At 60.6% G+C, this 57,671-nt stretch carries 47 protein-coding genes (1 of these 47 running past the window's edge); 31 read left to right on the forward strand and 16 right to left on the reverse strand.

The window, feature by feature from the left end; genetic code table 11:
* From KP699_RS06665 to KP699_RS06690, 6 genes are all read left to right on the forward strand, one after another.
* A partial coding sequence (locus tag KP699_RS06665; RefSeq protein ID WP_215762062.1) for an energy transducer TonB occupies positions 1-475 on the forward strand: 475 nt, incomplete at its 5' end.
* An 88-nt stretch (positions 476-563) separates the two neighbouring features.
* Positions 564-1,622 carry a MotA/TolQ/ExbB proton channel family protein gene (locus tag KP699_RS06670; protein WP_077930805.1) on the forward strand — a complete coding sequence of 353 codons (1,059 nt, stop codon included), beginning with the start codon at positions 564-566 and terminating at the stop codon, positions 1,620-1,622.
* Between the two features lie 2 nt (positions 1,623-1,624).
* Positions 1,625-2,050, forward strand: a complete 426-nt coding sequence (locus tag KP699_RS06675; protein ID WP_025827128.1) for a biopolymer transporter ExbD — start codon at positions 1,625-1,627, stop codon at positions 2,048-2,050.
* Positions 2,051-2,170: 120 nt separating this feature from the next.
* Complete coding sequence (locus KP699_RS06680) at positions 2,171-2,611, forward strand: biopolymer transporter ExbD (RefSeq protein WP_025827126.1); 441 nt, start codon at positions 2,171-2,173, stop codon at positions 2,609-2,611.
* Positions 2,612-2,615: 4 nt separating this feature from the next.
* Entirely contained in the window at positions 2,616-3,836 is a 1,221-nt protein-coding gene (locus tag KP699_RS06685; RefSeq protein WP_025827124.1) for a tetratricopeptide repeat protein, read from the forward strand.
* 146 nt (positions 3,837-3,982) lie between these two features.
* Positions 3,983-4,540 (forward strand): GNAT family N-acetyltransferase, encoded by a 558-nt coding sequence (locus tag KP699_RS06690; protein WP_215762063.1) that lies wholly within the window; start codon positions 3,983-3,985, stop codon positions 4,538-4,540.
* Between the two features lie 275 nt (positions 4,541-4,815).
* Here the strand turns inward: KP699_RS06690 and KP699_RS06695 are convergent, their stop codons facing one another.
* The 11 genes from KP699_RS06695 to KP699_RS06745 all read right to left on the reverse strand — a co-directional run bounded on the left by KP699_RS06695 (position 4,816) and on the right by KP699_RS06745 (position 21,449).
* A complete protein-coding gene (locus KP699_RS06695; protein ID WP_215762064.1) occupies positions 4,816-6,363 on the reverse strand; it encodes an efflux transporter outer membrane subunit in 1,548 nt (515 codons plus the stop codon).
* A gap of 4 nt (positions 6,364-6,367) precedes the next feature.
* Entirely contained in the window at positions 6,368-9,523 is a 3,156-nt protein-coding gene (locus KP699_RS06700; protein ID WP_086656296.1) for an efflux RND transporter permease subunit, read from the reverse strand.
* Between the two features lie 4 nt (positions 9,524-9,527).
* A complete protein-coding gene (locus tag KP699_RS06705; protein WP_215762095.1) occupies positions 9,528-10,712 on the reverse strand; it encodes an efflux RND transporter periplasmic adaptor subunit in 1,185 nt (394 codons plus the stop codon).
* A gap of 230 nt (positions 10,713-10,942) precedes the next feature.
* A complete protein-coding gene (locus KP699_RS06710) occupies positions 10,943-12,340 on the reverse strand; it encodes a sugar porter family MFS transporter (RefSeq protein ID WP_215762065.1) in 1,398 nt (465 codons plus the stop codon).
* Positions 12,341-12,493: 153 nt separating this feature from the next.
* The gene (gene rodA, locus KP699_RS06715) at positions 12,494-13,651 is read right to left on the reverse strand and encodes a rod shape-determining protein RodA (RefSeq protein WP_025827114.1); all 1,158 of its coding nucleotides are present in this window, start codon (positions 13,649-13,651) and stop codon (positions 12,494-12,496) included.
* A 2-nt stretch (positions 13,652-13,653) separates the two neighbouring features.
* Positions 13,654-15,618, reverse strand: a complete 1,965-nt coding sequence (mrdA, locus tag KP699_RS06720) for a penicillin-binding protein 2 (RefSeq protein WP_215762066.1) — start codon at positions 15,616-15,618, stop codon at positions 13,654-13,656.
* A 19-nt stretch (positions 15,619-15,637) separates the two neighbouring features.
* On the reverse strand, positions 15,638-16,204 hold the full coding sequence (locus KP699_RS06725) for a rod shape-determining protein MreD (RefSeq protein ID WP_237592347.1): 567 nt from the start codon (positions 16,202-16,204) through the stop codon (positions 15,638-15,640).
* Between the two features lie 12 nt (positions 16,205-16,216).
* Positions 16,217-17,122: a rod shape-determining protein MreC gene (mreC, locus tag KP699_RS06730; protein ID WP_215762067.1), complete on the reverse strand. Its 906-nt coding sequence runs from the start codon at positions 17,120-17,122 to the stop codon at positions 16,217-16,219.
* A gap of 171 nt (positions 17,123-17,293) precedes the next feature.
* On the reverse strand, positions 17,294-18,340 hold the full coding sequence (locus KP699_RS06735; protein ID WP_025827108.1) for a rod shape-determining protein: 1,047 nt from the start codon (positions 18,338-18,340) through the stop codon (positions 17,294-17,296).
* A 197-nt stretch (positions 18,341-18,537) separates the two neighbouring features.
* Positions 18,538-20,127 carry a 2-isopropylmalate synthase gene (locus KP699_RS06740; protein ID WP_212355119.1) on the reverse strand — a complete coding sequence of 530 codons (1,590 nt, stop codon included), beginning with the start codon at positions 20,125-20,127 and terminating at the stop codon, positions 18,538-18,540.
* Between the two features lie 275 nt (positions 20,128-20,402).
* Positions 20,403-21,449: a COX15/CtaA family protein gene (locus KP699_RS06745; protein WP_212375777.1), complete on the reverse strand. Its 1,047-nt coding sequence runs from the start codon at positions 21,447-21,449 to the stop codon at positions 20,403-20,405.
* Between the two features lie 117 nt (positions 21,450-21,566).
* On the opposite strand from KP699_RS06745, the gene KP699_RS06750 reads away from it, so the two are divergent.
* The 8 genes from KP699_RS06750 to KP699_RS06785 all read left to right on the forward strand — a co-directional run bounded on the left by KP699_RS06750 (position 21,567) and on the right by KP699_RS06785 (position 32,511).
* On the forward strand, positions 21,567-22,271 hold the full coding sequence (locus KP699_RS06750; RefSeq protein WP_215762068.1) for a TVP38/TMEM64 family protein: 705 nt from the start codon (positions 21,567-21,569) through the stop codon (positions 22,269-22,271).
* Positions 22,272-22,401: 130 nt separating this feature from the next.
* Positions 22,402-23,685, forward strand: a complete 1,284-nt coding sequence (locus KP699_RS06755) for a multidrug effflux MFS transporter (RefSeq protein WP_025827105.1) — start codon at positions 22,402-22,404, stop codon at positions 23,683-23,685.
* A gap of 59 nt (positions 23,686-23,744) precedes the next feature.
* A complete protein-coding gene (locus KP699_RS06760; protein WP_215762069.1) occupies positions 23,745-25,976 on the forward strand; it encodes an ATP-binding protein in 2,232 nt (743 codons plus the stop codon).
* Between the two features lie 84 nt (positions 25,977-26,060).
* A complete protein-coding gene (locus KP699_RS06765; RefSeq protein ID WP_077930816.1) occupies positions 26,061-26,594 on the forward strand; it encodes an adenine phosphoribosyltransferase in 534 nt (177 codons plus the stop codon).
* A gap of 156 nt (positions 26,595-26,750) precedes the next feature.
* Positions 26,751-28,982, forward strand: coding sequence for an FUSC family protein (locus KP699_RS06770; protein WP_086656303.1), 2,232 nt, complete (start codon positions 26,751-26,753; stop codon positions 28,980-28,982).
* Between the two features lie 111 nt (positions 28,983-29,093).
* A complete protein-coding gene (gene nadA, locus KP699_RS06775; RefSeq protein WP_215762070.1) occupies positions 29,094-30,086 on the forward strand; it encodes a quinolinate synthase NadA in 993 nt (330 codons plus the stop codon).
* Between the two features lie 46 nt (positions 30,087-30,132).
* On the forward strand, positions 30,133-30,990 hold the full coding sequence (nadC, locus tag KP699_RS06780) for a carboxylating nicotinate-nucleotide diphosphorylase (RefSeq protein WP_215762071.1): 858 nt from the start codon (positions 30,133-30,135) through the stop codon (positions 30,988-30,990).
* 279 nt (positions 30,991-31,269) lie between these two features.
* A complete protein-coding gene (locus KP699_RS06785) occupies positions 31,270-32,511 on the forward strand; it encodes a glycerate kinase (protein WP_252346853.1) in 1,242 nt (413 codons plus the stop codon).
* Between the two features lie 81 nt (positions 32,512-32,592).
* Here KP699_RS06785 and KP699_RS06790 read toward each other — a convergent pair whose 3' ends face one another.
* The 5 genes from KP699_RS06790 to KP699_RS06810 all read right to left on the reverse strand — a co-directional run bounded on the left by KP699_RS06790 (position 32,593) and on the right by KP699_RS06810 (position 39,023).
* Positions 32,593-33,351, reverse strand: a complete 759-nt coding sequence (locus KP699_RS06790) for a 2OG-Fe dioxygenase family protein (RefSeq protein WP_215762073.1) — start codon at positions 33,349-33,351, stop codon at positions 32,593-32,595.
* Positions 33,344-35,962 (reverse strand): mechanosensitive ion channel domain-containing protein, encoded by a 2,619-nt coding sequence (locus KP699_RS06795; protein WP_215762074.1) that lies wholly within the window; start codon positions 35,960-35,962, stop codon positions 33,344-33,346. The genes KP699_RS06790 and KP699_RS06795 overlap by 8 nt, the downstream gene beginning before the upstream one ends.
* A gap of 139 nt (positions 35,963-36,101) precedes the next feature.
* Complete coding sequence (locus KP699_RS06800) at positions 36,102-36,743, reverse strand: RDD family protein (protein WP_212375731.1); 642 nt, start codon at positions 36,741-36,743, stop codon at positions 36,102-36,104.
* A gap of 23 nt (positions 36,744-36,766) precedes the next feature.
* Positions 36,767-38,011 (reverse strand): bifunctional glutamate N-acetyltransferase/amino-acid acetyltransferase ArgJ, encoded by a 1,245-nt coding sequence (gene argJ / locus KP699_RS06805; RefSeq protein ID WP_215762075.1) that lies wholly within the window; start codon positions 38,009-38,011, stop codon positions 36,767-36,769.
* Between the two features lie 73 nt (positions 38,012-38,084).
* Entirely contained in the window at positions 38,085-39,023 is a 939-nt protein-coding gene (locus tag KP699_RS06810; RefSeq protein WP_086656307.1) for a peptidylprolyl isomerase, read from the reverse strand.
* Positions 39,024-39,259: 236 nt separating this feature from the next.
* On the opposite strand from KP699_RS06810, the gene secA reads away from it, so the two are divergent.
* From secA to thiD, 17 genes are all read left to right on the forward strand, one after another.
* Positions 39,260-41,983, forward strand: a complete 2,724-nt coding sequence (gene secA / locus KP699_RS06815) for a preprotein translocase subunit SecA (RefSeq protein ID WP_215762076.1) — start codon at positions 39,260-39,262, stop codon at positions 41,981-41,983.
* Positions 41,984-42,017: 34 nt separating this feature from the next.
* Positions 42,018-42,767, forward strand: coding sequence for a YebC/PmpR family DNA-binding transcriptional regulator (locus tag KP699_RS06820; protein WP_077930823.1), 750 nt, complete (start codon positions 42,018-42,020; stop codon positions 42,765-42,767).
* A gap of 2 nt (positions 42,768-42,769) precedes the next feature.
* Entirely contained in the window at positions 42,770-43,276 is a 507-nt protein-coding gene (ruvC, locus tag KP699_RS06825; protein ID WP_025827090.1) for a crossover junction endodeoxyribonuclease RuvC, read from the forward strand.
* Positions 43,273-43,881 carry a Holliday junction branch migration protein RuvA gene (gene ruvA / locus KP699_RS06830; RefSeq protein WP_077930825.1) on the forward strand — a complete coding sequence of 203 codons (609 nt, stop codon included), beginning with the start codon at positions 43,273-43,275 and terminating at the stop codon, positions 43,879-43,881. The genes ruvC and ruvA overlap by 4 nt, the downstream gene beginning before the upstream one ends.
* Complete coding sequence (gene ruvB / locus KP699_RS06835; RefSeq protein ID WP_212375742.1) at positions 43,878-44,954, forward strand: Holliday junction branch migration DNA helicase RuvB; 1,077 nt, start codon at positions 43,878-43,880, stop codon at positions 44,952-44,954. Before ruvA ends, ruvB begins: the two co-directional genes overlap by 4 nt.
* Entirely contained in the window at positions 44,951-45,364 is a 414-nt protein-coding gene (gene ybgC, locus KP699_RS06840) for a tol-pal system-associated acyl-CoA thioesterase (RefSeq protein WP_025827088.1), read from the forward strand. The genes ruvB and ybgC overlap by 4 nt, the downstream gene beginning before the upstream one ends.
* Before the next feature lie 118 nt (positions 45,365-45,482).
* Complete coding sequence (tolQ, locus tag KP699_RS06845; protein WP_025827086.1) at positions 45,483-46,202, forward strand: protein TolQ; 720 nt, start codon at positions 45,483-45,485, stop codon at positions 46,200-46,202.
* A 3-nt stretch (positions 46,203-46,205) separates the two neighbouring features.
* The gene (tolR, locus tag KP699_RS06850; RefSeq protein ID WP_025827084.1) at positions 46,206-46,637 is read left to right on the forward strand and encodes a protein TolR; all 432 of its coding nucleotides are present in this window, start codon (positions 46,206-46,208) and stop codon (positions 46,635-46,637) included.
* A 37-nt stretch (positions 46,638-46,674) separates the two neighbouring features.
* The gene (locus KP699_RS06855) at positions 46,675-47,670 is read left to right on the forward strand and encodes an energy transducer TonB (protein ID WP_215762077.1); all 996 of its coding nucleotides are present in this window, start codon (positions 46,675-46,677) and stop codon (positions 47,668-47,670) included.
* A gap of 23 nt (positions 47,671-47,693) precedes the next feature.
* Entirely contained in the window at positions 47,694-49,058 is a 1,365-nt protein-coding gene (gene tolB, locus KP699_RS06860) for a Tol-Pal system beta propeller repeat protein TolB (protein ID WP_025829537.1), read from the forward strand.
* Positions 49,059-49,794: 736 nt separating this feature from the next.
* Positions 49,795-50,274 carry a peptidoglycan-associated lipoprotein Pal gene (gene pal / locus KP699_RS06865; protein WP_025829535.1) on the forward strand — a complete coding sequence of 160 codons (480 nt, stop codon included), beginning with the start codon at positions 49,795-49,797 and terminating at the stop codon, positions 50,272-50,274.
* A 288-nt stretch (positions 50,275-50,562) separates the two neighbouring features.
* Positions 50,563-51,285, forward strand: coding sequence for a tetratricopeptide repeat protein (locus KP699_RS06870; protein WP_077931754.1), 723 nt, complete (start codon positions 50,563-50,565; stop codon positions 51,283-51,285).
* Between the two features lie 39 nt (positions 51,286-51,324).
* The gene (gene tilS, locus KP699_RS06875) at positions 51,325-52,623 is read left to right on the forward strand and encodes a tRNA lysidine(34) synthetase TilS (RefSeq protein WP_252346850.1); all 1,299 of its coding nucleotides are present in this window, start codon (positions 51,325-51,327) and stop codon (positions 52,621-52,623) included.
* A gap of 138 nt (positions 52,624-52,761) precedes the next feature.
* Positions 52,762-54,714 (forward strand): ATP-dependent zinc metalloprotease FtsH, encoded by a 1,953-nt coding sequence (gene ftsH, locus KP699_RS06880; RefSeq protein WP_215762079.1) that lies wholly within the window; start codon positions 52,762-52,764, stop codon positions 54,712-54,714.
* A gap of 82 nt (positions 54,715-54,796) precedes the next feature.
* Positions 54,797-55,831, forward strand: coding sequence for a dihydropteroate synthase (folP, locus tag KP699_RS06885; RefSeq protein ID WP_215762080.1), 1,035 nt, complete (start codon positions 54,797-54,799; stop codon positions 55,829-55,831).
* Positions 55,832-55,982: 151 nt separating this feature from the next.
* The gene (glmM, locus tag KP699_RS06890) at positions 55,983-57,332 is read left to right on the forward strand and encodes a phosphoglucosamine mutase (protein WP_212362596.1); all 1,350 of its coding nucleotides are present in this window, start codon (positions 55,983-55,985) and stop codon (positions 57,330-57,332) included.
* A 22-nt stretch (positions 57,333-57,354) separates the two neighbouring features.
* Positions 57,355-57,671: the start of a bifunctional hydroxymethylpyrimidine kinase/phosphomethylpyrimidine kinase gene (gene thiD / locus KP699_RS06895; RefSeq protein WP_215762081.1), read on the forward strand. It continues 511 nt past the right edge of the window; 317 of the gene's 828 nt are visible here — the first part of the coding sequence; it begins with the start codon at positions 57,355-57,357; the stop codon falls past the right edge of the window.

The following is a 57,671-nucleotide window of genomic DNA, read 5'->3' on the forward strand; positions in this document are numbered from 1 at the left end:
GGTGGTCATGACGGTTCCGCCGCCGCCGTATATTCCTCCGCCGAAGATACAGCTGCCGCCGCCGCCGAAACCGCCGATCAAGCATGTGGCCCGGACGCCGCCCAAAAAGGCGACGCCCCCGCAGACGACAACGGCTCCGGCACCACCCGTGTCGAGCGAGCCTGCCTCAACTGCGGCACCGACCAACTCGCCGGACACATCGGCTGGTACATCGCCGCTGAACAACGCCCGGCCCGTCTATCCGCCTGATATGGAGGAAGACAATATTGAAGGTCGTGTGACGGTTGCATGTGACGTGGAGACAACGGGGATGACGAGCAACTGTTCTGTTCAGTCCGTGCAGGGGGGACAATCCTTCGCGCAGGCTGCTCTGGATTACGTTCACAAGGCCCGGTATCGCCCGGCCATGAAGAACGGTGTGCCCGTCAAGGAGCTTCACAAGGTGTATGTGATCAGGTTCAGACTGGATGACTGATCCCGGCATTGAGCCGAACTCTGCAGAAAACTGCCTGGTGCCGGGAGGCTCCGTCACCAGGCCGACAAAGATAAGGATTTTTAGGTACATGATCAGACTGTCTCGTCTTCCAGTGTCGGGTCTCGCGGTTCCGGCCCTTGCGGTCATGCTGGGCACGGCGACACCGGTTCTGGCTCTGGCTCAGGATGCTCCGGCTCCTGCTGCATCAGCGCCTGCTGCTCCTGCTGCTACGGATAACACCGCAGCGCCTGCCGCTCCTGCTCCCGATGCAGCAGCTCCGGCCCCGGCTGACACGGCTGCTCCTGCTGCCCCGACGCCTGATGCCTCCGCACCTGCGGCCCCCGCAGCCGATGCCCCGGCTCCCGCTGCTGATGCGCCCGCTCCGGCAGCCGCAGCTCCGGCCACAAAAGAAGAAGCCAACCCGTACGGTCTTGGCGCTCTGTGGTCCAACGGTGACATCATTGCACGTGGCGTGCTGATGATCATGCTGATCATGTCCCTGGGCACCTGGTTCATCATGATCACCAAGTTCATCGAACAGGCTCGTCTGTTCGCTGCCGCCAAGGAAGCCACAAAGCAGTTCTGGACGAAGAGCACCATTCAGGAAGGCGCCGCCGCCCTGAAATCCACCTCTCCGTTCCGCTACATTGCTGACACCGGCATTGTTGCAGCCGAACATCATGAAGGCACGATGCAGGAATCCATCGACCTGAACAGCTGGACCTCCCTGTCCATTCAGCGTTCGGTGAACAACATCCAGAACAGCCTTCAGTCTGGTCTGGCCTTCCTGGGCACCGTGGGCTCCACCTCTCCGTTCGTTGGTCTGTTCGGCACCGTCTGGGGTATTTATCACGCCCTGACAGCCATCGGCATTGCCGGTCAGGCTTCCATCGACAAGGTTGCTGGTCCGGTTGGTGAATCTCTGATCATGACGGCTATTGGTCTGGCGACCGCTGTTCCGGCCGTGCTGGGGTACAACCTGCTGGTGCGTCGTAACAAAGGGGCTATGGACCGCGTGCGTGACTTTGCTGCCGACCTTCAGTCCATCCTGATTGGTGGCCTGCGTCATGGTGCCGGTGCAGAAAGCATTGTTGTCCGCGCTGACAACTCTCCCACCACCTCAACCATCTCTAACCGGGTAGGTTAATCATGGGTATGTCTGTCGGAGACAGCGGGGGCGAAGACGACGTCGTATCGGCGATCAACACAACTCCCCTCGTTGATGTCATGCTGGTGTTGCTGATCATCTTTCTGATCACAATTCCGGTTGCAACCCACACGGTCAAGGTAACTTTGCCGAAGGATATGAACCAGCCGACACAGACAAAGATGTCTAACGTCGTGCTTGCAGTGGCGGAAAACGGACAGGCATACTGGGACGAAACGCCGCTTAAGGGCCGGGCTGATCTTCTGGACCGGCTTGAAAAAGCGGCGGTTCAGAAACCTCAGCCGCAGATTCAGATCCGTGGCGACGTGAAGAGCCGCTATGAGTCTGTCGGCAAGCTGATTGAGGCCTGTCAGGAAGCTGGTATCTATCATATCGACTTCATTACCGAGCGGCCAAAAACCAACTGACCGAGCAGGGGTTCCACCTCCTCCTCCCTGAGGGGAGGGGGTGGGCTTCAGTCCACTATCCCGCGTCCGGCCTGGTTTGGACCGTGCCGTGGAACCAGAGTTTTAAGAGAGTGACACCCCATGGGCATGAATGTCGGATCGGAAAGCACGACGGAAGACGAAGGCATTGTCGATATCAACACCACGCCGTTGATCGACGTGATGCTGGTTCTGCTGATCATGCTTATCATCACAATTCCGTTGCAGACCCAGGCCGTTTCCATCGATCTGCCGCAGGGCAACCCGCCGCCTTCCACGGTTGAATCGCCCGTGGTGACGCTTGCGGTTGACTTTGACAACAGCATTACCTGGAACGGGCAGCCTGTTACCAGTGAGGAAGATCTTCAGGCGCGCCTGCGCGAAGCGGCAACCGGCCCGGAAGATCAGCAGCCTGAAGTGCATTTGCAGCCAAACCGTCTGGCCGATTACAAAACGGTAGTGCATGTTATGGCAGACGCCCAGCGACTTGGCGTGACCAAGCTTGGCATTATCGGGCAGGAACAATTCGCAGAAGGTCAGTGATCTGATGTCATCTCGTCTTTTACGCGTCGCACTGTTTGCAAGTGCCGCATTTGCTCTCTCCTATCCCGCAGCGCAGGCTGAGGATGTGCTTGGAGCAGATGTCGGCAAAGCCTTGCAGCAGGCACAGTCAGCTCTGTCCGCGCACGATTACACCAAGGCTATGGCTGCGGTGAATGCTGCTGACGCGGTAAAGGGCAAGAGTGACTACGAGTCCTACACCATCACCCAGATGCGCGCGGCTGTGGCGACACAGGGCGGCAATCTGGATGTGGCGACTCAGGCTTATGACAAGCTGATTGCGTCCCCGCGTACACCCAAAGACACCAAGCACCAGATGCTGATGTCTGAAGCAACAATGGCTTACACCGCCAAGGACTACCCGCGCGCGGTTAAAGCCATTGAGCGCTACCAGAAGGAAGTGGGTTCAAACCCCACAATGGATACGCTTCTTGCGCAGTCCTATTACCTTCAGAAAGACTACCCGAATTCCGTTCGTGTGCTGAAAGACCAGATCGGGCAGGAAATCAAGGCGAAGAAAACGCCGGCAGAATCCCAGTTGCAGATGCTGGGTGCCAGTGCGACCGCCATGAAAGATTCTGCAACCACCACGCATGCGTATGTGCTGCTGGCGACGTATTACCCCAAGAAGGAATACTGGGCGCTGCTGCTGCACGAACTGATTGTGAACCCCAAAATCCCGACGTCTCTCCAGCTTGATGTCTACCGCATCCGTCTGGCCGCCGGAAACGTGTCTCAGGCGCGTGACTTTATGGAGATGACGGAAATCGCCATGCAGTCCGGCATGCCGCAGCTTGCGCTGGATCTGATGAATCAGGGCTATCAGGCTAATGTGCTGGGGCAGGGAGCGGAAGCTCCGCGTCAGGCTCGCCTGAAAGCCATGGTTGAAAAATCCGTGGCGGACAAAAAAGCCTCTCTCGCGGCGGATGAAGCCGCAGCGCTCAAGCAGAAAACCGGCGATGATCTGCTGACGGTTGGCTACAACACTGTCACCTTCGGTCAGGCCGATAAAGGTCTGGGCCTGATGCAGCAGGCTATTGCCAAGGGTGTTGCGGACGTGAATGTGGCCCGTCTCCACTACGGTCTGGCTCAGCTAGCTGCTGGCAAAAAGGCTGATGCAATCGCCACGCTGAAAACGGTTGATGGCGGCGGCGGTGCTCAGGACATTGCTCAGCTCTGGGTGCTGAAACTCTCTGCAGCTAAATAAAAAGTTCTCTCCCTTATGGAGTGTGGAAAAGGTCGTCTCTTCAGACGGCCTTTTTTATTGTTCGGGTTTTTCTCAGGGATGCCTGACTGAAAAAATACGATATATTTCCCTTGTATGTGTGGTGAGGCGGATGGCACAGCGGGGGCATGAAATCCTCACTGCCTTTGCCCGTTAAACATTCTCCCGATATTTCCGTGCGTCTGGCGCGGTACGAAGATGTGGTACTGTTGCCGGAGATTGAGCGGTCTGCGGCGCAGAGCTTCAGAAGCATCCCTTCTCTGGCGTGGATTGCAGATGGTCCGTGCCTTCCGGTGGAGACGCACATGGCCAGCCTTGAGGCTGGAACATGCTGGGTGGCGGTGACGCAACAGGTCCGCCAGGTAGGGTTTCTGACAGCCGAGCGGGTGCGGGACCGGCTGCATATTCTGGAAATTTCCGTAGAAGCCGAGGCTCAGGGGCGCGGGGTTGGCAGAGCGTTGCTGGCGGCGGCGCGTCAGGCGGCACAGCAGGGTGGCTTTCAGCGGATTACCCTCACCACCTGCCGGGACGTACCCTGGAATGCGCCGTTTTATCAAAAAATAGGTTTTGAAATTCTTGAGGAACGGGTGCTGGAGCCAGACCTGCGTGCTGCCCTTGCGGAAGAAGAAGAGTGTGGGTTTCCGTCTGGCACACGGTGCGCCATGCAACTCCGCCTTCAGGAATAGCGCCCGCTTGCTAAAAGTCCGGACACGGGGTTGACGGGTGCTGACGTGGGTTTAGGGAGCGGGCTCACGGCTCACGGCTCACGGCTCACGGCTCACGGCTCACGGCTCACGGCTCACGGCTCACGGCTCACGGCTCACAGGCCCAGACTCCCACGGTTGGCGGACAGTCGGCAGTCCGGACCGTGGAGCTGGATAAGAAAATGGGCGATGCTGGTCTGGAGCGATACTCAGAGCTGGTTCGGCCGGGTTTTTAACCCCGGCTTCCGCAGCATAGTTTAGCCAGTTGTGGTGCTGGTGGCAGGCGTCTGGCGGACAACGCTGGCCGGGCTTGCCGGAGCCTGCGTATGGGGTGTCCAGCCGCCACCCAGAGCGCGATAGATGGTGATCAGATTCTGGTATTTGGAGACCGCGACCATGATCTGCATCTGTTGCGCCTGCAGGTATGAGCGCTGGGATTCCAGTGTGGTCAGATAGGAATCAGACCCGGCGTTAAACCGCAGTTTTGCCAGACGAAAAGCATCGGCAGAGGACATAACCAGATCATCCGCCTGCTTTTTTTCGTCCAGATAGGCCTCCCGTGCGGCTAGTGCATCCGCCACTTCACGGAATGCGGACTGCACCGTTTTTTCATAGGTGGCAATCTGCACGTCCCGCTCGGCTTTGGAGGCCTTCAAGTTCCCGCTGTTCATCCCCCATGTCCAGAGCGGGATTTGCAGCGAGGGATTCAGCCCCCACGTGGTGGCTGCAGCAGTAAACAGTTTATGGAACTGCAAGCTGGAAACACCATCATTTGCTGTTAGTGTCAGACGGGGGAAGAACGCGGCGCGTGCCGCACCGATATTGGCCTGAGCCGACAGCAAATTATGCTCGGCAGAGACAATGTCTGGTCGTCGTTCCAGCAGGTCTGAGGGCAGGCCTGCTGGCAGATCTGCCAGCAGGGTCTGTTCGCCCAGTGGCCGTGCGGGCGGCAGGTTCGTCGGGATGGGGGCACCAATCAGCAGAGAAATCAGGTTTTCATCCTGCTCCACTTTCCGGCGGGAATCGGCGCGCAGGGCAGCACTTTCCTGCACCTGTGTTTCCGCCTGGCGAACGGTGAGTAGATTTTCTTCCCCGTGCGCATATTTAGTACGGGTCAGATTCAGGGTGTCCTGCTGGTTGGCTAGTGTTGTATCCGCCAGAGTCAGCGTATCCCGATCGCCCAGCCATGTGACATAGGCCGTGGCAACCTGCGAAATGATGCTGATGAGCATACTGCGCTGGGAAGCTTCCTGAGATAGTGCTTTTTGTGCGGCGGCCTGCGTCAGGCTACGGATACGGCCAAACAGATCAATCTCGTAAGAGGAAAAGCCGATTCCGCCCTGGTAGTATTTAAAGACGCGTCCTCCACCAAAGGATGCGTTGTTCTTGTTCGTATCCAGACCGGGGGCGAAGCTGAGGCCCGAGGCACTGGCCGGAGCCTGATAGATAGGACCGCCGGTTGCAGAAATGGTGGGGAAGAGGCCGGCATGCTGCACATCATACTGCCCTTGTGCTTGCATGATATTGGCAGCGGAAATGCGTAGATCCCGGTTTTCGCGGATGGCGATGGTGATCAGTGCTTTCAGCCGTGCATCGGTAAAGAAATCTTCCCACCCGATATCATAGGCTGCCTGTGCGATTTTTGGCGCGCCGGTGTTCTGATAGCTCGGCCAGGTGGTGGCCAGCGGGGGAGCTGGCCGTTTGTATTTCGGGATCATCGTGCAGCCGGACAGCAGGCCAGCGGCCAGTGTCAGGCTCAGAGCACGGAAACGGCGCGAAGAGTGTGACGAAAAATGTGTAGACATGCGCTTACTCGTTTCCGGAAGCTGACGGGGCAGAAGACGGAGCTTCCTGACGTTCGCTGATACGGCGGACCTTGAAGAGCCGCAGTACCACCACAAAGAAAACCGGCACGAAGTAAACGGCCAGCAGGGTGGCGGTCGCCATACCGCCCACCACGGCGGTGCCAATGGCCACGCGGGAGGCGCTGCCTGCACCCGTTGCAATGGCCAGCGGGAACACCCCGACGACCAGCGCAATAGACGTCATCAGAATGGGGCGCAGACGTTCGCGTGCGGCCGTCAGCACGGCATCCGTCAGGGACTCGCCGCGTTCAAAGGCCATTTTGGCAAATTCCACAATCAGAATGGCGTTTTTCACGGCCAGACCGACCGTGGTCAGCAGCCCCACCTGAAAGTAGACGTCGTTATCAAGGCTGCGGCACAGTGTTGCGGCAATGGCACCCAGAACCCCCAGCGGAATGACCAGCATCACCGCCAGCGGAATAGCCCAGCTTTCATACAGAGCCGCCAGACACAGCAGAATGACCACCAGTGCCAGCGCATACAGCGGCCCTGTGGATGAGCCGGACGCAACCTGTTCAAAAGACAGGCCAGTCCATTCATACCCCACGCCAGCCGGCAGTTTGGCCAGAACGCTCTTGATGGCGTCAATAGAGTCGCCCGAGCTGTAACCGGGGGAAGGCTGGCCCAGAATTTCAAAGGCGTTCAGGCCATTATAGTTTTCCACTTTCTGCGGGCCGAGGTCCCAGTGCCCGGAGGCAAAGGCATTCAGCGGCGTGAGGGTTTGCAGGGCGTTGCGGATGTACCATTTGTCCAGATCGCTCGGCAGCATGCGCGCTTCCGGCACGCCCTGAATATAGACCTGCTTCACACGGTCATTCCGGGTGAACTGGTTGACGTAGATGGACCCCAGCGCCCCCTGAATGGTGGTGTTGATGTCGTCAATCGTGATGCCCAGTGCGTTGGCTTTTTCCCGGTCGATGTCCAGATGGTACTGGGAGGCATCTTCCATGCCGTTCGGGCGCACGGCCATTAGGCGCGGGTCTTTGGATGCAAGGCCCAGCACCATGTTGCGGGCTTCCAGCAGCTTCTGGTGGCCCAGATGGCCGCGGTCTTCCAGTTCAAGGTCAAAGCCGGTGGCATTGCCCAGTTCCAGCACCGCAGGCGGGTTGATGGCAAAGATCTGCGCCTTGGGGCTGAACCAGAAGTGCTTCATGATCCGGCCGGCAATGGCGGAGGACGTCTGCGATGCCAGCGGGCGGTCTTTCCAGTCTTTCAGACGGATGAAGAACGCGCCGGAGTTCTGACCCTGCCCGGCAAAGTTGAAGCCGTTAATGGCGTAAACGGATTCGACCAGAGAGCCTTCGGCCTTGAGGACGTAGTCGGTAATTTCATGGTTGGCAGCTTCTGTTTCCGCCATAGGTGTGTTGGGCGGCATGGTAACCTGCCCGAAAATCAGCCCCTGATCCTCATCCGGCAGGAAGCCGCCGGGAAGACGCATGAACAGGAACACGGCCAGCGCGGTAATCAGGGCAAAACCCACCATAGAGAGGATGGTCTTGCCAATAAGGAACTGCACACCGCGCAGATACCCGTTGGTCAGGCGGTCAAACTGGCGGTTGAACCAGCCTGCCGGGCCTGTTGTTTTTTCATGCCCACCCGCTTTGAGCATGGTGGCGCACAGGGCGGGGGTCAGCACCATGGCCACCAGAACAGATAGCCACATGGCGGCAACAATGGTGACGGAGAACTGGCGGTAAATCACCCCGGTAGAACCGGAGAACGCGGCCATGGGCAGGAAAACGGCTGTCAGCACCAGTACGATGCCCACAAGAGCGCCGGAAATTTCATCCATGGAGACACGGGCGGCATCCACGGGGGAAAGCCGCTTTTCCGTCATCACACGTTCAACATTTTCCACCACCACAATGGCGTCATCCACCAGCAGGCCCACGGCCAGAATCATGGCCAGCATGGTCAGCGTGTTGATGGAGTAGCCCAGAATGTTCAGTACCCCGAAGGTGCCCAGCAGTACTACCGGCACGGCAATGGTCGGGATCAGTGTCGCACGGAAGTTTTGCAGGAAGATCAGCATTACCACGAACACCAGCGCGATGGCTTCCAGCAGTGTTTTGACCACTTCCTCAATGGAGAGAACGATAAACGGCTCGGTATCCAGCGGATAAACCGTCTTCAGCCCCGGCGGGAAGAATTTTTCAAGCTGCGCCACCTGTGCCCGCACGGCGGCTTCCGTCTGCATCTGGTTGGCGCCGGGGGCAAGTTTCAGCGCCATGCCGGAGGCGGGCATGTTGTTGTAGAAAGAGTTGGTATTATAGGTCTGCGGGCCCAGTTCCACACTGGCGATGTCCCCGATGCGGACCTGTGAGCCATCAGGCTGCACCTTGAGCAGAATTTTCCTGAATTCTTCCGGGGAGGTCAGGCGGGTCGGGCCGATGATGGTGGCATCAAGCCGGATCGCCTTTTTGGCGGGCAGGCCGCCCAGTTCACCAGAAGAAACCTGAATGTTCTGCGTCTGGATTGCAGTCTGAACATCTTTGATGGTCAGGCCGTAGCTGTAGAGCTTGCCGGGGTCCATCCAGATACGCATGGCGTATTCAGACCCGAACAGGGTGTGATCCCCCACGCCGGAGACGCGGCTGAGCGGGTCGGAAATGCTGGAGGCGACATAGTCGGCAATATCACTGCCGGTCATGCTGCCATCGGTTGAGATAAAGGCCAGAACCATCATGAAGTTCTTCACGGCCTTGGTGATGCTCAGGCCCTGCGCCGTGACTTCCGGCGGCAGTTTGGGCTGCGCCAGTTGCAGCTTGTTCTGCACCTGCACCTGCGCGATATCCGGGTTGGTGCCCTGTGCGAAGGTGAGGTCAATTTCCATCATGCCCGAGGCGTAGGACTGGGCGGAAATATATTCCAGATGGTCCAGACCAAACATCTGCTGGAGGATGGGCCGCACGACCGTATCGTTCACCGTATCCGCGGAAGCCCCCGGATAGGTGACGGAAATGGCGATCTGCGGCGGGGCGATGCTCGGATACTGGGCGATGGGCAGCCGGAAAATGGACAGACCACCTACCAGCATGATGATCAGGCTGATCACCCACGCAAAAATGGGTCGATCAATAAAGAAACGCGAAAAAGACATCCGGTTACTGCCCTTTATTCTGGCTGGACGTGTCGGATGCTGCCGGAGGGGCTGCGGTTTCCGTTTCCGTGGGTTTGACCTTTGCGCCGGGTTTGATTTTCTGCACTCCGACGGTCACGACGCGTTCACCGGCTTTCAGCCCGGAGGTGACCAGCCAGTCTGTGCCAATGGCCTGACCAATCTGGATCTGGCGCAGTTCCACCGTATCGTCAGGTTTGACAACCCACACCTGCGGGTCCCCGTGTGTATTGCGGCTGACGGCCTGCTGCGGCACGAGCAGCCCGTTCGGGTCTGCCCCTTCATCAAGCTGTGCATGGACATACATGCCCGGCAGCAGGAGTTTATCCGGGTTAGGCATGAGCGCACGCACGACGACGGAGGCCGTGGAGGTATCCACATTGACTTCGGAGAGGGCCATGCGGCCGGTATGTTCGTAGGTGCTGCCGTCTTCCAGCGTCAGCGTGACAGGGACTTCCCCGTTTGCCTGACGGGTAATGCGGCCTTCCGCGAGTTCCCGCTTGAGGCGCAGCAGCGTGATTGCGGGCAGATTGACGTCCACATAAATCGGGTCAAGCCGCGTGACGACGGCCGTATTATCCGTCTGGTTGGCGGTGACGAGCGCACCCACGGTAATGATGCTTCGGCTGATCCGCCCGGAGATGGGGGAATTCATGCGTGTATAGCCCAGGTCAACCTGAGCGTTTTCAACCTGACCTCTGGCTGTCAGGATCTGGCCCTGTGCTTCTTTTTCCGCAGCCAGCGCATCATCATAATCCTGATGGCTGACGGCGTGTGCCTGCACCAGAGATTTATAGCGCTGCAGTTTGGCGCGGGCGGTCACTTCCGCGGCTTCGGCCTGTGCAAGCTGGCCGCGTGCCGTGTCATACGCGGCCTGATAGCGGGATGGGTCAATCTGATAGAGCTGCTGGCCGGCCTGCACGTCCGCACCTTCGGTAAACAGGCGTTTCTGAATAATGCCGGTCACCTGTGGGCGGACCTGAGCAATTTCATACGCATCCGTACGGCCCGGCAAAATGGTATGCACGTTGACCGACTGCGGATGCAGGGTAATGACGCCGACCTGCTGTGGTGGCATGGCGGGCGGGGTCGCGGCTTTGCGGTTACAGCCGGACAGCGCCAGCAAAGCGACAGCAGAGAGCAGGACCGGGCGGAACGGGAGGGGATGCATTGTCACTCTGGCGGATCCTGCCTTTGGAAAACAAAGAAAAACAAAAAAACGGATACGGACACCTGTTCCGGCGTGCCGGGCGGCCTTTGCGGAAAGACCGGACATGTGGCGCGCAGAAGGGAGCGACGTATCAGAAAACAAACACTGGAAGCCGGAAACAGTACTAAATGTTACTGTTTCCGGCGTAAGCTAAAAGGCGGCAACCGGATCGTCAAGCCATCAGGAAAACCTCAGCGGCCAATATCCCGCAGTTTCTTTCCGGCCATAAGGTTTTGTTCAATCTCTTCCAGCGAGACGCCGCGGGTTTCAGGCACCAGCAGCTGGGTAAACACAAAGAAGACAGCATTGAGGGCGGCAATCAGGCCAAAGGTCAGCGGGGCTCCCAGAGCATTAAGCAGGCTGAGGAAGGAGACGCCGACAATCATGTTGGACACCCAGTTGGTCAGGGTGGACAGGGTAATCCCCAGATCGCGCCCTTTGATAGGCTGAATTTCCGAACACAGAACCCACATCAGCGGCCCGGCGGACATGGCGTGGGCCGCGATGAAGATCATGATAAGGAAGACGCAGAGCAGTTTGGCCGCCTGTCCGTCCAGTCCGTTATGGTTGAGCAGGGCAAGCGCCCCCATGGCAATTGTCATGGTGATGAAGCCTGCATAGAGAATAGGCTTCCGCCCCCAGCGGTCCACCAGACCGATAGCCGCAACCGTGGCCAGCACGTTTACAAAGCCGATAATGGCTGTGCACCACATCTGGGCGGTGCCGACAAACCCGGCCAGTGCGAAGATTTTTGGCGCATAATACATCACGACGTTAATGCCCGCGAACTGCTGCATGGCCTGAAGCAGCATGCCCAGCAGAATGGAACGCCGGAAATTGGCATTCTGCCAGAGCAGCGCAACGCCGCCCTGCCGCTGCTGGAGCTGTTCATCAATCGCGCGGATTTCAGCATGGGCTTCATGCGGGGTGGGGCGGAGGTCTGTCAGCACGGCCAGAGCTTCCTCCCGCCGGCCCTTCATCATCAGCCAGCGCGGGCTGTAGGGCAGGAACAGCACACCGATCACAAACAGCACGCCGGGAATGGCAATCACCCCGAACATCCAGCGCCACTGGCCGTGGTAGCTGAACAGCGTATCACTGATGAAGGCGAGAAAAATACCAACCGTGATCATGAGCTGATAGGTGGAAATCATCGCGCCGCGCGTGTTCTCGCTCGCAATTTCGGACAGATAGAGCGGGGAGGTAAAAGCGGCGATCCCGATGGCCAGCCCCATAAGGCCGCGCCCGCAGATCATGCTGGCAACCGACCATGACAGCGCACACGCGATGGACCCGATGATGAACAGCACCCCGCCGATGACAAGCGCCCATTTGCGCCCGCCCAGCCGTGCCAGCCACCCGGCCAGAATGGCCCCGATGGCGGCCCCCGCCATCATTGCGCTGACAATCCATTCCTGCGCAAAGGTGGAGGCGTGAAAGGTTTCAGCAACAAAATCCAGCGCGCCGGAAATAACGCCAATGTCCAGACCAGACATAAGGCCGCCTGTGGCGGCAAGAATGCCAATAATAATGGTGCGGATCTGAGTGGATGAGTCTGTCTGAGGCTGAACTATGGGCTGGTTTTGCATCGGGTTAACAGGTTTCCGTTAAGAAAATTATTTTTATTGGCGTTTTTGTGTTTCTCAGGACCGTGCCGGAGCATCCTTATAGGGTCACCAGCGTCCGAATAGTTTGGTCATGCCACAAAACGGCCAGAAAACCTATCTTTCGTTCAGGGACAGTCAGGGCGTGTCCTGATTGTCGCTCTCTCCAAAGCGGGAGTCCCGATGCACCCATGTGGAGAGCAGCAGCCCAAAGCCGAGCATGACGTTCAGCATGGCCGAGCCGCCATAGGAGACCAGAGGCAGCGGCACACCGCCGACCGGAATGGCCCCCATCACCATGGACAGATTGACCAGACAATAGAGAAAGAAATTCATGCTGATGCCCAGCGCCACCAGCCGCCCGAAGCGGTTGCGGCTGCGGATGGCCATGAGCATTCCGCCCAGAATCAGCAGGAGAAGTAGGCCGATCACAGTAACGGCCCCGACATACCCCCATTCCTCCGCGATCATGGTGAAGATGAAGTCTGTCTGTTTTTCCGGCAGAAAGTTCAGTTGCCCCTGAGAACCATGCAGATAGCCCTGCCCCCACATCCCGCCGGAGCCGAGCGCAATTTTGGACTGAATGATGTTGTAGCCTGCCCCAAGCGGGTCACTTTCCGGGTTGAGGAAGGTGGTAATGCGGGCACGCTGGTAATCATGCAGGTGGGCATAGGCAAATTTGGCCAGATAGGGCACGGGCAGCAGGAGCAGGGCAATCAGCCACAGCCGCATTCCGGCTGCAAAAAACATGGACGCCCCAATCCCGCCGATAATGACGGCGGTGCCCAGATTAGGCTCCTTGAGCACCAGTACCACCGGCAGCAGCACAAGAAATGCCGGGGGGATCAGCCATAGCGGATTGCCCATCCGGGCGTAGCTGATCCGGTTGAACCAGGAGGCCAGCACCAGCACCAGCGCCACCTTGGCGTATTCTGAGGGCTGGATTTGCAGGCCGCCAATCATCAGCCAGCGCTCCGCCCCCTTGCCCACATGCCCCATGCGCAGCACCGCCACGAGCAGGATGATGGACAGAACATAAAGGGGACCGGAAATGCGGACCAGCATTTTGGGCGGCAGCATGGCCACGGTAATCATGAGCACAAGACCCACGGCAAACCGGGCGGCCTGCGGGGCGGCAAATGGATAGGGCGTGCCCCCGCCTGCGGAATAGAGGGTGACGTAGCCAACCCCGGCCAGCGTGCAGATCAGCAACACGTAAAGCCAACTGATGCGCCAGAGTTTGGAGAGCAGGCGGAAGCTCGGCTCGGCGCGTAAAAGGCGTTTGTGGAATTTCATGGTTATTCAGGCGTGTCCGCAGGCGGGGCGTCCGGAGCAGGCGTTTCCGCCTCCGGGGTTGCCGCATCTGCAACACTTTCCGGCGGCGGGGTCAGGTGGTTCACCGGGTCACGCAGCAGGGTGTCCGTCATGATGTCCCGCGCCAGCGGGGCGGCGGCATCCGCGCCGGTATTGCCGTGTTCGATCACGACCGAGACGGCGTAGCGCGGGGCATCATAAGGGGCAAAGCAGATGAACAGCGCATGGGGGCGGTATTCCCATGGCAGATTGGCGGAGTTGAAGTGCCCGCTCTCACGCAGCGCACGGGAGACGCGGCGTACCTGTGCGGAGCCGGTCTTGCCGGCCATGGTGATGCCGGGCAGGCTGAGGCGGGCCTTGGGGGCGGTGCCGTGCTGTTCATTCACCACGGCAAACATGCCGCCGCGCAGGGCGGAGAGATATTTTTCGGGCATGCCGAGGTCCGGCCAGTGTTCCGGCGTGGCCTCCGGCCCGATATCACCATTCATGGCGCGGACCAGATGCGGCTGCACGGCCCGGCCCGTCGCAAGGCGGGAGGTATAGGTGGCCAGTTGCAGGGGCGTGACCTGCACAAAGCCCTGCCCGATACCGCTGACAATGGTATCGCCCCCGTTCCAGTGATGGTGGTGTGATTGCCGCCATGTAGGGGTGGGAATCAGCCCGGTGCGGGTGTGGGGCAGTTCAATATCCAGCGCCGTGCCGAGACCGAACTGGTGCGCGGTCTCGGCAATGCGGTCCATGCCGACCCTGCGGGCCATTTCATAAAAATAGACGTCACAGGAATATTTAAGCGCCTGATGCAGGTCCACCGAGCCATGCCCCCAGCGGGACCAGCAGTGGAAGCGGGTGCCTCCCACATCCAGATGGCCGGGGCAGAACACTCTGTCCGTCGGGGAGAACAGGCCGGATTGCAGCCCGGCCATGGCAACCGCGGGTTTGAACGTGGAGCCGGGGGGATACACACCGGCCACGGCCTTGTTGATCAGCGGTGTGCGCTCGTTATTGGTCCACTCAATCCACTGGGCATGGCTGACACCGCTATCAAACAGTGACGGATCGAACGAGGGCGTACTGACCATGGCCAGCACCTCGCCATTGCGGCAGTCCATCACCACGGCGGAGGCTGTCTGCTCCCCGATGCGGCTCAGAACCTTCTGTTGCAGCCCGCGGTCAATCGTCAGGCCGATTTCCGCGCCGGGCACGCCTTCCACCCGGTTCAGCTCGGACATCACGCGGCCGACGGAATTGACTTCCATTTCCACGGAGCCCGCCGTGCCGCGCAGTTTTTCATCCTGACTCTGCTCCACCCCGGCGCGGCCTACGCGCATGCCGGGCAAAGCCAGCAGCGCGGACCGGGCGACATCGCGTTCATTTGGGGGAGCAACATAGCCAATCAGATGCGCCAGCAATTCCCCTTCCGGGTAGACGCGCCGGGTGCCGACATCAATCAGCACACCGGGGAGCGAGGGCGCATTGAGTTCAATCCGCGCCATTTCCTCCCATGAGAGGAAGTCACGCAGCATGACAGGAATAAAGCGGCGCTGGTGGCGCATTTCCCGCGCGATGCGGGTGCGGTCCCGTTCATCCAGCGGGATGATGGTGGAAAAGCGTTCAATGGTGCCGGCGACGTCGGTCGTCTCTTCCGGCATCAGCAAAGCGCGCCAGTTTTCCTTGTTGTTGGCCAGCGCCACGCCGTAACGGTCCACAATGCGCCCGCGCGGCGGTGCCAGATAGCGTTTGCTGACACGGTTGCTCGCCGCCATGCGGGCGTAGCGGTCTCCGTCTTTAATCTGCAACTGGTAGAGTTTGTGCGCCAGTTCCCCCAGAGCGCCCATCTGCACGGCCATAAACAGCAGGGCCCGGCGCGTAAACACACCGCGTCCGGGGTCCTTCTGGTTTTTGATGGGCATCAGGCGGTTGCTCTCCCGCCTGCGACGCCTCAGCCGCATGGCACGTCTCCGGGCAGCATCAGGGGTCTTCCTTTTCATCCAGCCTGTGCAGAACCCATGAGAACAGGGCTGACAGCGGAGGATAGACCCCAATGGTCAGAAGAGCCTCAAACAAAGCCGGGGCAATGTCCAGCATGGCAAGCCGGAACAGGCAGGCCAGCCCCCATTGCAGCAGGCATGCCCCTGCCGCCACCAGTGCAAACACACCCCAGACCAGCAGGAAGTTCAGGCGCATCAGGCCAAAGCGGGCATAAAAGGCCACGCCATGCACCAGCAGCAGGATAAAGGCGCTGACCCCAAGCGGCGTAAAACCGACCAGATCCATAAACAGACCGAGCAGAAATACCGCCAGACCGGACATGCCGGAGGGCCGCCAGAAGGACCAGAAGAAAACGGTCGCAATAACAAGAGCAGGCAGCAGTTCCGCTGCTCCCGGAATATTCAGCGGGGCCGAGAAAAAGATGATGATCAGCGCGATAAAGAGCGAGGGCAGCAGGTGGCGTGCCCCGTGGTCAAGCCGCTGCCACAGGGTCTGGCGGGGCCGGATTTCCGGCTCCCACGCGCTCATGGAAGGATCTGGTATCATCCCGCCTGATCCTCAGCCCTGACCAAGCAGGGTCTTGAGGGGGAGGGTCAGCGTCTGTCGCGGGTGGGCCAGCGGCACATGGCCGGGCGCATCTGGCGGGTCGATCAGTGCCTGACCGAAGTCAAACACCCGCAGCATCGTCAGGTGGTCAAGCTGGGCAAACGGTACCACAACGGGCCGGCCGGGATGCAGATAATGCACCGTCCCGATAGGGAGCCCTGCCGGAAAAGCACCCGCCTGATCACTCGTCACGACTCGTTCACCTTCAATGGGCCGGGTATCCTGCGCGTAATACATCAGCCGGGGGAGGGGCGTGTTATCTCCCCCCATAATGGCGGTAGCGTGGCTGGCGTCCAGCGTGACGGGCAGGCGGCTGGCGATATCGGTAATCAGCAGGATGCGGGAGGACCGTGCCCCGGTTTCCGTCACGCGGCCCGCCAGCCCGTTGGCGGCCAGCGCGACATTCCCCACGCGCACGCCACTGTCCGTACCCGCCACCAGCAGAACAGCGCGGGCGTAAATGCCGCCGCTATCCGCCACCACGCGGCCGGTGACAAAGGCCGGTGTCGGTTCGGGAATCCAGTGCAGGGCGGTTTTCAGCGTATCGTTTTCCCGCGTGAGGGAAACGGCGACATCATACCAGCGGCGCAGATTGTCATTTTCAGTCTGGAGACGTGCGTTTTCGGACGCCATGCGTCCGGCTTCCCTCAGATTGGTGCTGACAGCCTGCACCCGGTGCTGGGCCGCAGTCATCAGCCCCCAGAGCGGGGCCAGCCCGTCGGCCACGGTCATGCGGGCCTTGTCAGCCAGTTTCCGGTCTGCCTGACCGGCAATAATGATGCCAATGGACAGCAGAACCAGCAGTGGCAACACCAGCTTGCCCAGTGCCTGACGCATCTGGATGGAGACAGGAATCATGCGGCCTCCATCACCTGTGCTGGGTCAGACTCCGTGTGTGCGTTCAGGGCGTGTCTGCGTGTTCTCCACATAAAGTGGCATGCATCCTTTCCATCAGCCGGGCTGACATAGTGTGCCGCGTTCCCCCTTTCCGGACGGAAGGGGACTCGTAGTATGATAAAAACGTGACAATTAATACATGGTTGTCAGGACGTTGCGCAGGCGCTTCATTTCTTCCAGCGCACGGCCCGTCCCCAGCGCCACGCAGGAGAGAGGGTCTTCCCCGACCGTTACCGGCAGACCGGTTGCCAGACGTAGCACTTCGTTCAGGCGGTAGAGCAGCGCGCCGCCGCCGGTCAGCACAATGCCCTTGTCCACAATATCAGCCGCCAGTTCCGGCGGCGTGTTTTCCAGAGCCGTGGTTACGGCGTCCACAATCTGGCTGACAGGTTCAAGCAGGCTTTCGGCAATCTGGGCCTGAGAGACCTGCACCTCACGCGGGACACCGTTAATCAGGTCACGCCCCTTCACGTCCAGCCACGGGCCGGGGTCTTCCGGGTCATCGGGCATCATGGCGGAGCCGAGCTTGATCTTGATGCGCTCGGCGGAGCTTTCGCCAATCAGCAGGTTATGGGTACGGCGGATGTAGGAGATAATGGCTTCATCCATCTTGTCTCCGCCCACGCGCACGGAGCGGGCATAGACAATGCCGCCCAGAGAAATCACGGCGACTTCCGTCGTGCCGCCGCCGATATCCACAATCATGCTGCCGGACGGTTCCGTCACCGGCAGGCCCGCGCCAATGGCGGCGGCCATGGGTTCTTCAATCAGAAACACGCGGCGTGCCCCGGCACTTTCCGCACTTTCCTGAATGGCGCGGCGCTCAACGGCGGTGGAGCCGGAGGGCACGCACACAATAATCTGCGGGCTGGTAAAGGCGCGGCGGTTATGGACCTTGCGGATGAAATGCTTGATCATTTCTTCCGCGACATCAAAGTCGGCAATCACACCATCACGCATCGGGCGGATGGCGGTGATGTTGCCCGGAGTCCGGCCAACCATCAGCTTGGCTTCATCCCCCACAGCCAGAAGCTGCTTTTTGCCCCGCACCTCGGCAATGGCCACCACAGACGGCTCATTGAGTACAATGCCGCGTCCTTTGACGTAGACGAGGGTATTGGCAGTACCCAGGTCAATAGCCATGTCGGCGGACATGAGACCGAGCAAACGAGAGAACATCCAGCACTCCTGGCTTGGGGAGGATGCCGTACGTGCCTGACCGCAGGCGCGCGAACGACCATACTCTGATAATCAGCTTCTATATGGGGGCAGGGCTTACCGGGGTGCAACCACCCAGACAAGACCCTGAAGCAATAAACTACCTAAAATTATACCGGCCCGGTCTGGTATAACAGAACCGGGCTGGCGGGGCGTTTTCAGGCGGTCAGTTCTTCCGGTTCTGCACGGTCACGCTTGACCAGCAGTTTGTTCAGCGCATGCACATAAGCGCGTACGGCGGAGACGACGGTATCGGCATCCGCACCCTGACCATCCACCAGTTTGCCGTCTTCTTCCAGACGTACGGTGGTGCGGGCCTGTGCGTCTGTCCCCTCCGTGACGGCACCCACGGAGAACAGCGCCAGACGGGCGTCATGCGGGAACGCGCTACGCAGCGCATTGAAGGCGGCATCCACCGGACCGTTGCCCGTGGCGTCGGCTTCAACCGTCTCACCATCAACCGTGAGGGACAGGGTGACGGAGGAGGGCTTGCCGGAGCAGGAGGTCAGGCTGAGGGCGCCAAACCGGATATGCTCGTTATCCCGCACTTCATCATCCACCAGTGCGACAATATCTTCGTCGTAAACGGCCTTTTTCTTGTCGGCCAGATCCTTGAAGCGGGCAAAGGCGTCATTCAGCTTGGCGTCATCCAGATCACCATAGCCCAGAGCTTTCAGCTTATCGCGGAAGGCGGCGCGGCCGGAATGTTTGCCCATGATCAGGGAGGAGCGGGTCCAGCCCACGCTTTCCGGCGTCATGATCTCATAGGTCGCGGCGTTTTTCAGCACGCCATCCTGATGGATGCCGCTTTCATGCGCAAAGGCGTTGCGGCCGACAATGGCCTTGTTGGGCTGGACATCAAAGCTGGTGATAGTGGCCAGCATCCGGGAGACCTTCAGCAGGCTTTCCGTATGGATCCCGGTGGTGAAGGGATACTGGTCATGCCGCGTGCGCAGCGCCATGACGATTTCTTCCAGCGCGGCGTTGCCCGCCCGTTCACCAATGCCGTTGATGGTACATTCAATCTGGCGTGCGCCGCCGCGCACGGAGGCCAGCGTGTTGGCAACGCCCAGCCCGAGGTCATTGTGGTTATGGGCGGAGAAAATCACCTGATCCGCCCCCGGCACGCGCGCCAGCAGCATGGAGAAAATGCGTTCCATGTCCTCCGGCGTGGCGTAGCCCACGGTGTCGGGAATGTTGATGGTGGTGGCGCCGGCTTTAATAGCGGCTTCCACGCAGCGGCACAGGAAGTCCGGTTCCGTGCGGGAGCCATCTTCCGCAGACCATTCCACATCATCCGTCAGATTGCGGGCGGCGGTGTTGCCGGTGGTGATCAGGTCCAGAACAGTCTCCGGTTCCATCCGCAGCTTGTATTTCATGTGCAGGGGAGAGGTGGAGATAAAGTTGTGAATGCGCTTGCGTTCCGCCGGGGCCAGAGCCTCACCGGCGGCGGCAATGTCTTTCGCGCCACCCGAGCGGGCCAGCGCGCAGATCACAGCGCCTTTGGTGTGCTGGGCAATCTGATGCACGGAGTCAAAGTCACCTCTGGAGGCAACGGGAAAGCCCGCTTCCATCACATCCACGCCCAGTGCGGCCAGAGCTTCCGCCATGCGCAGCTTTTCCGCCAGATTCATGGAGAAGCCGGGGGACTGCTCGCCATCACGCAGTGTGGTGTCAAAAATAATGACACGGTCGGCAGGCAGGCGGCCAAAGGAGGGATGATTGATGATGTGGGGTGTGGCTGACATCGGAAACGTCCTTGAAATCGGTCTTGTCTGGGGCTGGCATGCGGGTGAGGCACACCGGTATCCGGCTACGGATACGAAGGGCTTGTTCGTCTTTCCCCTAAGCGCGACGGCATGAAGCCGCCCGGATCGCTCAGGGGCTGATTAGTCGAAGAAGGAGGTCCAGACGCGTGGCCACGCCGCCCGCCTGCGCCGCAGTGCGGCACAGCAGAGACTCGGACGTGAACCAGACGGAATTCATGCGGGGCACAATACAGAGGGATTCTGTAAAAGCAACTCTAGTTTGCGCGCTGTCCGCGCAGGCAATGCAGCGTGTAGAGCATGACCCCCAGCAGCACGGCAGCAAATGTCTGATGCACCGCACCCGCCCAGACGGGCACAACCAGCAGCAGGGTGGTGACGCCCAGCGCATACTGGATCAGCACGGCCCAGCCCAGCAGCATGATGGCATTATGCGCCTTGCTGCCAAGGGTTGTGCTGCGCAGCCCAGCCAGCAGAACCGCGCCAATGCTCAGGGCCGTCAGGGTGGCCAGCAGGCGGTGGTCAAACTGGATGGCGGCTTTGTTGTCCACCAGATTCATCCAGAACGGGGAGAGGCGGGCATACTCAGCCGGAATCAGGTGGCCATCCATCAGCGGGAAGGTGTTGTAGACAAACCCGGCATGGGTGCCCGCCGTAAAGCCACCGGCCACAATGGTAATGCAGATCAGCCCAAGAGCCAGCCAGACCAGCCGCTTTGTCAGCGTGCCGCCGGGGGAGGCTGCCACAGTCTGCGGTGTGGGCCAGCGGATGGACAGTGCCGTCCACAAAATAGCGAGATACAGGGCAAGGGCGGCGCTCAGATGCAGCACCAGCCGCACCGGCTCCACCGCCGTGCTGTCCGGGCGGAAGCCGGAGGCGACCATAAACCAGCCAATGGCCCCCTGCATGGCGCCGAGGATAAAGAACACAAACAGCCGCAGCGCCAGCGCACGGGTAATCATGCCCCGGATGGTAAACCAGATAAGCGGCAGCAGCAGCACAAGGCCCATCAGGCGGCCCCAGAAGCGGTGAATCCACTCCGCCCAGAAAATGCGCTGAAATCCTTCCAGACCGAAGCCTTCATGCTGGAGGTGATATTGCGGGATGGTCTGATACAGCGCGAACAGCCGTTCCCACTCCGCATGAGAAAGAGGAGGGATAAACCCGCTGACGGGCTGCCAGTCCATAATGGACAAGCCAGAGCCGGTCAGCCGCGTCACACCCCCAATGGCGATCATCCCCAGCAGCATGAAGCACAGCAGGAACAGCCAGTTGGAAATCAGGCGGCGATGGTTGGGGGCCATATCGGCATAGCGCGGAAGAGAGGAGGACATGGCACCCTTTGGCCTGTGTTGTGTCTGATAAACGGGGTTTAAACCCTGCTTGCGGCTGGCGGCAAGAAGATGGTACCAGCCGGCAGGATGGAACAGACATCTCCCTCCGCCTCCGGGCCTGTTTTGCGGTTTTTGCGCCCCGCGCTGATGCTGGCCTTTCTGGTGGCCGGTGCGGTGCTGCTGCGCGCCGTACCGGGGCTGCGGCATGTGCTGGACAGTACGGCCCTGCTGCGGGATGGCGTATGGGGGCGCGTGGTGTTTCTGGCGGGGGCCTCTGTCTGGTGTGCGTTTGGCCTGCCACGGCAGGTGGCGGGGTTTGCCGCCGGGCTGGCCTATGGCGCGGTAGAAGGCACGGTAATGATTACCCTGGCCTCCACCGCGGGGTGTGTTGCCGGGTTTTTCTGGGCGCGCTGGGGCGGGCGGCAGTGGGCGCAGGCCCGGCTGGGTGCGCGTTTTGCCCGGCTGGATGCCATGCTGAGCCGCCAGCCGTTTCTGAGTATTCTGACCTTGCGGCTGTTGCCGGTCGGCTCTGCGTTGCTGCTGAATCTTCTGGGCGGTGTTTCCGGCATAGGCGTGCTGCCGTTTGCCGCGGCGACGGTGCTGGGTGGCCTGCCGCAGAATGTGGTGGCGGTGCTGCTGGGGGCCGGAGTACGGCTTGACGCCGTCTGGCAGTTTGTGCTTGGCGGAGGGCTGTTTGTGGCCTCTGGCGTGCTGGGTGTATGGCTGCTGCGCCGGGCGCAGGTTGGCCGTATTGTGCAGGACTCCAGCCAGACGGGTCAGCCTGACGCGTAGGCATTCCGCGCCTGCGGGGCGGCATTACACTGATGCTGCATTTCTGTTCTTCACTTTTCTCTCTGTCCTGTCAGGGCGATGTCCTGTTCAGTTCTTCCTCTGCCCTCTTTTTTCTTTCCGGAGCGCTACGATGGCATCTGCCACCGTCTCACGAGAGCCTGTTTCTGCCATTTTTCCGCAGGGAGTCCCGCGCTGGCTGCCGCTCCTGCTGGGGTTTCTGACCGCTGTTGGCCCCATTTCCACTGATATTTATCTGCCAGCCTTCCCCGCCATGGAGCAGTCGCTTCATACCTCGGCGGGCAATGTGCAGATGACGTTATCCATCTGGTTTGTGGGGCTTGCCATCGGCCAGATTACCATGGGGCCTCTGGCGGACCGGTACGGGCGGCGCTGGCCCATGCTGGCGGGGAATCTGATTTACGGTCTGGCCTCCGCCGTCTGTGCGTTTGCGCCGGATATCATCACCTTTTCCATTGCGCGGTTTGTGGCGTCTATCGGGGCTTCGGCCAGTCTGGTGATCCCGACCGCATGCGTGCGTGATATTGTGCCGGACCGGAATGCCGGGGCCAGAATGTTGTCCCAGCTGGTGATGGTGATGGGCGTTGTGCCGATTCTGGCCCCCATGCTGGGCGGGATGGTTGTGGCCGTTACGTCCTGGCGCATCATTTTCTGGGCTTCGGCAGTGTATGGGCTGCTGTGCGTGGCGCTGGTGCTGTGGGTGCTGCCTGAAACGCTGCCCTACCAGAAGCGCGTCTCCCTCTCCCCCATGACACTCGTCACCCGGTATCTGACCCTGCTGCGGGACCGGTCTTTCAGCTCTCACGCGCTGATCACCGGCTTTTCCACCTTCATGCAGTTCAGTTACCTTACGGCAGCCTCGTTTGTTTTTATCAAGATCTTCGGGTTCACGCCGTTCCGGTTTTCCATGCTGTTTGGCATTTTTTCCGTATTTATGATCGGTGCGTCCCAGCTGAACGGCCTGCTGGTGGGGCGGATCGACTCTGCCCGCCTGCTGGTTATGGCGGTGCTGGTGGCGGTGCTGGGCGGCGCTCTGGTGGTGGCTGTCAGCCTGTGGGGGGATTGGTATGCAGGAGCGGAATGGCGTACCCACTATGAAGTGTGGTTCCTTATTGCCGCGATGGTCCTCACCCTTGCGCCAACGGGTTTTATCTTCCCCAATGGCATGATGGGTGCGCTGGCGGATCATCCCTCTCTGGCAGGGGCGGCTGCGGCTCTGGCGGGCACCATGCAGTATGTGCTGGGCGCGCTGGCCGGTGCGGTACTGGGGATGTTCCCCACAACCTCAGCTCTGCCTATGGCGGGCTGTATGTTTTTGGGTACAGTAATGATGCTGGTCATGTGCGCGCTCCGGCCCGGAGGGTTGCGCAGCACAAGCGGTCAGCAGAGCGACTGAGGCAGATACGGGTGCTGGGCCCTGACGCCGCAGGCAATGGAAGACGGAGCTAGGACGGCATGGCACGGCATCCCGCAAGACGGGCGCATATTCTGGCGCTGATTGGCGCCGGTCTGCTTATTGTCACATTCGGCACAATGGGGATTGAGCTGGGGAATGAAATGGCCCGCCATGGTGATCTGGATCGCCAGAGCACGGCGGCGGGCAGTTACCTGCGCAATCTGCACCATGCCACCAGTGAGGCCCGGATCTGCCATTACGCCTGGCTGGCCAAAGGGCAGGAGCGGGACCAGACCTGTTATGAGCGCGCCATAGCCCAGCTTTCCACGGCCCGGCAGGACTTTACGGGATTTAAGGCCGTCCAGAAGCGGGAAGGCGGGGAACGGTCCGAACCGCTGAACGCGGTGGAAAGTGCCCTGACACAGATTGCAGGCTGGAAAACCGCTGGCGGTGCCATCCCCGAAGGGGGTGAGCAGGTTCTGGGCACGCTGGATGATAATCTGTCTGTGCTCAGCCGCGTCAGCACGCTGGATCAGGCAGACCGTGTGGCCAACATGGTGCGCAATACAAGCTGGCAGCGGCGTCTGGGCCTTCTGGGGATTCTGACGGGTGTTCTCAGCCTGATTTCCGCAGGCTGGGTTCTGGACCGTTCCTCTCTGGCCGCAGCCCGGGCCGAGGCGTCCTCGCGGGATCTGGCGTTGCGTCTGCGCGCCACACTGGACAGCCTCAGTCTGGGGGTTGCCCTGTTCGGGGCGGATGGCCGGCTGTGGCACTGGAACGAGCAGCTGGGCACCGTGCTGGGGCTGGAAAAGGACTTTCTGAAACTCGGCCTGTCCTATGAGGAGCTGAGTGCGGTTCTGGTGGTGGGCGGTGTGCCGCTGCTGGAGCCGTTTGAACATATTGAGGCCAGTCTGCTGAAGGGCGAATCCGCGCCGCCGGTCATGGTGGAATGTCACGGGATTAACGGCGCGGATCTGGAACTGTGCCGCACTTTGTTTTTTGCGCCCGACGGCGCGGCTGAGCGCCGGGGCTTTGTGCTGACGGCGGCGGATATCACGCTGCGCCTGCGCAGTGAGCGCGCTCTGGGTGAAGCTCAGAAACTCCGCGCCCTCGGCCAGCTGACGGCCGGGATCGCGCATGACTTCAAAAATCTGCTCACCGTGATTCTCGGCAATCTGGAACTCGCGGCGGATCATGACCAGCCGGACCATGTGGAGCAGCGGCAGGAATATCTCTCCGCCGCGACCCACGCCGGACGGCGGTCCGAGGCGCTGACAGGCCAGTTGCTCTCCTTCATGCGGCGGCAGAGTTCCACACCGGATTCGCTCTCTCTGGCTGATCTGTTTTCCTTTCTGAGCGGCCTGCTCGGGCGCATTATCGGTTCCCGTATTGTGGTGGAATGTGGGGATGTGTCGGGTGTGTGGTCTGTCCGTGCGGACCCGGCCCAGCTTGAAAGTGCGGTGCTGAACCTCGCCATCAATGCGCGGGATGCCATGCCCAAAGGCGGCCGCCTGCGGATTGCGGCCCGGAATGTGACGTTCTCCGTCAATGCGGACCTTATGAGCCTGCCGGTGGAAGAAGGCCGCACCATGCGTGTGGTGTCTGACCCAACGCCCCTGACTGCCGGGGACTGGGTGCGGCTGGACGTGATTGATAGCGGCTGCGGCATGACGAAGGAGGTGCTGGCGCATCTGTTTGAGCCCTTCTTCACCACCAAAGGGGAAGGGGCAGGCACGGGGCTCGGCATGGCCATGGTTCTGGCATTTTCTCAGCAGGTGCGCGGGCGTGTTGTAGTTGCCACCGGCTCGTCCAGCGGCACGGAAGTCTCTCTGTGGCTGCCACGGGCCGTCACGGATGTGAAAGAGGTCGTGCTGCCTAAATCTCAGCCGGTCGCACAGGTACAGGAGCGTCAGATGCAGGTTCTTGTTGTGGAAGATGATGCCGCGATCCGTGATATTGTTGTCACCATTCTGAGCATGGCCGGGCACCGGGTGCTGGAAGCGGGCGATGGTGAGCAGGCGTTTGACGTTGCCGCGGCGGCCAAAGGGCGGATTGATCTGCTGGTGACGGATATTCAGCTCCCCGGCCCGCTGGATGGGGTCACCCTCTCCCGCGTGCTGGCCGGGCGGGATGCCGGGCTGGCTGTTATCTATATGTCGGGTGAGATTACGGCGGACAGCCCGCCCCCGCCCGGCGCGCTGGAAGGCGCGCGGCTGCTGGCCAAGCCGTTCCGCAGGGACGGGCTGATGCAGGCCGTTACCACGGCGCTGAGTGCGCGGGCGGGAGTCTGACCCCACCGCTTCTCTCTTGCGGAAGGGGGAGGGGCGGGCTAGAGCGAGTGCCGCAAAAAACCATCGGAAAGGACACCACGGGCCATGACGCAGCACGAGGATATCGACCTGAAGCGTTATATTCGGAACATTCCGGATTTTCCGAAACCGGGTATCCTGTTTTACGATATTTCCACGCTGATGCGGGAACCGGATGCCTGGCAGATCGCCATGGGCCGTCTGGCCCGCCAGATTGCACCGTGGGAGCCGGATATGCTGGCCGCCGTGGAATCCCGCGGGTTTCTGACTGCCGCCCCGCTGGCGGACCGCCTTGGCTGCGGGATGCTGATGCTGCGTAAACCGGGCAAGCTGCCGGGTGCGACCATCTCCCATACCTATGATCTGGAATATGGCAGCGATACTCTGCAAATTCAGGCCGACGCCATTAAACCCGGCCAGCGCGTTGTGGTGATGGATGATCTGCTGGCAACAGGCGGCACGCTGGCTGCCTCCGTGACGTTGCTGCAAAAAGCCGGAGCGCAGGTTGTTGGTGCGTCCGTGCTGGTGGAACTGACAGGCCTTGGCGGACGCGCAAAGGTGGACGCTCCGGTGAAGACCCTGCTGTCTTACGAGGACTGATGTTCACGGCGTCTTTCTGGCTTATTATTTTTGGCCGGGACGCCTGCCTGTCAGGCATAGCGGCATAGTTAAGGTGTGAATACGTTTTTGGCCGGGCCTGCGCTATGAACACAGCATGGCAGGTCTTTCCTTAAACGATGTCTGGCTGCGTGCTGCATGAGGCGTGCGGCGCTCCACCCCGGTCAGCTCTGGCAGGCCTGTGCGCAAATTGCGCGCCAGACTCTGCTGGGGTCTGGCCCGCCGCGCAAACTTGACCATTTTCGCTGGCTGTACGCGCCGGACCTCCTCTCTTTTGGCTACGCACTGCGGACCACCATTTCCGCCCTGATCGCCCTGGGCATTGCCCTGTGGTGGGAGCTTGGCAGCCCGCAATGGGCCGCGCTCACGGTCTGGATGGTGGCGCAGGGCACGCGCGGCAAATCCATTGCCAAAGCGCGCTGGCATATGTTCGGCATGGTGGTGGGCACACTCTGCGCCATTGTGCTGGTGGCCTGCATGCCACAGGCCCCGCTGCTCTACCTGTTCTGTCTGGCCGGGGGGATCGGGGCGTTCTGCTTTATCGGCACGCTGCTGCCCGGCCCCGCCGCCATGACTAACTACCGGATTCACGGTATGCGGGCGTCCGGTTTTACCTACGCCATTATTGCGCTGGATGGTGTTCTGGCCCCGGACCATATTTTTGAAATTGCCATGGCGCGCGCTACCTACATCACGCTGGGCATTGTGGTGGAAACCACCATTTCCTCCCTGTTCCAGTATCGGCTGGAAAACCGCGCCAGAAACCGGCTGGCCAGCAATTTTGTGCAGGCGCTGGGCGGGGTAACGCGCACATTGGGGAGCCTGCTGCAAGGGGATAAACACTCCGTCACCACCTCGCCGGAAGTGTTTTCCACCATTCTGACGCTCAGTGATCAGGTCGAGTTTGCCGAAATTGAGATGGGCAAACACAAGCATGAGGGCGACCACGCGCGCGCAGCCCTTGCCGCCATGACAGTCCTGATGTCCCGTGGGCTGGATCTTGCGGCCCTGCTACAGGTGCCGGACAGCAATGGCGGGCATTATCAGCAGACTGCTGCGGATGTGAGCCATTTTTTGCAAACGCTGCCGGGGCGTCTGGATCAGGGGCAGTCCATTACGCCGGTTTTGCAGGATCTGGACGAATTATGTGCCTCCTGCCGCCAGCTTGCGGCCTCCTGTCTGGATGAAGAAATGGTCGCGGCCATGCATGTGCCCGTTGACCGCGCGGAAGAGCGCGTGATCTCCCGGCAGGGCCAGCTTCTGCACAAGCTGGGTGAGATGATGGACGAACTGCGGCTGGCTCTTGAGCAGTTTGATATGAGCCGCAACCCGCAGCCGCATGACCATTTCCGCTACGCCATGCGGACCTACCGGGACTGGCGGATGGCCTTTACCAATAGTCTGCGCGCGTCTGTCACCATTTTCTGTTCCGGGCTGATCTGGGTCGCGACAGCCTGGCCGGATGGCCTGACATTCATGATGTTTGTCTCCATTGTCTGCGCCCTGTTCTCCACGCTGGAGCAGCCTGCCATGGCGACAAAGGCGTTCCTGCACGGCACCATCTGCGTCATCGGCATGTGCGGGCTGCTGGATTTGTGGGTGCTGGCGCAACCCACCACGTATGAGATGCTGGCCCTGTGTCTGGCCGTGCCCATGCTGGTGGGTGGGCTGGCCTTTGCGTATCTGCCGCTTATTCTGGCGGCGGTGGCGTATAACCTGTTCCTGCCTATTCTGGTCGGCCCGCTTAATCAGGGCCGGATGGATGAAATCCTGTATTTCAACACCGCTCTCCCGCTCCTGCTGGCCATGGTGTTTGCGATGTGGATGTACCGGGTATTCCTGCCGTTTGACCCGGACGGCCTGCGATGGGACCTGCGGCTGACCATTCTGCGTTCCCTGCGGCGGCTGGCCAGCCAGCGCGTGCCGGAACTGCCAGCGGAAGTGGTGGGGCGGAGTGTGGACGGGTTTGTGCGCCTGTCCAGCATGACGCCGGATAAAAAATCCTTTGTGCTCAACCGGTATCTGAGCGGCGTGTTGTCCGGCATGACCATCGGGCTGAATGTGCTGCGGCTGCGGGCCATTCTGGCGCAGGGCGTGCTGCCGCCGGGCGCACAGCGCGCCACGCAGGCCATGATGAACCGGATGCAGCGGTTTACAGGCCGGTATGGCGGGCAGTATGGGCGCACAGCCCGCGCCACCCGTCTGGCGGTGGCGTATCTGGTGCAGCGTGAGCAGGTGGAAACAAATCTGTCCGTGCGTGTTGAAATGCTGCGGGCGCTGGCCAGTCTGCGGGTTATTGCCACGGAACTGGAGCAGAATCAGGACTTTTTTGATGCCTCTTCCCCTTATCTCGACAAGGCGTTTTCCTGACCGTGTTTTGACTCTTGCTGTGCCAGCGGGCATGCACGGAGACCCGCCCCGTTTTGGTGCGCTTACGTAAAGAGATATCCTGTTTCTTTCTGTTCAGACGGATCCTGCATAATGACCGCCTCCTCTCAGACGTCATTCTGGCAAGAACAGGCCGACAGCCTGTACCCACGGGTAAGCCATGTTATTCCGGCCATGGAGTGGCCTGCCTTTTCTGAAGATATCGCGGCTATTCTGGCGCTTAAGGAAAAGCATAACGCGGTGATTCTGGCGCATAACTATCAGACGCCGGAAATCTTCCATTGTGTGGCGGATGTCACGGGGGATTCCCTTGCTCTGGCGCGCAAGGCGCAGGAGGTGGAAGCCGATGTGATTGTCATGGCGGGCGTCGCTTTTATGGCGGAAACCGCCAAACTGCTGAACCCTTCCAGAACGGTGCTTCTGCCCTCTGTTGAGGCCGGGTGCTCTCTGGCGGACTCCATCACCGCGGCGGATGTCCGGCTGTTGCGTGCGCGTTATCCGGGCGTGCCGGTGGTGACGTATGTCAACACGTCGGCCGATGTCAAAGCTGAGAGCGATATCTGCTGCACATCCGGCAATGCCCGCAAGGTGATTGAAAGTCTGGGTGTGGATGAAGTGATCATGATCCCGGATGAATTTCTGGCGCAGAATGTTGCGAAGGAAACCGGGGTAAAAATCATCACATGGAAAGGCCATTGTGAGGTGCATGAGCGCTTTACGCCGGAAGAAATCCGCGCATGGCGGGCCGCATATCCTGGCCTTGTTGTGCTGGCGCACCCGGAATGTCCGCCGGAGGTGGTGGCGGAAGCCGATTTTTCCGGCTCGACCGCTGGAATGTCAGACTTTGTGGCGTCCGGTCAGGCCGGGCGTGTGCTGCTGGTGACGGAATGTTCCATGAGCGACAATCTGGCGGTGGACCATCCGGAGGTCGAATTTGTCCGCCCGTGCAATCTGTGCCCGCACATGAAGCACATCACCCTCGCCGCCATCCGGAAGTCACTGGAACAGACGGAAGTGGAAGTTACGGTGGATGCCAGCGTGGCGGACCGTGCCCGCCTGTCGATCGAGCGGATGCTGGCCGTCTGAGGACAGTCTTCCGCCTGCATTTTTAAAAACAGAGAATGAGAACATCATGCTGCCTGCTCTGCCCGATATCATGCTGGAACCGCTGGTGCGGGCCGGATTGCTGGAAGATCTGGGTCGCGGAGGGGATCTGACGACAAACGCGGTGCTGAAAGGCACGGAACGGGTCCGGGTTTCCCTGCGCTGCCGGGAAAAGGGTGTTCTGGCCGGGCTGGATCTGGCCAGACTGTCTTTTCATCTGATGGACCCGTCTTTGCTGTTTGAGCGCCTGAAGATGGACGGCACGCATCTGGAAGCGGGCGATGTGGTGGCCGTGGTGGAAGGGTCTGCCCGGTCCATCCTGACGGGCGAGCGCGTGGGGCTGAATTTTCTCTCACATCTGAGCGGTATTGCCACCGCCACAGCGGCGATTGTGGCCAGTATGGCGGGCACAAAARCCCGGCTGTGCTGCACCCGTAAAACACTGCCCGGCCTGCGGGCGGTGCAAAAATATGCGGTGCGGGCCGGCGGAGGCATCAGCCACCGGATGGGGCTGGATGATGCTATTCTGATCAAGGACAATCATATCGCGCTGGTAGGCAGCGTGCATGAGGCCGTGGCGCGGGCGCGCAAAGCGGCGGGTCATATGGTGAAAATTGAAGTTGAGGTCGATACGCCCGAGCAGTTGCAGGAGGTTCTGGCCGGTGAGCCGGTGGATGCTGTGCTGCTGGACAACATGCCGGTGCCGATGCTGCGCACATGCGTGGAGATGATCAACGGCCGCCTGCTGACGGAAGCCTCGGGCGGCATTACTCCCCAGACCGCCGCGGCCATTGCGCAGGCCGGGGTCGATCTTTTATCCGTTGGCTGGCTGACCCATTCCGTCAAGGCGCTCGATTTCGGTCTGGATTTTGAAAAGAGTCTCTGAAGACCGCCTGAAAAGAAGATCCCCTGAAAATCTGGACAGTTTCACAAAAAAATGATGCTCGGGGCTTGCTGTCTCTCTGCCCTTTCTGACACCCTTGGGGCAGGTTTCGCGTTGGTTTACACTGCGTAGTCCTGATCCCATGGGTGTCCGTGCCGGAACATCATGGGATGATGCCTGAGAAACGAGAGGCCGCCTTTTATGTCTGAGTCCTTAACCCCTGCATCATCCTGCCCGGCGGAAGACTGGTCGGACTCCCGTGTGCGGGTTTTCCTGCGTGAGATGTTTGATGCTGCGGTGGCGAGCGCCAGCCCGTTTGAGGTTCTGGCACGGTTTTTGCCGGAAAAGCCTGCAGGGCGCTGCATTGTGGTCGGTGCTGGCAAAGCGGCGGCCTCCATGGCCGCAGCACTGGAAGCCGCATGGCCGGATGTGTCGTTGGAAGGGGTAGTGGTCACGCGCGACGGACATGCCATGCCCACGCGGTCCATCCGCGTTCTGGAGGCCTCCCACCCTGTGCCGGATGAACGGAGTGAGCAGGCTGCGCGGGATATTCTGAACACCGTCAAAGGGCTGGGGGCGGATGATCTGGTTATTGCGCTGATTTCCGGCGGCGGGTCCGCCCTGCTGGCTCTGCCTGCCGAGGGCATCACGCTGGATGAAAAAAAGCAGATTGCCCGCACGCTCCTCCATTCCGGCGCGACCATTACGGAAATGAATACCGTGCGCCGCCATCTCTCGGCTATTAAAGGTGGCCGTCTGGCGCAGGCCGCCTACCCCGCGCGGGTGGCAACTCTCGTGATTAGTGATGTCCCGGGGGATGATCCGGCGGTGATTGCCAGCGGCCCGACCGTGCAGGATGAAACAACGGCGGAGGATGCGCTGCGGATTATCCGTAAATATGACATCACTTTGCCGCCCGCTGCGCAGGCCCTGCTCCAGCGTGAGGCCGGGGCAGACCGTCAGGCCCCCCCGCCGGTTGCTGAGCGCAACAGCCTGACGATGATCGCAACCCCGTTCTTCGCGCTGGAAGCCGCAGCAGACGTCGCGCGCCGGGCAGGGGTCACACCCATTATTCTGGGGGATGCGCTGGAAGGGGAAAGCAGTTCTGCCGGAATTCTGTTCTCCGGTATGGCGCGCTCCGTCCGGCAGCACGGTCAGCCCGTGGCGGCCCCGGCTGTGCTGCTCAGCGGTGGGGAGACGACCGTTACCATCCGGTCCGGTGAAAAACCGGGCAAGGGGGGGCGTAATACGGAATTTCTGCTGGCCTGCGCGCAGAGTCTGGCCGGAGAACCGGGGATCTGGGCGCTGGCGGGGGATAGTGATGGTATTGACGGCACGGAAGATGCCGCTGGGGCCCTGATCGGCCCCCACACACTGGCTCGTGGCACCGCTATGGGCCTGAGTGCCGAAGATTTTCTCAAACGGCACGACAGCTACAGCTATTTTAAAGAGCTGGATGACCTCGTGATGACCGGCCCGACACTGACGAATGTCAACGACATTCGTCTGGTTCTGGTTCTGTAAGTCTGGCTCTGGCTCTGGCTCTGGCTCTGGCTCTGGCCGGGGTGGGGCGGGCGGTCCATCCGCCCGCCCGTCCGTCCGGAATTATTCGTGCCGGAGGGTCACAACCAGCACATCCCGGTAGGCCGGGCGGTCGGGATTCACCGGCTGGACGGGGGTCACGCCGTGATACACCCGGCTGTCATTCACCAGTGCGGTGTCCATCGGGTCCGTCAGGGTAAAACTGCCGACTGTCTGGCGGTTGAGGTCATGGATTGTGGTCTCACCGCGCGCAATGTTTTCCCGGCGCACCATCATGACGCACACCCAGTCCACCCCGTCCCGGTGCAGTCCTTCCGGCGTGGGGCGACCGGCTGAATCCGGGCTGGCCTCAATCCGGAACTGATGCACTTCCGCATGCCAGGCCACGGGGCGCTGGTCCTGCGGGGTGAGATCATCCGCAATATGCTGCGTCAGGCGCAGGATGGCCCGCAGCGCCGGATGCTCGCCAATGGCGGGGGTAATGGCTTTAAACCAGCGTTCAATCCCGCCATTGAGCGTGTTGTAATCGCGGCTCTGATAATGCGGCTGGTGAGGTTTGCGGAGGATCTGCTCTTCCGTCAGCGTAAAAGTCGCGTGGCGGCGGCGGCGGTAGCGGCCACCATCCGCCATATAGCGGTCTACCCCCAGATGGTTCCAGCTTTCCGCAAACTCCTCCCATCGTTCCATCCCGAACTGTTCCAGAAGCGGGCGCACGGCCGCAGCCTGCTCATAGGCAAAGCCGTTCTGGCCGAGCGGCGCTTCAAGGGCTTCCAGCGGTTTTAAGGCTGCTGGCGGGAGGGCGTGCGGAAGGGTGTCAGGCATGGGGCGGACCTTCTCCAAAAGCAGCAGCCGGGGAGCTTTCATCTTCAGGCTTTTGCAGGCCTGCGTCAGATTTTTCTGCGGCTTCAATCGCCTGTGCATCCGCAGCGGAGGGCTGGGAGGCTGGCTGAGGCACAGGCTGTGCTGTGCCGGGTCTGGGTTGCGGGGCATGGGCTGTGGCGGGCACCAGCGCATCCGGCACATCATCCACAGCAAGATGCATGCTGTTGCCCGGCGGCGTGGTGTAATAGGAGGTTGGTGTGTAGAACTTCACGCCAGCATCCACCATCAGGTTGGCCAGACGGCGGTAGAACTCGCGCTGCACCTTCCACTTCATCATCGGTGCGGTCTTGATAGCCCCGACCAGAACCGCGCCGTTGCTGTCCGTTTTATCAACCCCCAGATCCGCATAGTCCGAGAAGATCATGTGGCTGAAGGCGTCCTCTTTGCGCATCTGGGCCACAACGCTGGCCATCAGCTTGGCAACCTTGACGGAATCCTCGCTCAGATCCAGCACCTGTTTGACGATAATCTGGTTAAAGCCGCGGCCCGTATTGGCAATGGAGGTCACGGAGGAGAAGGGGATGATGTGCAGGTCCCCGTCAATGGAGCGCACCCGCAGTGTGCGGATGGACAGATGTTCCACCGTGCCGGACACGCCGCCCGTGGTGACCCAGTCCCCCACCTGAATGGCATCTTCCGCCAGCATGAAGAACCCGGTGATAACGTCCTTCACCAGACTTTGTGAACCAAACGACAGACCCACACCCATAATCCCGGCACCGGTCAGCAGCGGGGTCACGTTAATACCAATCTGTGAGAGCGTGGTGACGGACACCACGATGATGATGATGGCCAGCAGCACAGTGCGGATAATGGGCAGCACCGTGCGCAGACGCGTTGCGCGGGAGGCCTGAGAGGAGGACGTGTAGCGGTCAATCTGCTTGTTCAGCAGGCCATTGATCACTTCCCAGGCCAGAGCGGCAATTGTAGCCCCGATAGCCAGACTGAGTGCTGCGCCGACAAGCCGGGAGCCAAGGGGTGAGTGGAAGAAGAACTGGAAGCTCGGCAGGCCCCAGCTCTGCGTGATGATCACACACGTCATGAACGCGATCACAATAGTCAGCGCACGGCGCACAAACGGGTAATAGTAGTCCGCCCGTTTCTGGAGGCCGGGATATTCGGCTTCCACGGCCTCACTGACGCGGAACAGACGGTCCTGCATGCCGTAAGCCAGCACGGCCACCAGCCGGGAGAGCACCAGAAAGGCAAAGGTCATGCCCGTGCCGCGCAGAATCCACTGATACCCGCCCTTGAGATGGGCCGCCCAGACAAACCACAGCGCGATATCCAGAAACAGCACCGGAATCCACCAGAAGCGCGCCAGCGTGCCCACAAAGGCCCAGAAGGCTTTTTTGCGCATGGCATCAGACGGCTGGAGCGCATTGGCTACAATATGGCGTACACGCCAGATAAAGGCGGCAATCAGCAGATGCTGGATGAGCACCACGGCGCGCAGCATGGCTTCTGTGCCGCGGGGGGCCATATTGAACTCGCTGCCCAGCGTGGACAGGCAGATCACCAGTGAGGGCGCTGCGACCAGCACGTTCCACCAGCGGGTGAGCATCCGGGCTGTTTCATCTCTGGCGGGGGCCAGACGGATCGCGGGAGAGCGCGGGGCCAGAGCCGTTTCCACCAGCAGATACAGGCAGCGGGCAATGACATACGCATTGGTCAGCGTGATGGTGACGATACTGGCCTGCTGGGTGGTGGTCAGGAATTCCGCCCCCAGATAGCCCAGCCCGAAAAAGACGGCCACGGGCAGAAGTTTGAGCAGGAAATGCAGGATATTGTAGGGCACACGGATGAGGTAGCGCATGACCTCATTGCGTCGCCGCTGGTCATCCGCACGGGTCTTGGTGTTGTCCCCATCCGGGGTGGAGGTGGCAGCCTGCACATTTTCCACCGCAACGGCGGCATCCTGCTTCCGCTCACGCGCTTCCGCATGGGCCGTGACGGCATTCAGCGGCTTTTTGAGCAGCATGCTGGAGACGCGCTCCAGCGCGAGTGCCACCAGCATGATGATCAGAGCACGGCTGAAGGCATCAATCAGCGTCTGACGGGACTGCGGATTACTGATCTGCTGATGGAACCAGAACCCGACGGATCTGAGGTCCTTGAACAGGGCGGTAAAGTTCTGCGTGTAGCCGTGCAGGGAGCTTGTCAGGCTGTCCAGTTCAGAATGGACATCACTATCAATCACCGCGGTCGGGGTATCTTTTTTGGCGGCTGGTGCGGCGGGCTGCGCAACGGGGAGCCCTTTGGCCATCAGCGTCAGGGTATTGGTGAAATCCTGCCGCTTCTTTGGGTCATTCAGAACGCTGAGGAGCTGCTCCGCATCCTGACGGCTGAGCGTGCCGGCCGGAGAGGGCGCTGGCGTGGCGGCGGGGGCAGCAGCGGTTTCCGCCGCCAGAGCCTGACTGGTCAGCCGGGGCGCAATCCCGAACACCAGAAGACAGATAAAGCAGAGCCCGAGGGCAAATCTGACCGGGGAGAAAAGGGGAGAAGCCGTGGAGGCTCGGGTCGTGCTCTGGTGCAGGCTCTCTGCCGCCATAACGTGCCGTATCCTTGTTGAAAATATCGATCAGGAAAGGGGCACAGTACGGCCCCATGCGTAAAAGGAAGGGTAAGGGGCAAATCTGGCAGCATCAAGAGGCACCCGGAGCAGACGGGCTGGCCGCCAGACGGGGGGCTTACATCCGGCGGTCGAACGTGACGATCTGGCTGTTTTCTGCACGCAGGACCAGCGTTCCGGCAATCAGGTCATGCAGCCCCTGCTTGTGGCGCGTAAAGGCCACCATCAGCACACCAATATGGAGGATGGGGAAGGAAATAAGCGCCTTGATCAGGAAACGCACAGTCGCCCGGCCAATGGAAATCCGGTCGCCCTGAAGCGTGGTGACTTCAAGCTGGCAGAGCCGCTTGCCCGGTGTTGCGCGGAAGCGGGAGGATTCAAACAGGATGAAATACAGCGCGGGCACCAGCGCCATCAGCAGGCCCGGCAGGTGCCAGTTGCCGACCTGAATATGCGGGATCAGGACGGAAATGGTGTCGGGCTGCACGCGCTGCGCGATATCCACCACATCGACCGTCTGGCCGGTGCTGTCCGGAACAGGCAGTTCCTCCCACTTCACCCTGAAGTCCGGCAGGATGAAATAGCCCAGCACGGTATCCACGGTTGTGAGAATGATGCTGTCAATCAGGAACGCCCAGACGCGCCACCAGAACCCGGCATAAATCCAGACAGGGCGGCCATCACCCGCTGTGGCAAAGCTAGCCCCGGCCTGTGTGCCGGATGGTTGCCCCCAGCCGGGAGGAAAAGCGGAAGAGGACATCAGCTCTGTTCCTTAAAGCGTAATCAGCTCCGGTAGGATCCGTTGATATCGATGTAACCGTGGGTCAGGTCACAGCTCCACGCACGGGCGGTGCCGTTCCCAAGGCCAAGATCCACAGCGATGTCGATCTCATGGCCCTTCATGTGGGCGACAACCGGTGTTTCATCATAGCCGGGCACAACCGTGCCGTCACGCGCAATGCAGACGCCGCCGATGGAAACGGAAAGCGTGTCCCGGTCCGCGGGTTCCCCGCATTTACCAACGGCCATGACAATGCGGCCCCAGTTGGCGTCTTCCCCCGCGACGGCGGTTTTTACCAGCGGGGAATTCCCGATCGCCATAGCGATGCGCCATGCGGAGTCGTCCGAGACGGCACCGCTCACGCTGATGGTCATGAGCTTGGTGGCGCCTTCTCCGTCCCGGATCACAAGCTGGGCCAGATCATGCAGCACGCCCTGAAGAGCCTCGCGGAAGTCCGTCAGGGCTTCCGCATTGGCCTGTGTGCTGGCGGATAATTCATCATTCCCGGCGGCGCCGGTGGCAAACAGCAGCACCATGTCCGAGGTGGAGGTGTCTGAATCAACCGTGATGCAGTTGAAGGTTGTTTTAACACCCTGAGAGAGCAGGGCCTGTAGCACGGGGGCCGGGAGGGCGGCATCGGTCGCAACAAAAGCCAGCATGGTGGCCATGTCCGGAGCGACCATGCCGCTGCCTTTGGCAATGCCCTGAATAAGAACATCCGTGCCATTAAGTTTTGCGGTGCGGACGGCTGCTTTGGGGAAGGTGTCCGTGGTCATGATGCCACGGGCCGCGGCTTCCCACCCGGTAGCGGACAGAGTCTCATGTAGGGCCGGGAGGGCCGCCGTCATGCGCTCATGCGGCAGAATTTCCCCAATGACGCCGGTGGAGGCCAGATAGACGGCCTGCGGGGTGCAGCCCGCCAGCAGAGCCGTGGCCTCGGCTGTGGCTTTACAGGTTTCACGCCCTGCCCGACCGGTAAAGACGTTGGCGTTCCCGGCATTGACCACAAGGGCGCGGGCTTCCCCCGTGGGGAGGATATCGCGGCACCAGTCAACCGGGGCACCGGGGCATTTGGAGCGGGTAAAAACACCGGCTACCGTGGTGCCGGGTACAAATTCGGCCAGAACGAGGTCAGTCCGGCCTTTGTAACGAATACCGGCTTCCGCCGCGCCAAGACGCACCCCGCGCACCTCCTTCAGTTCCGGAAGAGGCAGAGCGAGGGGAGAGACGGGAAGAGCGTGCGCCATAACGCGGAAGTCCTTGGAAGCGGCAAACCCCGCCAGCACAGGCTGGCGGGGGCTGGTCAGTCAGACGTAGAAATTATTTTTTTGCAGGGGCTGCTGCGGGTGCGGGGGCATCCGGCAGCGGCTTGCCTGTTGTGGGGTCAAAGCGCACGATTTTCACACCGGCGGTTGCCTTGGCAACGGCGTCACGCACGTATTTCTGGATCAGGGCCTGACGGATCTTGCCCTTGACGGAATCCAGAGACGGGATCGGGTCCGTGCGGGTGTCCAGAACCTGAATGACGTGGAAGCCATACTGGCTCTTGACCGGGGTGCTGCTGATTTCACCCTTCTTCATGGCGAATGCGGCATCAGAGAATGCCGGGATCATGTCCCCTTTTTTGAACCAGCCGAGGTCCCCGCCATTCTGCTTGGCGCTGCCGGTATCGGTGGAGACCTGAGCGGCCAGCTTGGCGAAGTCTTCACCCGCCTTGAGCTTTTTGATGACGTCCTGCGCTTCGGCTTCCGTTTTCACCAGAATATGGCGGGCGTGCACTTCCTGCTCAGCCGGTTTGCCAGCGTAGTTCTGCTGGTAATAAGCCTGCACTTCAGCGTCGGTCAGGTGCGGCATCACCTCGCGGGAGAGCCAGGCGTTCTGCAGCGCGTTGGTGGCAGCGGCATCCATGGCTTTTTTCACGTCAGGAGATTTTTCCAGACCATCCTTGTGGGCGGCAATCTGGATGGCTTTCTGGTCCGCCAGCTGGTTGATCAGCATCGGGTAGATGACGTTGGGGGGGAGCTGGCGCATCTGGTCGGGCATGTTGCCAACCGCGTCCTGCACGTCCGCAACCGTGATTTTCTCACCGTTGACTGTCGCGACAACTGCCTTCGGGTCTGCCGGGGGCGCTGCGGGGGCTGCGGCCTGCGGTGCCGGAGCTGCTGCGGGAGCCGGAGCAGCAAAAGAGGGTGCAGAAAGAACGGCTGAGGCAATCAGGGCCGTGGCTGCAAGAGCTGAGGCCTTGGTGGAAAAACGCATGTGGACAAACCCTAAACAAAGGAAAATTGCTCAATCATCTATGAAGGAGCCTATTCTGCCCTGCAAGCCCTCTGACCACCCCGAACGGAAGAAACAAGGCTGATTGGTTGACCGGAGCGGGTCCGGGTCCTATTTTGCAGCCGAGCCACTCCATGCTGATGTTCTGCTCATGTTTTCGCCGGTCTGGTTCCGGAGTGAAGGCAGGAGAGAGCACGCATTGTTCCGGAAAGGTCTTCATGCTCGCAAGCTTCGTCCGCGCCCTGTTCGGCACAGCCAATGACCGGACGCTCAAGATGTTCCAGCGCCGCGTGCCGGAAATCAACGCCCTGGAACCCCGGATGCAGGCGCTGGATGACGCTGCTCTGGCCGCCAAAACCGTGGAATTCCGGGAAAGGCTGGCCAAAGGTGCCACGCTGGATGACCTTCTGCCGGAGGCCTTTGCGGTCACGCGGGAGGCGGCCCGCCGTGTGTTGGGCATGCGCCACTTTGATGTGCAGCTGATTGGCGGCATGGTGATGCATTCCGGCAGGATTGCCGAAATGCGCACGGGTGAAGGGAAGACACTGGTCGCAACCCTGGCCGTTTATCTCAGCGCGCTCGCCGGGAAAGGCGTGCATGTGGTGACGGTGAATGATTATCTCGCAGCGCGTGACGCCGCCGAGATGGGGCGGCTGTATCATTTTCTGGGCCTGACGACCGGCACCATCGTGCCCAACATGCCTGATGAAGCCCGGCGGGAAGCCTACGCCGCCGACATCACCTACGGCACCAATAACGAATTCGGCTTCGATTACCTGCGCGATAACATGAAATATCGCCTGGAAGAGATGGTCCAGCGCCCCTTCTACCACGCCATTGTGGATGAGGTGGACTCCATCCTGATTGACGAGGCCCGGACTCCGCTGATCATCTCCGGCCCGGCGGAAGACAGTTCTGATCTCTACCGCTCTGTGGATGAAGTGGTCGTGCAGCTGGTGCAGGACCCTGCGACCTTTGACAAGGACGAGAAGTTCCGCAGCGTCGTGCTGACGGATGTCGGGTCCGATAAGGTGGAAGATCTGCTGCGTACCGCAGGTGTGCTGGATGAAGGCGGGCTGTATGACCTGCATCATGTGGCTGTGGTGCATCACGTGCAGCAGTCCCTGCGGGCGCATACGCTGTTCTCACGGGATGTGGACTACATCGTGAGGGGCGGGAAAGTCGTCATTATTGACGAATTCACCGGCCGTATGATGGATGGCCGCCGCTATTCCGATGGTCTGCATCAGGCGCTGGAAGCCAAGGAGCATGTCGAGGTTCAGCAGGAAAACCAGACCCTCGCCTCCATCACCTTCCAGAATTTCTTCCGGCTCTACCCCAAACTCTCAGGCATGACCGGCACGGCCATGACCGAGGCCGATGAGTTTGCGGAAATCTACAAGCTGGATGTGGTGGAAATTCCCACCAACCGCCCGGTGGCCCGTAAGGACGAAGACGACGAAATCTATCTGACGGAAGCCGAGAAATTCGCGGCGGTCGTCAAGCTGATCAACACGGTGCATGAGCGCGGCCAGCCTATTCTGGTGGGCACCACGTCCATTGAAAAAAGTGAGGCGCTGTCAGACCTGCTGAAGCAGGAAGGCATTCCCCATAATGTGCTGAACGCCCGTTTTCATGAAATGGAAGCGAAGATTGTAGCACAGGCCGGTTCCCCCGGCGCCATTACCATTGCCACCAACATGGCAGGCCGTGGGACGGACATTAAGCTGGGCGGCAACGTGGAAATGCTGATCGCGCAGGAACTGGGCGGCGTGGAAGAGGGTCCGGAACGGGATGCCGCCGAGCAGGCCATCCGGGACCGTGTGGCGCGCGACCATGATATCGTCAAAGCTGCGGGCGGCCTGTTTGTGATTGGCACCGAGCGGCATGAAAGCCGCCGGATTGATAACCAGTTGCGCGGCCGTGCGGGGCGTCAGGGTGACCCCGGCAACTCCCACTTCTTTATCTCCCTGCAAGATGACCTGATGCGGATTTTCGGGTCTGACCGTATGGGCGGCATGTTCCAGAAAATGGGCATGAAGGAAGGGGAAGCCATTGTGCATCCCTGGCTGAGCAAGGCGCTGGAACGGGCGCAGAAAAAGGTTGAAGCCCGCAACTTCGACATGCGCAAAAACACGCTCAAATATGATGACGTGATGAATGACCAGCGCAAGGAAGTCTATGCGCAGCGCCGGGAATACATGGCGACGGAAGATGTCTCCGGTATTGTGAATGAAGCGCGGGAAGATGTGGTGGACGCCATGGTGGCCCGCCATATCCCGGAAAAATCCTTTGCTGAACAGTGGAATGTTGAAGGACTGACCAAGGCTGTTCAGGAGTCTCTGGCGCTGGATCTGCCGATTGCGGACTGGGCGAAAGAAGACGGAATGGACGCTGAGGAAGTGGCCAACCGGATCAGTCAGGCCGCTACACAGGCGCAGGCTGCCCGTGCTGCCAACCTTGGCCCGGATCTGATGCGCTTTATTGAAAAACAGGTGCTGATGACCACCTATGACGGCGTCTGGAAAGAGCATCTGCATGCGCTGGACCAGTTGCGTCAGGGGATTGGCCTGCGGGCTTATGGCCAGAAAGACCCGCTGAACGAATATAAGCATGAGGCTTTCCAGCTCTTCACCATCATGCTGGAAGAAATGCGTGAGCGTGTTGTCTCTCTGATGGCGCGGGTTGAAGTGGCACCGCAGGAAAGCGTGGACCCGTTTGCCAACACGGCTGAAATCCATGCCAGCCCGGAAATTCCGGGCTTTGCATCTGAACCCGGCCCCGGTCTTTCCCCCGGAGCCGCACCGGCTATGGCAACACCCATCGGGGGAAGCGCCATTATGCCGGATGACCCTTCAAGCTGGGGGGAAACACCGCGCAACGCACCGTGCCCGTGCGGGTCAGGGAATAAATACAAGCATTGCCACGGCCGTCTGGTTTAAGACGCGCCGGGGCCGACGGACAGGGTAAGAGAAGATGGCGGGTCATTCCCAATTTAAGAACATTATGCATCGCAAAGGCGCGCAGGACGCCAAGCGGGCCAAGCAGTTTGCCAAGATTATCCGCGAACTGACGGTTGCCGCACGCTCCGGCCTGCCTGACCCGGCCGCCAACCCGCGCCTGCGGTCCGCCATGACGGCGGCCCGTGATGTCAACATGCCCAAGGACACCATTGACCGCGCCATCAAAAAGGCCTCCGGCGCTGCGGCGGGTGATGACTATATTGAAGTGCGGTATGAAGGCTACGGCCCGGCTGGCGTGGCGGTAATTGTGGAAGGTCTGACCGACAACCGCAACCGCACCGCGTCTGACGTGCGGGCCGCTTTCTCCAAATATGGCGGGTCTCTGGGGGAAACCAATTCCGTGTCCTTCATGTTCCGTCGTCTCGGCGTGATCACGTATCCGCTTTCCGTGGCGTCTGAAGACGATATGCTGGAAGCCGCGATTGAAGCCGGGGCGGAAAATGCGGTCTCTACCGAGACAGCGCATGAAATCACCTGCGAGGTGGAAGCCTTCTTCACGGTGCGGGATTCTCTGGAAACTCGCTTTGGTGAACCGGAAAGCGCCAAGCTGGACTGGCGCCCGGAAAACACCGTCAGCCTTGATGAAGAAAAGGCCCGCACCCTGTTCAAGCTGCTGGACGTGCTGGAAGATCATGACGACGTGCAGAACGTCTATGCCAACTTTGATCTGTCCGACGAGCTTGCCGAAAAGCTGTCAGCCTGACAGTGGTACGCCTGCTCGGCATTGACCCCGGCCTGCGCTTTACAGGCTGGGGTGTGATTGATGTTGAGGGCAACCGGTTGCGTCACGTTGAAAACGGCGTGATTGCAACCAACAGTGCGGACAGCGTGCCAGACCGGCTGAAAGTCCTGCATGAAAATCTCACACTCCTGATTGATCGCCTCAGCCCGGCGGAAGCCGCGGTGGAGGAAACGTACGTCAACCGCAACGGCACAGCGACGCTCAAGCTGGGTTATGCGCGTGGCGTTGCCTTGCTGGCCCCGGCTCTTGCCGGGCTGCATGTTGCGGAATATGGCGCGCTGGCGGTCAAGAAAGCTGTTGTTGGCACCGGCTCTGCCGATAAGGATCAGGTTGAAATGATGGTGCGCCGCCTCCTGCCGGGGGTTAAGGTGGCACGGGCCGATGCGTCAGATGCACTGGCAATTGCGATTTGCCATGCACACCACCGGGCCAGCGCCCGCCATATTGCAGCCGGGGTAAGAATGGCATGATTGCGTTTCTGAGCGGACTGGTCATTCAGATGGAGCTGGGGAGCTGCGTGATCGACGTGAATGGCGTCGGTTATCTGGTGGCGGCGTCCACGCGCACGCTGGCCGCTTTGCCAAACCCGCCTGAAAAAGCCCGCGTTCTGATTGAAACCGTGGTGCGGGAAGATGCTATTCTGCTCTACGGCTTTGCGGAAAGCGCGGAACGCGAATGGTTCCGCCTGCTGACAAGCGTGCAGGGTGTGGGCGCAAAAGTGGCGCTGGGTATGTTGTCCACCCTCTCACCGGGGGAACTGGTCGCAGCCCTGACAACATCCGACAAAGCGACGCTGACCCGCGCGCCCGGTGTGGGTGGTCGTCTGGCTGAACGTATTCTGACGGAACTGCGGGACCGGGCGGGCAAAATGCCCGGTGGCGGCGGGGGAATTGTGGTGCCTGCCAGTGCCACACCCGGTGGCGGGATTGAGGCCGATGCGCTGCTGGCGCTGGCGGGGCTGGGTTTCCGTCGCTCGGAGGCCGCTCCCGTGATCCGGCGGCTGCTGGACGAGCAGGGGCCTGACGCCTCTCTGGATTCCGTGCTGCGGGATAGTCTGAAAGCTCTGGCCCGATGAGCGGCGCGTTTACCCCGGAGCGGGAGATTGACGCCGCCCGCCGAGATGAGGATGGAGGGGAAGCCTCTCTCCGCCCGCAAACGCTGGCCGATTTTACCGGGCAGAAAGCCAGCCGGGAAAACTTATCGATTTTTATCGCCGCAGCCCGCCAGCGCGGTGAGGCGCTGGACCATGTGCTGCTGCACGGGCCGCCGGGTCTGGGCAAAACCACGCTGGCGCAGATTGTCTCGCGCGAACTGGGGGTGGGGTTTCGGGCCACATCCGGGCCGGTGATCCAGCGGGCGGGGGATCTTGCGGCCATTCTCACCAATCTTCAGCCGCGTGATGTGCTGTTTATTGATGAAATCCACCGTCTCCAGCCCGCCATTGAGGAAATTCTCTATCCGGCAATGGAGGATTTCCAGCTTGATCTGATTATTGGGGAAGGCCCGGCGGCGCGGTCCGTGCGGATTGACCTACCCCCCTTTACCCTTGTGGCGGCCACAACCCGCGCCGGTCTGCTGGCCACCCCTCTGCGGGACCGGTTTGGGATTCCGCTGCGGCTGGTGTTCTACACGCCGGAGGAACTGCGGGCCATTGTGGCGCGGGGGGCAGAGAAGCTCGGCTTTAACCTGACCGAGGCCGGTGCTGAGGAAATTGCCCGTCGCTCACGCGGCACGCCCCGTATTGCGGGCCGTCTGCTGCGCCGGGTGCGGGATTTTGCGGCTGTCATTGCTCCCGGCGGGGCGCCCGTCAGCCGAGATGTGGCGGATGCCGCCCTGAGCCGTCTGGAAGTGGATGCACTGGGGCTGGACGCCATGGACAGGCGCTATCTGCGCCGTATTGCGGAATATCATCATGGCGGCCCGGTAGGAGTGGAAACTCTTGCCGCCGCTCTGGCGGAAGCGCGCGATACGCTGGAAGATGTTATTGAGCCATATCTGATTCAGGAAGGGCTGGTCCTGCGTACCAGCCGGGGGCGCGTGCTGGGGGAACGCGGCTGGCGTCACCTCGGGCTGACGCCGCCTGCGCAACCCGATGAGCCACGCTCCGCCCAGATGGACCTTTTGCCTGACGAAGAGGACGGCACATGACAACACACGCCATAGATTTCCGCATTTATTATGAGGATACGGACGCCGGGGGCATTGTGTACCATGCCCGTTATCTGGCGTTTGCCGAGCGGGCCAGAACGGAAGCCATCCGCAGCCTCGGGATGCCCGCAGCCTCCCTGCTGAGCGATTACGGGCTGGTGTTTGTTGTGCATGACGCAACCCTGAACTACCGCGTGCCGCTCCGGCTGGATGATGTGGTGACCATTACCACCCGCCTGCTGGAAGAAGGGGCGGCAAGCTGCCGTCTGGAACAGATTTTTACGCGCGGGGACGTTTTTTGTGCCCGTGTGGATGTCAGACTGGCCTGTGTGCGGGCAGAAGATGGTCGTCCTGCCCGATTCCCGCCATTATGGCGTGATCTTTTGCGAGGACTTGCGGCTGAGGTCTAGACGGCCTCTTCTGCTTTTGCGCGGAAGACAGTAAAAAACGGCACGACCGGGATGCGTGGAGCAAAGCCCGAGTCGCAGGCAGGTGACCCGGGACGGGTGCTAGAGGCAGGAGGCGTTTTTGGATCGTGCGGTTGACGCGGCAAATCTCGGCGTAGCAGCGGCGGGAGACCTGTCGGTGTGGGGCTTGTTTATGAATGCCTCGCTGATGGTCAAACTGGTCATGCTTGGACTGGTGTTCTGTAGTGTGATGGTCTGGGCCATTATTTTTGATAAAATTGTGACGCTGCGGCGGATCAACAAACAGGCCTCCGCCTTTGAGGACCGCTTCTGGTCCGGCGGCAGTCTGGATGATCTGTACGAGAGCGATGGCGCCAAGCCGGTGCATCCGCTGGCCGCCGTTTTTGGCGCTGCCATGGGGGAATGGCGCCGGTCTGCCCGTATCCCCGGTGTGGATCTGGTGCGCGGTGGCGTGAAGGAACGTGTGGACCGCGCCATTGGCATTACGGTCACGCGGGAAATGGACCGCCTGCGTCGCTGGGTGGTGTTTCTGGCAACAGTTGGCCCGGTGGCCCCGTTTGTGGGTCTGTTTGGTACCGTCTGGGGCATCATGCACTCCTTCAGCGCCATTGCGGCCATGCACAACACCAATCTGAGCGTTGTGGCGCCCGGTATTTCTGAAGCGCTGTTTGCAACCGCCATTGGCCTGCTGACGGCTGTGCCGTCTTATGTGGCCTATAACGTGATCAGCAACAGTCTGGACCTGTTCCAGGACCGGCTGGAGGGCTTTGGCACCGAGTTTGCGGCCATTCTGTCCCGCCAGTCCGAAGAAAGGGCCTGAACCATGGGCATGCCGTCCGGAGGGAGCGGGCGCCGCCGCAGGCGCCCGATGGCCGAGATCAACGTGACGCCGATGGTGGACGTCATGCTGGTTCTGCTGATTATCTTCATGGTCACATCCCCCATGCTGACCAGCGGCGTAAACGTGGATCTGCCTAAGACAGACGCCAAGCCTGTCAATTCGGATACAAAGCCCATCACCGTGTCCATTCGCGCGGATGGCAGCCTGTATCTGGGAGATTCCGAGGTCTCGCCCGAACAGCTTGTTGCCCAGCTTAAAGCTGCTTCCAACAATGACCCGTCCCACCGCATTTTTGTGCGCGGTGATGCCCATATTGATTATGGCCGTGTGATGCAGGTTATGGGGCAGGTGACAGAAGGCGGCTTTACTCATGTGGCATTGCTGGCGCAACAACCCGCCAGCAGCGGCCACTAACTCATTCTCTCCAGCGCAGAGAAGGCGGAGAAAATTCATGGTTCGGCCACGCCGTTCCGAACAGACTGTGCTGAGGCGTTGCCTCTATCTGTCCGGTGGAGCGCATATCGCGTTCCTGCTGGCCCTGCTGATTTCTCTGCCGCCACCTAAACCGGAGGAAGAACCTCCTCCGGTGGTGGAAATGCAGTTTGAGGCCCCGGAAGATTCCGGTGGATCTCCGGCCAAAGCCAGCCAGCCTTCCCCCAAGCCCGCACCCGCTCCGGCCCCTGTGCCGAATGAGGCCCCTCCCGCTCCGGAGCCGCCGAAGGCCGCCCCGAATGAGGAAGCGCCTCCGCCGCCCCCTCCGCCCCAGCCGGTGCCTCCACCGCCTGCGCCGGAGGCTGAAAAGCTGCCGGATACGCCTGTGCCGCCCAAAGCGGAGGAACCGTCTCCTGACGTGGTGAAAACGCCGCCGTCTCCGCCCACGCCACCCAAGACGACGCCGAGTGTCGCGCCGCCATCTCCGGTCACGGAGCCTGCGGATACGCTGCCGGATACGCCAACGCCGTCACACATCACGCAGCCCAACAAGGCGAAGAAGACGCAGGAAGATTCGCATTCTCTGATGGAGACGCTGGATTCCTTCCGGTCCGACACCAAGCAGACGCATGCGCCCAAGGCAAAGGCAAACCCTGTACAGGGCGGCGCGCCCAATGGTGGCGGCTCACCGGACGGGGATATTACGCGCAGCCTTTCCGCCGGTGAGCAGAAGGCCATCGGCGGGGCTGTGCGCCGGTGCTATACGGAAGATACGGCTGCCAAAAATTATGCCACTTTTGTCGCGCACCTGATTGTGACGGTGGATGCTACGGGTGAGGCCCGTATTGTACAGTTTGCCCCGCAGACGCAGGCGCAGATGAATGCAGACTCCTCATACCGGGCGCTGGCGGAACGGGCGCGGGCGGCTGTGCTCAGCCCCACCTGTTCCAAGCTGCCTATCCCCAAAAACCTTCTGGGCCAGACCCGGCAGTTGAAATTTGTGTTCAGGCCTTGATCAGGCCACCTGGAGGAAAACTGATGCTTACGAGTACACGACCGCTTATTTCTGATCAGGACGCCGACACACTGGTTGCGGCCCTCGGGCGCCGCACACTGATGGGGGCCAGCGTGGCCGCCGGTGGCCTGCTGATGACTCCGCTGCCCGGCATGGCCGCAACGGCTGCGGCCCCGGAAGCGGAAATTACGGTTGATCAGGCCCGCACGGCCCCTATCCCCATTATACTGCCGAATTTTGGCGGCGGTCTGGGGGCCCAGATTGCGGAAGTGCTGACGAACGACCTGACCAATACCGGCCTCTTCAAGGTTATTCCCGGCGGTGCCGGGTCTGGCAGCCCCGATTTTGCAGCCGCCAAATCTCTGGGGGCGCGGGCACTGGTTACAGGCAGCGTTACCGGCAGCGGGTCCGTGCGGGTGGAAATGCGCCTGTGGGATGTGCTGACCAGCCAGCAGATTCAGGGCACGGCCTACACCACCACCTCCGCCAACTGGCGGCGGATTGCGCATATTGTGGGCGATGTCATTTACGAACGGATGCTGGGTGAAAAAGGCTATTTCGATACCCGTATCGCCTTTATCTCCCGCTCCGGCGCACGGGCGCATCAGGCAACCCGTCTGGCCATTATGGATCAGGACGGTGCGAACAGCCGCATGCTGACGGCAGGCAAATGGCTGACCCTCACACCGCGCTTTAGCCCGGTGAAGGATCAAGTGGCGTTCATGTCCTACGCCAACAACCGTCCGCGCGTGTATCTGTTTGATCTGGGGAGTGGCCGCCAGCAGATTCTGGGTGAGTTCGCCGGGATTTCCTTCGCGCCGCGTTTTGCCCCGGACGGGCGCTCCGTTGTGCTGTCCGTGACGCGCAATGGCGGGTCTGACCTGTTTGTGGTGGATCTGGGCTCCGGCTCCCGCCGCCAGATCACCTCTTCCGGCGCGATTGATACCAGCCCGTGCTACAGCCCGGATGGCTCTCAGATCGTCTTCAACTCCGACCGTGGCGGCAGCCCGCAGCTTTACATCATGAGCGCGTCCGGTGGCGGGGCCCGGCGCATTTCCTACGGGCATGGTACCTATGGCTCTCCCGTGTGGTCTCCGCGCGGGGATCTGATCGCCTTTACCCGTATTGCCAATGGCAGCTTTTCTCTGGGTGTCATGAACCCTGACGGAACGGGTGAGCGCATCATGACAGAAGGCTTTACGGTGGAAAGCCCGAGCTTCTGCCCCAACGGTCGTGTGCTGGCTTATTGCCGCCAGAGCCGTGCCGGAGCAGGGGGCGCGGGCTTCGCTTCTTCAATCGGCATGGTGGATATCACCGGGTTTAATGATCGCGCCCTGCATACGCCGGGGCAGGCGTCTGATCCGGCATGGTCTCCGCTGAACGGATAAGTCTGTTTTGTCATAAAACAGGGCGAAGCCCCGGGCGGAAGTCCGGGGCTTTTTTTACAGTTCCAAGAATACTTGCCTTTGATTTTTTGAAAGAAGGGGAAAGGCTGCGCTGAGGCCAGATGTTGTTCTGTGTTAGAAGCGGTCCGGATTTTGTTCTTTCCGGTCTGACACTTCAGGTTTGCGGCACAGGGGATACAACTATTGGTATTTGTGGGCCGCGTTGCCTCTGGAAAATGAAGACTTTCCCCGAGTCGGAAAGCAGGGCGGCGGGCGTTGAGATGGTTCTGAACGGCATCTTTATGGTTTTTTAATGGACGCTGTTCCAGAGTAACCACAAAAAAGAGTGAGGATGTGGTCTTTTACGAGCATGATTTTCGCTTTTTTCTTAATAAAGCAAAAGTAAGGCAGAAGAATAAAAATCGGAGCGAATGCGTCGCAGAAGCATTGCAAACCGGTGCACGTCAATTCGTCGATAAATTCTGAGATCCCACGAAAACCGGGCCGCAGAGGGGCTGCTGTGTCTATTCAGCATCGGTTTTACGGGGTCAGCTATGCCAAAAACAGATCACGCTTGACCGGACGAATGAGCTATGGCTTACGGCAAGGTGGTCTCCACAGTTCGTCGGCTCTTCGATGGTTTTCGGAGGGGAGCAGAGGAATGCGCGGGGATACAGGCATTAACTGTTTTTTTTCTCCGAATAGTTCCGGGTAGGAACTAATTCTCAGGATCCGACACATGAGACTGAAATATATTGCTGCGCTGAGCATGGTTGCCCTTCTCTCTGCCTGTGCGCACGAGAAGGCAAACACGGGTGACTCCAGCGGTGCCTCCACGGCGATGCAGCCGAGCGGCCCCGTTCCCGGCAGCGAAGAAGATCTGGTTGCCACGGCTGGTGACCGCGTACTGTTCGCTCTGAACAAAAGCGGCCTGTCCTCCGATGCGCAGGCTACGCTGGACAAGCAGGCTGCATGGCTCGCCAAATATCCGCAGGTTAACGTCGAAATCGCCGGTAACTGCGATGACCGCGGCACGGAAGAATACAACATCGCTCTGGGCCAGCGCCGCGCTAACGCAGCCCGTGACTATCTGGTTGCCAAAGGCGTTGCGTCTTCCCGCATCTCCACCATCTCCTACGGTAAGGACCGTCCGACCCAGGAAGGTGATGATGAAAGCGCATGGGCCCAGAACCGTAACGCCATTACTGCTGTTCACTAAGGTCTGGCGTATTTCGCGTCTGAGCTGACAGGGCAGGTCGGGTGAACTTCACCCGGCCTGTTTTTGTATTTCCTGTCTTGTTTTCCGGGAAGGAATGATGAAATCCTTACCCGCTTGTAAGAAAAGGGTGAGGTCTTGATGAAACGCGGGTTGATGACGTCTGTTGCTGCGCCGTGGCGTGCTCTGGCCCTGTGTCTGCCTGTTGCAACCGTTCTGGTGGCGTCTGCCCCGGCGGCGCATGCACAGGATGTGACCAGCCGTGAAGGGCTTGCGCTGCAAAACCAGATTATGGCGCTCAAACAGTCCATGAGCCAGATGCAGGCTTCTGGTAGCACGCTTGCGCCGCCTTCTGCCACACCGGCACCGTCCTCCTCTTCCGGCAATGGGGATCTGACTGCCCAGCTGCTGGACCGGGTGAATACGCTGGAGCAGCAGCAGCGTGATATGCGCGGCGAGATTGACCAGCTGACCAACGATTTGCAGCAGAAGACTGCGGCTCTCGCCAAACAGATGGCTGATAACCAGTTTGCAGCCCAAAATGGCGGCGGCGCAGCCGCTTCCGCCCCGGCTGCTGCGGCCGGTGCAGGGGCTGCTGCCGCCGCGGCGACATCCGCATCCCGTCCGGCCACCACGCCGGATGCGCTGCTAGCCAGTGGTAAGGCTGCCTTGCAGAAGCGCGATTATGATACGGCGCATGACAACGCGGAACAGGCGCTAAAAAACGCCAAAGGTGCGTTCAAGGTCGATGCGCAGTTCCTGCTGGCTCAGTCTCTGGCGGGGCAGAAGGAATACCGTCAGTCTGCCGTGGCCTATTATGATGCTTACCGTCAGTCCCCCAAAAGTGCCCGTGCGCCGGATGCTCTGCTGGGGGTGAGTGCTTCCCTGCTGGCAATGGGTGATAAAAAGGCAGCCTGTCAGGCGCTTGGAAAGCTGAAGGCGGAATTCCCGTCTCCTACGCAGCGCGTCTCTCATGCTGCGGAAATTTATTCCAGCCGCGGTGGCTGTCAGTAAGGGGCAGTCAGCGGCCCCCAGCCTTCAGTATTGACGACCTTGCCGGATCATCCCTTTTCTGACGCGCCGGTTCCTCCGGCGGCTTTCCTTGCCCGGATAGACCAGCTTGGACCGTGGTTGCCGGATGATCCGGCCCTGCCGCCCGTTGGTCTGGCCGTTTCAGGCGGCGGGGATAGCCTGTGTCTGGCATGGCTGGCCCGGCACTGGCGGAAACATCTTCTCGCATTTGTGGTGGATCATGGGCTGCGGGCCGAGTCTGCTGAGGAAGCCCGGCTGACCGTCCAGCGGCTTGAGGCAATGGGTGTACCAGCCCGCCTTTTAACGCTTTCCGGCCTTACCAAAGGACCGGGGATAGCCGAGCGTGCCAGACAGGCGCGTTATGCCATTCTGGCGCAGGCCTGCCGCGAGGCTGGCTGTCTGGACCTCCTGCTGGGCCATCAGGCGGATGATCAGGTCGAGACCATCCGGATGCGTCAGGAGTCTGGCAGCGGTCCGGAGGGGCTGGCCGGAATGGGCTGGGTGACGGCGCTGCCGGATGTGCGCCTTGTGCGCCCCCTTCTCGGGTTTTCCCGGCAGGCTTTGCGCAACACCTTACGGCAGGCTGGTCTTGTCTGGGTTGATGATCCGTCCAATGAGGATCTTCGCGCCACGCGGGTACGGGTGCGGCACGATCTGCAAGGGCAGGACATCCGGCAGACCTTATGGAAAATCGGGATTGAAGCCGGGACGGCCCGGATGCAGCGGGACGCCGCGCGGGCGGAGAGTCTTGCGCGCCGTGTGAGTCTCCGGCCTGAAGGCTGGGCGTGTCTGGGGCCGGAGTTGCCCGATGCAGAGATCCTGTCTGGCCTGATCCGGGCTGTCGGCGGCCTGATCTATCCCCCGCCCCCTGCGGCGGTGGCCCGGTTGCTCACAGCCGGACAGGATGCCACGCTGGCGGGTGTGCATCTGGTGTGCTGGCGGGCCGAGTGGTTTCTTGTGCGGGAAGTGGCTGCCATGTCTGCTCCGGTTCCGGCGGAGGCGGAGGCAGTGTGGGATAACCGGTTTGAATGCTGGCTGCCCTCTGCCGTGTCCGGCGGTGGGATGCTGATTGGCGCGGCAGGACCGGGGCTTGAGCGGACGCTGCGGGGCGGCTGGCCCGCGCGGTTCTGCGCAACGCTGCCGACTTTGTGGCGGGACGGGCAGCGCGTGGCTGTGCCGCATCTGGGCTGGTGGGCGGAAGAAGCGCTGAAAGAGGCGCTGTTTGTGTTCCGGCCTCCGGTTTCCGTTACGGGCAGCGGTGTGTATGGCTGCCCGGACGGGAATGGGGCGGCTAAGGCAGGCAGAGCGCCGGACATGTGATAATAAATGTCCTGTAAAGGGTGGGAATATCCGCTCAACACCCCATGTGTAAGGACAGAGGTTGCATTTTCCGGCGTCTGCCGCTCAGATTAGGGCTCTCCGGCGCTCTCGCTCGATAAGTATGGAAACACAGGCAAGATGAACAATTTAGGCCGCAACTTGGCGCTTTGGGTCAGCATTATCGTGATGCTGCTGTTGCTTGTAGATGTGTTCCAGCCGGGGAACACGCAGCACGCGGCACAGCAACTGGCCTATTCTGACTTCATTACCGATGTGGATACCGGGCGTGTCCGGTCCGTGGTGATGCAGAACCAGAACGTCTCCGGCACGCTGACAGATGGCACGGCTTTTGAAACCTTTGCGCCGCAGGACCCCTCCCTTGTCTCCCGTCTGACGGGCAAGGGTGTTGAGGTTGTGGCCAAACCGCTGGATCAGGAAGGCAGCCCGCTGCTGCGGTATTTCCTGAACGCGCTACCGATCATCCTGATGGTGGGGATCTGGCTGTTCATGATGCGCCAGATGCAGGGTGGCGGTGGCCGGGGCGCTATGGGCTTTGGCAAGTCCCGCGCCAAGATGCTGACGGAAAAGCAGGGCCGTGTGACCTTTGAAGATGTTGCGGGTATTGATGAAGCCAAGGGTGAGCTTCAGGAAATTGTCGACTTCCTGAAAGACCCGCAGAAATTTACCCGTCTGGGTGGCAAAATCCCCAAGGGCGTCCTGCTGGTCGGGCCTCCGGGCACAGGTAAGACCCTGCTGGCGCGTGCCATTGCGGGTGAGGCCAATGTGCCGTTCTTCACCATTTCCGGGTCTGACTTTGTGGAAATGTTTGTCGGTGTTGGTGCGTCCCGTGTGCGTGACATGTTCGAGCAGGGCAAAAAGGCCGCGCCGTGCATCATCTTCATTGACGAAATTGACGCCGTGGGCCGCCATCGTGGTGCGGGCCTTGGCGGCGGGAATGATGAGCGTGAGCAGACGCTGAACCAGATGCTGGTCGAGATGGACGGGTTTGAAAGCAATGAGGGCGTGATCCTGATTGCCGCGACCAACCGTCCGGACGTGCTGGACCCGGCTCTGCTGCGTCCCGGCCGTTTTGACCGGCAGGTTGTGGTGTCCAACCCGGATGTGGCGGGGCGTGAAAAAATCCTGCGTGTGCATATGCGCAAGGTGCCGCTGGCCTCTGACGTTGACCCGCGCATTATTGCCCGTGGCACACCCGGCTTCTCGGGGGCGGACCTTGCCAATCTGGTGAACGAGGCCGCTCTGGCTGCCGCGCGCCTTGGCAAGCGCACCGTGGCGATGCGGGAGTTTGAGGACGCCAAGGATAAGGTCCTGATGGGCGCTGAGCGTCGTTCCCTCGTCATGAATGAAGAGGAAAAGAAGCGCACCGCGTATCATGAGGCCGGGCATGCCATTACGGCGGTTCTGGTGCCGGAGAGCGAGCCCATCCATAAGGCGACGATTATCCCGCGTGGTCGCGCGCTGGGGATGGTCATGCGTCTGCCGGAAGGTGACCGCCTGTCCATGAGCAAGAAGAACTGCATTGCGCATCTTGTTGTTGCCATGGGGGGCCGCGTTGCGGAGGAAGTCGTCTACGGAAAAGACAATATCTGCAATGGCGCCATGGGTGACATTCAGATGGCGACCCGCGTGGCCCGCAGCATGGTGACTGAATGGGGCATGAGCGACAAAGTCGGCATGATTGCTTACGCCAATGATGATCAGGGCGGTGGCGGCATGTTCTTTGGCGGGGCGGCCAAGAACTTCTCAGAACATACGGCCAAGGAAATCGACTCTGAAATTAAACGTCTGATTGATGAGGCTTATGATCAGGCCCGCAATTACCTGCATGACCATGTGGATGAACTGCACCGTCTGGCAGAAGCCCTGCTGGAGTATGAAACACTGAGCGGGGAAGATATCCGCCAGATCATGCGTGGCCAGCCGATTGAACGGGTGGAAACGGATGATACCACGCCGGTCAACCGCCGGTCTTCTGTCCCGCAGGTTTCCGGGCCTGAACTGGCTGAGTCGGGTGACAAGCCTGAGGGCGGCGAAGGCGGCGGGATGAACCCGGTGCCGCAGCCCGGTTAAGGCAGCAGACGCCAGAAACAGACAAAAATCAGGAGGGGCGGCAGCAATGCCGCCTCTTTTGCGTTTGAGCAGAGGATAAAAAATGGATTTTCGGCGTCTGGCAGAGCCCGCAGGGCTGCTCTATGGCACAGCCGCGCAGGACGCCGTGAGGCGTGGTCTGGCGCTGCCTCTGGCTGGTGGCCCTGCGGCATTCAGCTGTGTGGATCTGATAGAAGACAGAACCCATAGCGGTTTTCTGCCGGTCGTGGATGTGCCCGCAGGCTGGCAGGACGTGCTGGCCCGGCTTGTCGCAAAGCCACCTGCTGCCGGGATGCCGGAGGGGCCGCAGGTTATGGGTATCCTGAATATCACCCCGGACAGTTTTAGTGATGGCGGCCGGCACCGGGACGCGGAACGGGCGGTACAGGCCGGGCTGATGCAGATTGGCGGGGGCGCGGGTGTTCTGGATATTGGCGGGGAAAGCACGCGTCCCGGTGCGGCCCTTGTGACCCCTGAAGAAGAATGGCAGCGGATCGGCCCGGTCGTGCAGGGGTTGAAGCAGCAGAAGCCTGAGGCCGTGCTGTCCATTGATACCCGCAACAGCACCGTAATGGCACAGGCGCTGGCGGCAGGCGCGGACGTGATCAATGATGTGTCCGCTCTGACGCATGACCCTGATGCGCTGCCTCTGCTGGCTGGGGAGCGCTGTGGTGTGGTGCTCATGCATATGCGCGGCACACCTGCCACCATGGCCCGGCATGCGGTGTATGAGGACGTGGCGTGTGATGTTGTGCGCGAACTGGGCGCCCGCCTGACGGCGGCCATAGAGGCAGGTCTTGCGCCGGAGCGGCTGAGTGTGGACCCCGGTCTGGGGTTTGCAAAAAATACGGACCAGAATCTGACCCTGCTCAGCCGCTTGCCGCTCCTGGCCAACCTCGGCTGCCGTGTGGTTCTGGGCCTTTCCCGGAAACGGATGATTGGTGATGTGACGGGCGTGCAGGACCCTGCCGGGCGCGATGCCGGGACGCAGGCGGCCTCTCTGGAGGCATTACCGCTCGGGCAGAGCGTGCTGCGTGTTCATGCTGTGGAGGGGATGGTGCAGGCGCTCCGTGTCTGGCAGCGGGTCCATACAGCCTGAAAAAAGACGTTTGTTTTGAAGCCTTATGGTTTCTTCCCGGCAAAAAGCGTTTTAGGGAAGAGGAAATAAAGGTGCGTCCGCACGGCATGGCTGCGTAGGTCATGCCGCCTGTCCGGGCGCAGACGCCACACAATAAGATTGGACGAGGCAGATGAGACGTCTTTTTGGGACAGATGGCATTCGCGGGACAGCCAACAGCGCGCCGATGACGGTCGATATCGCCCAGAAGCTGGGGCAGGCTGCTGGCCTGCATTTTACCCGTGGTGAACACCGGCACAGCGTCCTTCTGGGCAAGGATACCCGGCTTTCCGGCTACATGATTGAGAGTGCTCTGGTTGCTGGCTTTCTCTCCGCCGGGATGGACGTCACACTGGTCGGCCCGTTGCCGACACCAGCTATTGCGATGCTGACGCGCTCTTTGCGGGCTGACCTTGGCGTTATGATTTCCGCCTCGCACAACCCGTTTGAAGATAACGGGATCAAGCTGTTCGGTCCGGATGGCTTCAAGCTGTCTGACCAGAATGAAATTGATATTGAAAATCTGATGCTGGCGGACCTGACTGGTCGGCTTGCCGCGCCGCGTGAAATTGGCCGGGCGTCCCGCCTGAATGATGCCGCGGGCCGGTATGTGGAAAGTGCCAAGGCGTCCTTCCCGCGTAAATTGCGGCTGGATGGCATGAAAATTGTCATTGATTGCGCAAACGGGTCCGCCTACCGCGTGGCACCAACAGCCTTGTGGGAACTGGGGGCGGAAGTCATTCGTATTGGCTGCACGCCGGATGGTGTGAATATCAATGACCAGTGCGGTTCCACACACCCGGAGGCTTTGTGTCAGGCGGTTGTGCAGCATGGCGCGCATCTGGGTATTGCGCTGGATGGCGATGCAGACCGCGTTCTGATTGCGGATGAAACCGGTCGCCTGATTGACGGGGACCAGATTCTGGCGCTCATCGCACAGTCCTGGGCGCGGGACGGGCGGCTGGTCGGGCAGTCAGTGGTGGCAACTGTTATGTCCAATATGGGGTTGGAACGCTTTCTGAATACGCTGGACGTCGGGCTGGAACGGACTTCTGTGGGGGATCGTTACGTCGTGGAACGGATGCGGGAACTGGGCAGTAATGTGGGCGGGGAGCAGTCCGGCCATATGGTGCTGACAGATTTTGCAACCACCGGAGACGGTCTGATTGCCGCCCTGCAAATTCTGGCAGTGCTGGTGGAAGATGGCCGCCCGGCCAGTGAGGTCTGTCGCCTTTTCAAACCCTTTCCGCAAAAGCTGAAAAATGTGCGCTTTAAGGGGGAAAGCCCTCTGGAAGCCGATGTGGTGCAGGCCAGACAGAAGGATGTGGAGCAGATGCTTGAAGGCCGTGGCCGTCTTCTGCTGCGTAAAAGCGGGACTGAACCGCTTGTGCGTGTGATGGCGGAAGCGGAAGATGCCGCGCTGGTAGATGAGGCCGTCAACCAGATGTGTGCTGCCCTTGAGGCTGTGAGCGTTCCGGCATAACCGGGAAAGGCTGAAGTGCGTGATGGTATCTGAACAGAAAAAACCCGCACGCATTCTGGTAATTGCCGGAAGTGATTCCGGTGGTGGCGCGGGGATTCAGGCTGATATCAAGACAATAACGGCTCTGGGTGGCTATGCGCTGACGGCGCTGACGGCGCTCACGGCACAAAACACGCAAGGCGTGCAGGCGATTCTGCCCGTCCCCCCGGAGTTTTTGCGCACGCAGATTCGGTGCGTGCTAGATGATCTTGGGGCAGATGCCATCAAGACCGGCATGCTGGGTGGCGCTGCCGAAATCCAGTGTGTTTCTGAAGAAATTGTCCGCTATCGCCAGATTAT

The organism is Acetobacter sp. P1H12_c (assembly GCF_018811975.1).
GTDB lineage: Bacteria > Pseudomonadota > Alphaproteobacteria > Acetobacterales > Acetobacteraceae > Acetobacter > Acetobacter persici.

Coding starts and splice junctions, on each gene's coding strand:
- KP699_RS06725 (WP_237592347.1), bottom strand. CDS start 16,204: ATGATACCAGATCCTTCCATGAGCGCGTGGGAGCCGGAAATCCGGCCC.
- ybgC (WP_025827088.1), top strand. CDS start 44,951: ATGACAACACACGCCATAGATTTCCGCATTTATTATGAGGATACGGAC.
- KP699_RS06760 (WP_215762069.1), top strand. CDS start 23,745: ATGGCACGGCATCCCGCAAGACGGGCGCATATTCTGGCGCTGATTGGC.
- KP699_RS06690 (WP_215762063.1), top strand. CDS start 3,983: ATGAAATCCTCACTGCCTTTGCCCGTTAAACATTCTCCCGATATTTCC.
- secA (WP_215762076.1), top strand. CDS start 39,260: ATGCTCGCAAGCTTCGTCCGCGCCCTGTTCGGCACAGCCAATGACCGG.
- KP699_RS06820 (WP_077930823.1), top strand. CDS start 42,018: ATGGCGGGTCATTCCCAATTTAAGAACATTATGCATCGCAAAGGCGCG.
- KP699_RS06795 (WP_215762074.1), bottom strand. CDS start 35,962: ATGGCGGCAGAGAGCCTGCACCAGAGCACGACCCGAGCCTCCACGGCT.
- KP699_RS06755 (WP_025827105.1), top strand. CDS start 22,402: ATGGCATCTGCCACCGTCTCACGAGAGCCTGTTTCTGCCATTTTTCCG.
- KP699_RS06800 (WP_212375731.1), bottom strand. CDS start 36,743: ATGTCCTCTTCCGCTTTTCCTCCCGGCTGGGGGCAACCATCCGGCACA.
- KP699_RS06685 (WP_025827124.1), top strand. CDS start 2,616: ATGTCATCTCGTCTTTTACGCGTCGCACTGTTTGCAAGTGCCGCATTT.
- pal (WP_025829535.1), top strand. CDS start 49,795: ATGAGACTGAAATATATTGCTGCGCTGAGCATGGTTGCCCTTCTCTCT.
- KP699_RS06745 (WP_212375777.1), bottom strand. CDS start 21,449: ATGGCCCCCAACCATCGCCGCCTGATTTCCAACTGGCTGTTCCTGCTG.
- KP699_RS06670 (WP_077930805.1), top strand. CDS start 564: ATGATCAGACTGTCTCGTCTTCCAGTGTCGGGTCTCGCGGTTCCGGCC.
- KP699_RS06735 (WP_025827108.1), bottom strand. CDS start 18,340: ATGTTCTCTCGTTTGCTCGGTCTCATGTCCGCCGACATGGCTATTGAC.
- KP699_RS06785 (WP_252346853.1), top strand. CDS start 31,270: ATGTTTGATGCTGCGGTGGCGAGCGCCAGCCCGTTTGAGGTTCTGGCA.
- mreC (WP_215762067.1), bottom strand. CDS start 17,122: ATGATTCCTGTCTCCATCCAGATGCGTCAGGCACTGGGCAAGCTGGTG.
- KP699_RS06790 (WP_215762073.1), bottom strand. CDS start 33,351: ATGCCTGACACCCTTCCGCACGCCCTCCCGCCAGCAGCCTTAAAACCG.
- ftsH (WP_215762079.1), top strand. CDS start 52,762: ATGAACAATTTAGGCCGCAACTTGGCGCTTTGGGTCAGCATTATCGTG.
- KP699_RS06740 (WP_212355119.1), bottom strand. CDS start 20,127: ATGTCAGCCACACCCCACATCATCAATCATCCCTCCTTTGGCCGCCTG.
- argJ (WP_215762075.1), bottom strand. CDS start 38,011: ATGGCGCACGCTCTTCCCGTCTCTCCCCTCGCTCTGCCTCTTCCGGAA.
- KP699_RS06675 (WP_025827128.1), top strand. CDS start 1,625: ATGGGTATGTCTGTCGGAGACAGCGGGGGCGAAGACGACGTCGTATCG.
- KP699_RS06870 (WP_077931754.1), top strand. CDS start 50,563: ATGGCGCTCAAACAGTCCATGAGCCAGATGCAGGCTTCTGGTAGCACG.
- folP (WP_215762080.1), top strand. CDS start 54,797: ATGGATTTTCGGCGTCTGGCAGAGCCCGCAGGGCTGCTCTATGGCACA.
- tolB (WP_025829537.1), top strand. CDS start 47,694: ATGCTTACGAGTACACGACCGCTTATTTCTGATCAGGACGCCGACACA.
- rodA (WP_025827114.1), bottom strand. CDS start 13,651: ATGAAATTCCACAAACGCCTTTTACGCGCCGAGCCGAGCTTCCGCCTG.
- ruvA (WP_077930825.1), top strand. CDS start 43,273: ATGATTGCGTTTCTGAGCGGACTGGTCATTCAGATGGAGCTGGGGAGC.
- KP699_RS06700 (WP_086656296.1), bottom strand. CDS start 9,523: ATGTCTTTTTCGCGTTTCTTTATTGATCGACCCATTTTTGCGTGGGTG.
- KP699_RS06695 (WP_215762064.1), bottom strand. CDS start 6,363: ATGTCTACACATTTTTCGTCACACTCTTCGCGCCGTTTCCGTGCTCTG.
- KP699_RS06765 (WP_077930816.1), top strand. CDS start 26,061: ATGACGCAGCACGAGGATATCGACCTGAAGCGTTATATTCGGAACATT.
- KP699_RS06855 (WP_215762077.1), top strand. CDS start 46,675: ATGGTTCGGCCACGCCGTTCCGAACAGACTGTGCTGAGGCGTTGCCTC.
- KP699_RS06810 (WP_086656307.1), bottom strand. CDS start 39,023: ATGCGTTTTTCCACCAAGGCCTCAGCTCTTGCAGCCACGGCCCTGATT.
- KP699_RS06770 (WP_086656303.1), top strand. CDS start 26,751: ATGAGGCGTGCGGCGCTCCACCCCGGTCAGCTCTGGCAGGCCTGTGCG.
- nadA (WP_215762070.1), top strand. CDS start 29,094: ATGACCGCCTCCTCTCAGACGTCATTCTGGCAAGAACAGGCCGACAGC.
- KP699_RS06710 (WP_215762065.1), bottom strand. CDS start 12,340: ATGCAAAACCAGCCCATAGTTCAGCCTCAGACAGACTCATCCACTCAG.
- tolR (WP_025827084.1), top strand. CDS start 46,206: ATGGGCATGCCGTCCGGAGGGAGCGGGCGCCGCCGCAGGCGCCCGATG.
- KP699_RS06750 (WP_215762068.1), top strand. CDS start 21,567: ATGGAACAGACATCTCCCTCCGCCTCCGGGCCTGTTTTGCGGTTTTTG.
- ruvB (WP_212375742.1), top strand. CDS start 43,878: ATGAGCGGCGCGTTTACCCCGGAGCGGGAGATTGACGCCGCCCGCCGA.
- mrdA (WP_215762066.1), bottom strand. CDS start 15,618: ATGCGGCTGAGGCGTCGCAGGCGGGAGAGCAACCGCCTGATGCCCATC.
- KP699_RS06705 (WP_215762095.1), bottom strand. CDS start 10,712: ATGCATCCCCTCCCGTTCCGCCCGGTCCTGCTCTCTGCTGTCGCTTTG.
- KP699_RS06680 (WP_025827126.1), top strand. CDS start 2,171: ATGGGCATGAATGTCGGATCGGAAAGCACGACGGAAGACGAAGGCATT.
- glmM (WP_212362596.1), top strand. CDS start 55,983: ATGAGACGTCTTTTTGGGACAGATGGCATTCGCGGGACAGCCAACAGC.